Annotated in this window: 46 protein-coding genes (2 of these 46 running past the window's edge); 21 read left to right on the top strand and 25 right to left on the bottom strand. The window is 71.3% G+C overall.

Going from position 1 to position 57,355, the window contains the following annotated elements:
• The 5 genes from ACIBJG_RS07895 to ACIBJG_RS07875 all read right to left on the bottom strand — a co-directional run.
• Positions 1–214: the 5' portion of a DUF397 domain-containing protein gene (locus tag ACIBJG_RS07895; RefSeq protein WP_399305272.1), read on the bottom strand. 71 nt of this gene lie to the left of the window's left edge; the window shows 214 of its 285 coding nt (coding positions 1–214); it begins with the start codon at positions 212–214; its stop codon lies beyond the left edge, outside the window.
• Positions 215–338: 124 nt separating this feature from the next.
• A complete protein-coding gene (locus ACIBJG_RS07890; RefSeq protein WP_399305269.1) occupies positions 339–1,505 on the bottom strand; it encodes a thiolase domain-containing protein in 1,167 nt (388 codons plus the stop codon).
• Positions 1,498–2,550: a thiolase domain-containing protein gene (locus tag ACIBJG_RS07885; RefSeq protein ID WP_399305266.1), complete on the bottom strand. Its 1,053-nt coding sequence runs from the start codon at positions 2,548–2,550 to the stop codon at positions 1,498–1,500. The genes ACIBJG_RS07890 and ACIBJG_RS07885 overlap by 8 nt, the downstream gene beginning before the upstream one ends.
• Positions 2,551–3,492: a Zn-ribbon domain-containing OB-fold protein gene (locus ACIBJG_RS07880; RefSeq protein ID WP_399305263.1), complete on the bottom strand. Its 942-nt coding sequence runs from the start codon at positions 3,490–3,492 to the stop codon at positions 2,551–2,553.
• A 38-nt stretch (positions 3,493–3,530) separates the two neighbouring features.
• Positions 3,531–4,331: a crotonase/enoyl-CoA hydratase family protein gene (locus ACIBJG_RS07875; RefSeq protein WP_399305261.1), complete on the bottom strand. Its 801-nt coding sequence runs from the start codon at positions 4,329–4,331 to the stop codon at positions 3,531–3,533.
• Positions 4,332–4,496: 165 nt separating this feature from the next.
• On the opposite strand from ACIBJG_RS07875, the gene ACIBJG_RS07870 reads away from it, so the two are divergent.
• From ACIBJG_RS07870 to ACIBJG_RS07860, 3 genes are all read left to right on the top strand, one after another.
• Positions 4,497–6,125: an acyl-CoA synthetase gene (locus ACIBJG_RS07870; protein ID WP_399305258.1), complete on the top strand. Its 1,629-nt coding sequence runs from the start codon at positions 4,497–4,499 to the stop codon at positions 6,123–6,125.
• Positions 6,126–6,280: 155 nt separating this feature from the next.
• Positions 6,281–7,354: a nitrous oxide reductase family maturation protein NosD gene (locus ACIBJG_RS07865; protein WP_399305255.1), complete on the top strand. Its 1,074-nt coding sequence runs from the start codon at positions 6,281–6,283 to the stop codon at positions 7,352–7,354.
• Positions 7,355–7,389: 35 nt separating this feature from the next.
• Positions 7,390–8,451 carry a methyltransferase gene (locus tag ACIBJG_RS07860; RefSeq protein WP_399305252.1) on the top strand — a complete coding sequence of 354 codons (1,062 nt, stop codon included), beginning with the start codon at positions 7,390–7,392 and terminating at the stop codon, positions 8,449–8,451.
• A 66-nt stretch (positions 8,452–8,517) separates the two neighbouring features.
• Here the strand turns inward: ACIBJG_RS07860 and ACIBJG_RS07855 are convergent, their stop codons facing one another.
• The 7 genes from ACIBJG_RS07855 to ACIBJG_RS07825 form a co-directional block, all read right to left on the bottom strand.
• Positions 8,518–8,850 (bottom strand): TcmI family type II polyketide cyclase, encoded by a 333-nt coding sequence (locus ACIBJG_RS07855; RefSeq protein WP_399305249.1) that lies wholly within the window; start codon positions 8,848–8,850, stop codon positions 8,518–8,520.
• 76 nt (positions 8,851–8,926) lie between these two features.
• On the bottom strand, positions 8,927–9,406 hold the full coding sequence (locus tag ACIBJG_RS07850; protein WP_359079807.1) for an SRPBCC family protein: 480 nt from the start codon (positions 9,404–9,406) through the stop codon (positions 8,927–8,929).
• Between the two features lies 1 nt (position 9,407).
• Positions 9,408–9,665, bottom strand: a complete 258-nt coding sequence (locus ACIBJG_RS07845; protein WP_399305246.1) for a phosphopantetheine-binding protein — start codon at positions 9,663–9,665, stop codon at positions 9,408–9,410.
• Between the two features lie 37 nt (positions 9,666–9,702).
• Positions 9,703–10,941: a ketosynthase chain-length factor gene (locus tag ACIBJG_RS07840; protein WP_399305243.1), complete on the bottom strand. Its 1,239-nt coding sequence runs from the start codon at positions 10,939–10,941 to the stop codon at positions 9,703–9,705.
• Entirely contained in the window at positions 10,938–12,206 is a 1,269-nt protein-coding gene (locus tag ACIBJG_RS07835) for a beta-ketoacyl-[acyl-carrier-protein] synthase family protein (protein ID WP_399305241.1), read from the bottom strand. The genes ACIBJG_RS07840 and ACIBJG_RS07835 overlap by 4 nt, the downstream gene beginning before the upstream one ends.
• Complete coding sequence (locus tag ACIBJG_RS07830) at positions 12,203–12,637, bottom strand: cupin domain-containing protein (protein WP_399305238.1); 435 nt, start codon at positions 12,635–12,637, stop codon at positions 12,203–12,205. Before ACIBJG_RS07830 ends, ACIBJG_RS07835 begins: the two co-directional genes overlap by 4 nt.
• A 76-nt stretch (positions 12,638–12,713) precedes the next feature.
• On the bottom strand, positions 12,714–13,835 hold the full coding sequence (locus tag ACIBJG_RS07825) for a SchA/CurD-like domain-containing protein (protein ID WP_399305236.1): 1,122 nt from the start codon (positions 13,833–13,835) through the stop codon (positions 12,714–12,716).
• Between the two features lie 263 nt (positions 13,836–14,098).
• Between ACIBJG_RS07825 and ACIBJG_RS07820 the strand changes: the two genes are divergently transcribed.
• Positions 14,099–15,733, top strand: coding sequence for an FAD-dependent oxidoreductase (locus tag ACIBJG_RS07820; protein ID WP_399305234.1), 1,635 nt, complete (start codon positions 14,099–14,101; stop codon positions 15,731–15,733).
• Positions 15,734–15,756: 23 nt separating this feature from the next.
• On the opposite strand, the gene ACIBJG_RS07815 is transcribed toward ACIBJG_RS07820, so the two are convergent.
• Positions 15,757–17,280 carry an alpha/beta fold hydrolase gene (locus ACIBJG_RS07815; RefSeq protein WP_399305231.1) on the bottom strand — a complete coding sequence of 508 codons (1,524 nt, stop codon included), beginning with the start codon at positions 17,278–17,280 and terminating at the stop codon, positions 15,757–15,759.
• Positions 17,281–17,459: 179 nt separating this feature from the next.
• Between ACIBJG_RS07815 and paaK the strand changes: the two genes are divergently transcribed.
• Positions 17,460–18,755: a phenylacetate--CoA ligase PaaK gene (paaK, locus tag ACIBJG_RS07810; protein ID WP_399305228.1), complete on the top strand. Its 1,296-nt coding sequence runs from the start codon at positions 17,460–17,462 to the stop codon at positions 18,753–18,755.
• A 156-nt stretch (positions 18,756–18,911) separates the two neighbouring features.
• Positions 18,912–19,703, top strand: coding sequence for an SAM-dependent methyltransferase (locus ACIBJG_RS07805; protein ID WP_399305225.1), 792 nt, complete (start codon positions 18,912–18,914; stop codon positions 19,701–19,703).
• A 14-nt stretch (positions 19,704–19,717) separates the two neighbouring features.
• On the opposite strand, the gene ACIBJG_RS07800 is transcribed toward ACIBJG_RS07805, so the two are convergent.
• Positions 19,718–21,217, bottom strand: coding sequence for an acyl-CoA synthetase (locus ACIBJG_RS07800; RefSeq protein ID WP_399305223.1), 1,500 nt, complete (start codon positions 21,215–21,217; stop codon positions 19,718–19,720).
• Between the two features lie 150 nt (positions 21,218–21,367).
• On the opposite strand from ACIBJG_RS07800, the gene ACIBJG_RS07795 reads away from it, so the two are divergent.
• Positions 21,368–23,785 (top strand): penicillin acylase family protein, encoded by a 2,418-nt coding sequence (locus ACIBJG_RS07795; RefSeq protein ID WP_399305221.1) that lies wholly within the window; start codon positions 21,368–21,370, stop codon positions 23,783–23,785.
• Positions 23,786–23,831: 46 nt separating this feature from the next.
• On the opposite strand, the gene ACIBJG_RS07790 is transcribed toward ACIBJG_RS07795, so the two are convergent.
• The 3 genes from ACIBJG_RS07790 to ACIBJG_RS07780 form a co-directional block, all read right to left on the bottom strand.
• Positions 23,832–24,938, bottom strand: coding sequence for a calcium:proton antiporter (locus ACIBJG_RS07790; protein ID WP_399305219.1), 1,107 nt, complete (start codon positions 24,936–24,938; stop codon positions 23,832–23,834).
• Between the two features lie 128 nt (positions 24,939–25,066).
• Positions 25,067–26,608 (bottom strand): acyl-CoA synthetase, encoded by a 1,542-nt coding sequence (locus ACIBJG_RS07785; RefSeq protein ID WP_399305216.1) that lies wholly within the window; start codon positions 26,606–26,608, stop codon positions 25,067–25,069.
• Complete coding sequence (locus ACIBJG_RS07780) at positions 26,605–27,714, bottom strand: NAD(P)H-dependent flavin oxidoreductase (RefSeq protein WP_399305214.1); 1,110 nt, start codon at positions 27,712–27,714, stop codon at positions 26,605–26,607. The genes ACIBJG_RS07785 and ACIBJG_RS07780 overlap by 4 nt, the downstream gene beginning before the upstream one ends.
• Before the next feature lie 182 nt (positions 27,715–27,896).
• Here ACIBJG_RS07780 and ACIBJG_RS07775 point away from each other — a divergent pair, with 182 nt between their 5' ends.
• Positions 27,897–29,747 carry a serine hydrolase gene (locus ACIBJG_RS07775; RefSeq protein WP_399305211.1) on the top strand — a complete coding sequence of 617 codons (1,851 nt, stop codon included), beginning with the start codon at positions 27,897–27,899 and terminating at the stop codon, positions 29,745–29,747.
• Between the two features lie 70 nt (positions 29,748–29,817).
• Here the strand turns inward: ACIBJG_RS07775 and ACIBJG_RS07770 are convergent, their stop codons facing one another.
• Both ACIBJG_RS07770 and ACIBJG_RS07765 read right to left on the bottom strand, forming a co-directional pair.
• A complete protein-coding gene (locus tag ACIBJG_RS07770; RefSeq protein WP_399305208.1) occupies positions 29,818–32,175 on the bottom strand; it encodes an ABC transporter permease in 2,358 nt (785 codons plus the stop codon).
• Positions 32,172–32,909, bottom strand: a complete 738-nt coding sequence (locus ACIBJG_RS07765; RefSeq protein WP_399305205.1) for an ABC transporter ATP-binding protein — start codon at positions 32,907–32,909, stop codon at positions 32,172–32,174. The genes ACIBJG_RS07770 and ACIBJG_RS07765 overlap by 4 nt, the downstream gene beginning before the upstream one ends.
• A gap of 215 nt (positions 32,910–33,124) precedes the next feature.
• Here ACIBJG_RS07765 and ACIBJG_RS07760 point away from each other — a divergent pair, with 215 nt between their 5' ends.
• Together ACIBJG_RS07760 and ACIBJG_RS07755 are read left to right on the top strand one after the other, a co-directional pair.
• Positions 33,125–34,414 carry a sensor histidine kinase gene (locus ACIBJG_RS07760; RefSeq protein ID WP_399305408.1) on the top strand — a complete coding sequence of 430 codons (1,290 nt, stop codon included), beginning with the start codon at positions 33,125–33,127 and terminating at the stop codon, positions 34,412–34,414.
• On the top strand, positions 34,411–35,109 hold the full coding sequence (locus ACIBJG_RS07755; RefSeq protein ID WP_399305202.1) for a response regulator: 699 nt from the start codon (positions 34,411–34,413) through the stop codon (positions 35,107–35,109). Before ACIBJG_RS07760 ends, ACIBJG_RS07755 begins: the two co-directional genes overlap by 4 nt.
• A 191-nt stretch (positions 35,110–35,300) precedes the next feature.
• Here the strand turns inward: ACIBJG_RS07755 and ACIBJG_RS07750 are convergent, their stop codons facing one another.
• Together ACIBJG_RS07750 and ACIBJG_RS07745 are read right to left on the bottom strand one after the other, a co-directional pair.
• Positions 35,301–35,738, bottom strand: coding sequence for a VOC family protein (locus ACIBJG_RS07750; RefSeq protein ID WP_399305199.1), 438 nt, complete (start codon positions 35,736–35,738; stop codon positions 35,301–35,303).
• Between the two features lie 531 nt (positions 35,739–36,269).
• Complete coding sequence (locus tag ACIBJG_RS07745) at positions 36,270–37,352, bottom strand: LacI family DNA-binding transcriptional regulator (protein WP_399305196.1); 1,083 nt, start codon at positions 37,350–37,352, stop codon at positions 36,270–36,272.
• A 226-nt stretch (positions 37,353–37,578) separates the two neighbouring features.
• Between ACIBJG_RS07745 and ACIBJG_RS07740 the strand changes: the two genes are divergently transcribed.
• Genes ACIBJG_RS07740 through ACIBJG_RS07690 form a run of 11 tightly spaced genes read left to right on the top strand, consistent with a single transcriptional unit; the run spans position 37,579 to position 51,540 of the window.
• Positions 37,579–38,847, top strand: a complete 1,269-nt coding sequence (locus ACIBJG_RS07740) for an ABC transporter substrate-binding protein (RefSeq protein WP_399305193.1) — start codon at positions 37,579–37,581, stop codon at positions 38,845–38,847.
• Between the two features lie 9 nt (positions 38,848–38,856).
• Positions 38,857–39,828 carry a carbohydrate ABC transporter permease gene (locus ACIBJG_RS07735; RefSeq protein ID WP_399305190.1) on the top strand — a complete coding sequence of 324 codons (972 nt, stop codon included), beginning with the start codon at positions 38,857–38,859 and terminating at the stop codon, positions 39,826–39,828.
• A complete protein-coding gene (locus tag ACIBJG_RS07730) occupies positions 39,815–40,738 on the top strand; it encodes a carbohydrate ABC transporter permease (protein ID WP_399305187.1) in 924 nt (307 codons plus the stop codon). Before ACIBJG_RS07735 ends, ACIBJG_RS07730 begins: the two co-directional genes overlap by 14 nt.
• Before the next feature lie 45 nt (positions 40,739–40,783).
• A complete protein-coding gene (locus tag ACIBJG_RS07725) occupies positions 40,784–41,548 on the top strand; it encodes an SDR family NAD(P)-dependent oxidoreductase (RefSeq protein WP_399305184.1) in 765 nt (254 codons plus the stop codon).
• Positions 41,536–43,323, top strand: a complete 1,788-nt coding sequence (locus tag ACIBJG_RS07720) for a heparinase II/III family protein (RefSeq protein WP_399305181.1) — start codon at positions 41,536–41,538, stop codon at positions 43,321–43,323. Before ACIBJG_RS07725 ends, ACIBJG_RS07720 begins: the two co-directional genes overlap by 13 nt.
• 3 nt (positions 43,324–43,326) lie before the next feature.
• Complete coding sequence (locus ACIBJG_RS07715; RefSeq protein ID WP_399305178.1) at positions 43,327–45,306, top strand: hypothetical protein; 1,980 nt, start codon at positions 43,327–43,329, stop codon at positions 45,304–45,306.
• A 2-nt stretch (positions 45,307–45,308) separates the two neighbouring features.
• A complete protein-coding gene (locus ACIBJG_RS07710; RefSeq protein WP_399305175.1) occupies positions 45,309–45,911 on the top strand; it encodes a hypothetical protein in 603 nt (200 codons plus the stop codon).
• Entirely contained in the window at positions 45,908–46,987 is a 1,080-nt protein-coding gene (locus ACIBJG_RS07705; protein WP_399305173.1) for a DUF1565 domain-containing protein, read from the top strand. The genes ACIBJG_RS07710 and ACIBJG_RS07705 overlap by 4 nt, the downstream gene beginning before the upstream one ends.
• Positions 46,988–47,013: 26 nt before the next feature.
• Positions 47,014–48,135, top strand: coding sequence for an SGNH/GDSL hydrolase family protein (locus tag ACIBJG_RS07700; protein ID WP_399305170.1), 1,122 nt, complete (start codon positions 47,014–47,016; stop codon positions 48,133–48,135).
• Positions 48,136–48,146: 11 nt separating this feature from the next.
• On the top strand, positions 48,147–50,561 hold the full coding sequence (locus ACIBJG_RS07695) for a polysaccharide lyase 8 family protein (RefSeq protein WP_399305167.1): 2,415 nt from the start codon (positions 48,147–48,149) through the stop codon (positions 50,559–50,561).
• Between the two features lie 4 nt (positions 50,562–50,565).
• A complete protein-coding gene (locus ACIBJG_RS07690; protein WP_399305164.1) occupies positions 50,566–51,540 on the top strand; it encodes an acetylxylan esterase in 975 nt (324 codons plus the stop codon).
• A 10-nt stretch (positions 51,541–51,550) separates the two neighbouring features.
• On the opposite strand, the gene ACIBJG_RS07685 is transcribed toward ACIBJG_RS07690, so the two are convergent.
• The 4 genes from ACIBJG_RS07685 to ACIBJG_RS07670 all read right to left on the bottom strand — a co-directional run.
• Positions 51,551–53,095: a phytoene desaturase family protein gene (locus ACIBJG_RS07685; protein WP_399305161.1), complete on the bottom strand. Its 1,545-nt coding sequence runs from the start codon at positions 53,093–53,095 to the stop codon at positions 51,551–51,553.
• Positions 53,096–53,148: 53 nt separating this feature from the next.
• Complete coding sequence (locus ACIBJG_RS07680; RefSeq protein ID WP_399305158.1) at positions 53,149–55,407, bottom strand: tetratricopeptide repeat protein; 2,259 nt, start codon at positions 55,405–55,407, stop codon at positions 53,149–53,151.
• A gap of 26 nt (positions 55,408–55,433) precedes the next feature.
• Positions 55,434–56,324 carry an oxygenase MpaB family protein gene (locus ACIBJG_RS07675; RefSeq protein WP_399305155.1) on the bottom strand — a complete coding sequence of 297 codons (891 nt, stop codon included), beginning with the start codon at positions 56,322–56,324 and terminating at the stop codon, positions 55,434–55,436.
• Positions 56,325–56,533: 209 nt separating this feature from the next.
• Positions 56,534–57,355, bottom strand: the end of a protein-coding gene (locus ACIBJG_RS07670; protein ID WP_399305153.1) for a sigma-70 family RNA polymerase sigma factor. The gene runs 834 nt beyond the window's last position; 822 of the gene's 1,656 nt are visible here — the last part of the coding sequence; its start codon lies off the right edge, out of view; its stop codon occupies positions 56,534–56,536.

Raw genomic sequence — 57,355 nt, 5'->3', positions numbered from 1 at the left:
CCGCAGGGGTGAAGACCAGTGGCGGGCTGCCGGGGCGCCCGGCGTTGCGCATCGCGATGAACCCCTCGACGAAGGCGATCTGAACATCGCCGACGCCCTGACTGCCGGACCGCCACCGGGCGTTGCCGAGATCGAGTTCCGGTTTGTCCCAGCGGGCAAAGGGCTGCTGGGGCCTCGTCCTGCGTGCCACGTCGGCGCTCCTCCTGCTCGTCATTGCTGACGGAACAGAGCCTAGCCACCGCCGGCGGTCCCGAACAGGCCGCGGAACGCAGTGGGTGCGACCTGTCCGGGAGGGCTCGGAAAGCAGTGAGCGTCGGCCTGTTCGGGAGGGCTCGGGTTCAGCCCGTGGGCGGTTCGGCGCCGACGAGCCACATCGAGAAGAACTGCGCTCCGCCGCCGTAGGCGTGGCCGAGTGCCCGACGCGCCCCGTCCACCTGGTGCTCCCCCGCCTGTCCCCGTACCTGGAGTGCGGCCTCGGCGAAGCGGATCATCCCGGAGGCGCCGATGGGATTGGTGGAGAGCACGCCCCCGGACGGGTTCACGGGCAGGTCGCCGTCGAGTTCGGTGACTCCGGCCTCGGTGAGTTTCCAGCCCTCGCCCTCGCCCGCGAAGCCGAGGTTCTCCAGCCACATCGGCTCGTACCAGGAGAACGGCACGTACATCTCGACGGCGTCGATCTCCCGGCGCGGGTCGGTGATCCCGGCCTGCCGGTACACGTCGGCGGCGCAGTCCTTGCCGGCCTGCGGCGAGACGAAGTCCTTGCCGGCGAAGAGGGTCGGTTCGCTGCGCATCGCACCGCCGTGCACCCAGGCGGGCGGGTGCGGTGAACGGTCCGCTCCCGCACGGTCGGTGAGGATCATCGCGCAGGCTCCGTCGGAGGACGGGCAAGTCTCCGAGTAGCGGATGGGGTCCCAGAGCATGGGCGCGGCCTGGACCTTCTCCAGGGTGATGTCCGGGTCGTGGATGTGCGCGTACGGGTTCTTGAGCGCGTTGCGCCGGTCCTTGTACGCGACGAGGGAGCCGACGGTGTCCGGCGCCCCGGTCCGGCGCATGTAGGCGCGCACATGCGGGGCGAAGAAGCCGCCCGCGCCGGCCAGCAGCGGCTGCTGGAACGGGATGGGGAGCGAGAGGCCCCACATCGCGTTGGACTCCGACTGCTTCTCGAAGGCGAGGGTGAGGACGGTCCGGTGCACGCGGGCCGCGACGAGGTTCGCGGCGACGAGTGCGGTGGAACCGCCGACCGAGCCGGCGGTGTGGACCCGGAGCATCGGTTTGCCGACCGCGCCGAGGGCGTCGGCGAGGTAGAGCTCCGGCATCATGACGCCCTCGAAGAAGTCGGGCGCCTTGCCGATGACGACGGCGTCGATGTCTGCCCAGGTCAGTCCGGCGTCCTGGAGGGCGGCCACGGCGGCCTCGCGGACGAGGCCGGCGAGGGAGACGTCGCGGCGTGCGGAGACGTGCTTGGTCTGGCCGACGCCGACGACGGCCACGGGCTCCTTAGGCATGAGCACTCTCCCCTTCGAGAACGGCGACCAGGTTCTGCTGGAGGCAGGGCCCGGACGTGGCGTGGGCGAGTGCCCGGTCGGACTCGCCGCGGTGGATGCGGGCGGCGGCCTCGCCGAGGCGGATCAGCCCGGCGGCCATCAGTGGGTTGGCGGCCAGTGCGCCGCCGGACGGGTTGATCCGGACCTCGTCGCCGAGGCCGAGTGCCTTGCGCAGGACCACTTCCTGGGAGCTGAACGGGGCGTGCAACTCGGCGGTGTCGACGGGGCGTTCGAAGGCCCCGGCACGTTCGGCGGCGAGCCGGGTCGACGGAGATTCGGTGAGCTCGCGCACCCCGAGACTGTGGGCCTCGATGCGGTGGTCGATGCCGCGGATCCAGGCGGGCCGTGCGCACAGGGCCCGCGCGGTGTCCCCTGCGGCCAGGATCACGGCGGCGGCGCCGTCGCCGACGGGCGGGCAGTCGCCGGTCCGCAGCGGCTGGACGAGGTAGTCACCTGCCGGGACCGACCCGCTGAGCTGGGCGTGCGGGTTGTCCGAGGCGTCCGTGCGGCTGCGGACTGCGATGGCGGCGAGCGCGGTCTCGTCGGTGTCGCCCGCGTCGATGAGCGCCTGTGCCTGGAGAGCGGCGAGCGCGACCGAGTCGGGCCACAGAGGCGCGGTGTAGTACGGGTCGAGCTGCCGGGTGAGGACGTCGCGCACCTGGCCGGGCGAGGACTTGCCGTACGCGTAGACGAGCGCGGTGTCCGCCTCTCCGGTCTGGATCTTCACCCAGGCCTCGTACAGGGCCCAGGCCCCGTCCATCTCGACATGGGACTCGGAGATCGGCGGGTGCGCTCCCACACCGTCGAGCGCCATGGTGAAGGAGAAGGCGCGGCCGGCGAGGTAGTCGCTGGAGCCGGAGCAGGTGAAACCGATGTCGCTGGTCCTCAGGCCCGTCGCGTCGAGGACCCGGTGCAGGACGGGCATCAGCATCTCGACTTCGGAGAGTTCGTCGGTGCGCCGCTGATGGTCGGTCTGCGCGAATGCGACGATCGCTACGTCTCGCATCTAGACCAGCTCCTTGTACGCGTCGTAGTCGGCGTCGGGCTCACCGGTCGGCCGGTAGTGGTCGGGGTGGCGGTTTCCCTCTGACCAGACGGGTTCGACGCGCAGGCCCATCCGTACCTGGTCGTACGGGATGCCGCCGATCCGGGCGTGCAGGGCGAGGTCGGCGCCGTCGAGGGCGATGTGCGCGTAGACGTAGGGGACCTCGATGTCGAGGTTCTTCGCCTTGATGTTGACGACGCAGAAGGTGGTGACCGTTCCGCGCGGTCCGACCTCGACCTGTTCGTCGGTGGCGACGCCGCAGGTGGGGCAGGCGCCGCGGGGCGGAACGTACACCTTGCGGCACGACGGGCAGCGTTCTCCGACGACGCGCCGGCCCGCGAGCGCTTCGAGGTAGGCGCTCTGCGCGCGGCCCGGTGAGTAGGTGTAGTCGAGCCGTGCGGGGGTGACGATGCCGGTGACCGGGTCCGCGAACTCGCCGTCGTGCGGGGCGGATCCGCCGGCTTCACCCTCGTACGGTTCGAAGCAGGCGATGTCCGTGATGGCACCGGTGCGGGCCTCGGCCCAGCGGACGCGGACCCGCATCCCGGTGTGGACGGCCTCGGGCCCGGGTGCGTCCAGGACGTGCAGGAGGGCGGTGTCGGCGCCGTCGAGGCGGACGAGGGCCCAGGCGAAGGGGGTGTCGAGCGGCTGGTCGCGGCGGGGGTGCGGGTTCCAGGCCCAGGTGGTGACCGTTCCGGTGGCCGCGACCTCGACCAGGTCCCGGATCTCCTCGGCGGTGACGGGGTCGTACTCGACGGGCGGGACCAGGACCTTGCCGTCCGCGGTCCGGACGCCGAGCACGGTGCGTTCACGCAGTCCGGTGAGGAAGGCGCTCTGTACGGGGCCGAGGGAGCGGGTGAAGGGGAATTCGACCACCAGCGGCGCGCTGAGGACTTCGGGCACGGTTGCCTCCTTGGTTGGGGGGTGTCTGACGAATCCCCTTAGGCCCGCCGGTAGACGGGCGGGCGCTTCTCGGTGAAGGCGCGGGCGCCCTCCTTGGCGTCGGCGGTCGCGAAGACGGGCCAGCCGCGCTTCAGTTCGGCGGCGAGCCCGTCGGTCTCGGTCATCTCCGCGGTCTCGTACACGGACGCCTTGACCTCCTCGACGGCGAGCGGGCCGCAGGCGTTGATCTGCTCGGCGACGGCGAGGGCCGCGTCCAGCGCCGTGCCGTCGGGAACGACCCGGCCGATCAGCCCGATCCGGGCCGCTTCCTCCGCCGAGTAGGGGCGGCCGGTGAGCAGCATCTCGAGTGCGTGGGTGCGGGCGATCTGGCGCGGCAGCCGCACGGTGGAGCCGCCGATGGGGAAGAGGCCGCGCCGGACCTCGAAGAGTCCGAAGGTGGCGCTCTCGCCGGCGATGCGGATGTCGGTGCCCTGCAGGATCTCGGTGCCGCCGGCCACGCAGTGGCCCTCGACGGCGGCGATGACCGGCTTGCGGGGGCGGTGGTGGCGCAGCATGGCCTTCCAGTGCAGATCGGGGTCGGCCGTCATCCGGTCCCGGTACTGCTCGCCCTCCATTCCCTTGCCGGCAAGGGCCTTGAGGTCCATGCCGGCGCAGAAGCAGCCGCCGGCTCCGGTGAGGACGACGGAGCGGACCTCCTCGTCCTCGTCCGCGGCCAGCCAGCCGTCGTACAGGCCGACCAGCATCGGCAGCGAGAGCGCGTTCTTGCTCTCGGGCCGGTTCAAGGTGAGCACCAGTGTGGCGCCTTCGCGCTGCACGGTGAGGTGTTCCGTTCCGCCCATGGTCTGTCTCCCGTCTCAAGGCTAGAACAGGTTGCAGTAAGCGGGGAGGCAGTTCAATAGTTTTCTGACAGTCAGTCAGATTTCTTCCCGGGCCCCCTTCCCACTTGTGCCGGTCGGCGCTCTAATGACCGCCGAGCCACTCAGCAACCGGGGTCAGGAGGAACGGTGGAGTACAACCTTGCCGACCTGTTCGAATCGGTCGTCGACGCTGTCCCGGAACGCGAGGCGCTCGTCTACCTCGACCATCCCGGAACAGGCGCCGAGCGCAGGCTCACGTACGCGGAGCTCGACGCCGCGGCCAACCGCATCGCCCACCACCTCATCGAGGCGGGCATCGCCCCCGGCGAGCATCTCGGCCTGCACCTCTACAACGGCATCGAGTACCTCCAGACCGTGCTGGCCTGCCTGAAGGCGCGCATCGTGCCGGTCAACGTCAACTACCGCTACGTGGAGGAGGAGCTGGTCTACCTCTACCGCGACGCGGATCTGGCGGCGCTGGTCTTCGACGCGGAGTTCGACGAGCGCGTCGCGGCCGCCTCTCCGCAGGCGCCGATGCTCCGCCATCTCGTACGGGTGGGCACGTCCACGGACGGCGCCCCCGGGCCCGACGCCGTCGCGTTCGCCGCCGCGGAGGCGGCAGGGAATCCGGGGCGCGGCTTCGCACCCCGCTCGGCCGACGACCAGTTCATCATCTACACCGGCGGCACCACGGGCATGCCCAAGGGGGTGATGTGGCGCCAGGAGGACCTGTTCTTCTCCGGCCTGGGCGGCGGCGCACCGACCGGCGACCCGGTGAAGACCCCCCAGGAGTTGGCCGAACGGGTGGCGGCCGGCGGGGATGGCATCACCTTCTTCCCCACTCCCCCACTGATGCACGGCACCTCGACGCTCACCGCGTTCATCGGTTTCAACTTCGGGCAGCGGGTCGTCGTGCACCGCAAGTACGTGCCACACGAGGTACTCCGCACCATCGAGAAGGAGAAGGTCACCAGCGTCTCGCTGGTGGGCGACGCGATGCTGCGGCCGCTGATCGACGCGCTGAAGGGACCACTGAAGGGCACCGACTGTTCAGCGATGTTCTCCGTCTCCAGCTCGGGCGCGATCATGTCCGACTCGGTACGCGCGGAGTTCCAGGCGCTGGTTCCCCACGTGATGCTGCTGAACAACTTCGGCTCCTCCGAGTCCGGCTTCAACGGCACCGCGACCGCCGACTCCGGGCCGGAGAACGGCTTCCGGCTCCGGGTCAACGCCCGTACGGCGGTCGTCGACCCGGCGACGTACGAGCCGGCGGCTCCGGGCGAGCCGGGCAGGATCGCCCAGCGGGGTCACGTACCCCTCGGCTACTACAACGACCCGGGCAAGACCGCCGAGACGTTCTTCCGCAAGGGCGACGAGCGGTGGGTGCTGCTGGGCGACATGGCCACGGTCGACGCCGAGGGCATCGTGACGGTGCTCGGCCGGGGTTCGCAGTGCATCAACACCGGGGGCGAGAAGGTGTATCCGGAGGAGGTCGAGCAGGCGCTCAAGTCGCATCCGGATGTGTACGACGCGCTGGTCGCGGGCTCTCCCGACGAGCGCTGGGGCAATCGCGTCGCGGCCGTGGTGCAGCTGCGCGAGGGCGCCGACGCCCCCTCGCTCGACGACGTCCAGGCACACTGCCGCACCAGGCTGGCCGGCTACAAGATTCCGCGCCGGCTGGTGATCACCCCGCAGATCCAGCGCTCCCCCAGCGGCAAGGCCGACTACCGGTGGGCCCGCTCCGTCGTCGCGCCGCCCCACCCGGCCACCGACTGACACCGGCCCGCCCGGGGACGAATCACCCGAGTGCACGGCCCCGCGTCCACGGCGGACGCGGGGCCTCCACGCCGACGTAAGCCATTCGGGCACGGCCCGTGTCCAACCGGACACCCTGCGTGGCATCGGCGGGTGATCGCCCATAGCTTCGGCTCATGAGGAAACGACACATCAAATGCCTCGTGAGCATCGCAGCCGCCTCGGCCGCCGGACTGGGCGTCGTCGCGCCGTCCGTCCCGGCCGCCGCCGCGGGCGGCCACGTGGTAAGTCCGGGCCAGTCGATCCAGGCAGCGGTGGACGCCGCACAGCCCGGCGACACCATCGTCGTCCGGCCCGGCACCTACCGGGAGAGCGTGCTGATCACCACGCCAGGACTGACCCTGCGCGGATTCGGGGACCGTACCGTCATCGAGCCGGGCGCGAGCGGGAACCGGACGGAGAACGCCTGCGCGAAGGCCGGCAACGGGATCTGCGTACTGGGCACGGCCCAGAACACCGTGGACGACGTGTCCATCCGGTCCCTGACCGTGTCCGGCTTCACCCGGAGTGGCGTATGGGCGTCCTGGACGGACGCGCTGGAGGTCCGCTCGGTGACGTCCCGGTCCAACGGGGTCTGGGGCATCGCGCAGCAGCGGTCCACCCGCTCCGACATCCGGCACAACACCGCCCGCTCCAACGGCGACGCGGGCATCTTCGTCGCCAACAGCGTCGACGAGGAGGGCGGCGCCACCGACACCGGCGGCACCCGGGTCCGGGGCAACACCCTCACCGACAACCGGATCGGCTTCACCGCACGGCGCGTGCGCAACATGACGGTGAACGACAACACCTTCACCGCCAACTGCAGCGGCGTGTTCGTCGTCGGCGACGAGGGGACGCCGCAGGCCGGCGCCATGACCATCCGGTCCAACCGGATCACCGGCAACAACAAGTTCTGCGCCGCCACCGAGCGGCTGCCCGCGATCCAGGGTTCCGGGATCGTCCTCACCGGCACCGAGTCCACCGAGGTGCGGTCCAACGTGATCCGCGACAACGTGGGCGCCACCCCGCTCTCGGGCGGCGTCGTGCTGTTCAAGAGCTTCGTGGGCGCGAAGAACACCGACAACACCATCAGCGGCAACACGGTCCTGGGTAACCAGCCGGCGGACCTGGCCAACCAGGACACCGGCACGGGCAACCGCTTCACCGGCAATGTCTGCACCACCTCCGCACCGGCCGGGATGTGCTGACCGGTGTCCCCCCGCACGAGGAGAAGCGAGACGGTATGACCACCGTGAGCACCACCCCCACCACCACACCCGTCCAGCCCGTTCCCACTCCGCAGCCGGCCATGCGGCTGCGCGAGATCGTGTTCGGCGCGGCCCGCTCCGCCGCCGTACGCGCTGCCGCCCGGCTCGGTGTCGCGGACGCGCTGGGTGAGAAGCCGGCCACCGCGGACGAGCTCGCCGCTGTGGTGAAGACCGAACCCGGCCCGCTGCGACGGCTGCTGCGCGCCCTGTCCTGTTACGGCGTCTTCACGGAGAACGCCGACGGAACCTTCGCCCACACCGAGATGTCGCGGCTGCTGCGCGAGGACGACCCGAACAGCCTGCGGGACATCTCCCTGTGGTGCACGGAGCCGTGGACGTGGGAGGTATGGCCCCGCCTGGACGACGCGGTGCGCTCGGGCGGCAACGTCTTCGAGGACGTGTTCGGCAAGGAGTTCTTCGACTACCTCCACCAGGACGCCCACGAGTCGGCCCAGGTGTTCAACCGGGCGATGACGACGTCCAGCATGCAGTCCGCACGGGACGTCGCCGATCTGCTCGACCTCACCGGGGTGTCGGTCGTCGCCGACATCGGCGGCGGTCAGGGGCACGTCCTGGCGAGCCTGCTGGAGAAGCACGCGTCGGTCAGCGGCACCCTGATGGACCTGCCCGGCGTGGTGGCACGGGCCGACGAACGGCTGCGGGACGGCGGCCCGCTCGCCGGCCGGGCGAGCATCGTGGCCGGTGACTGCCGCGAGGGCATTCCGGTAGCGGCCGATCTCTACATCATCAAGAACATCCTGGAATGGGACGACGACAGCACCCGCCGGGCGCTGCGCGCCGTCATCGCGGCGGCCCGTCCCGGCGCCCGGGTCGTCGTCATCGAGAACCTCGTCGACGACACGCCGTCGATGCGGTTCACCACCGCCATGGACCTGCTGCTGCTCCTGAACGTCGGGGGTGCCAAGCACACCCGGCAGAGCCTGGTCGACCGGCTGTCCGACGCGGGGCTGAGCATCGGCGAGATCCGCCCGGTCAACCCGTATCTGCACGCGTTCGAGTGCGTGGTCGCCGGCTGACCCCGTCCTCACGTGACAGGGCCCCGGGTCCGGCCTCGCGGCCGGGCCCGGGGCCCTGTCACGCCGTCAGGCGCCGGTGTCGCACTCCCAGCGGTAGAACTCCTGTGCCATCGCGTCCTTCGGCCCCCGCCAGGTCTGCGGGTCGTACGGACTGATGAAGGCGGTGAGCCGGTCGCTGAGGCCCCTGAACTCCGGGTGCTCGGTCACCTTGGCGATCTCCGGACCGGGCGGGCGCTCGGACTCGATCATGTGCAGATAGACGTCACCGAACTGGAAGAGCTTGCGCCGGGTGACGCCCACCAGGTGCGGCAGCTCACTGCTGTCGGAGGCGGCGAACAGCTCGGCGATGTCCGGCGCCGATTCCGGCGCCATCCGGGCGACGATCAGAGCGTGGTGCATCGGGTGGGGCCCTTCTGGTACGCGGTCCGGGGCCCGGCCACGAGGGCCGGGCGGCCGGCCGTCGGCGGACGGTGTGTCAGTTGGCCGGGACCGCGGCCGTGCGGCGCTCGCGGTCGCGCTGCTCGATCTTGTCCCTGATGAGTTCCATCTGGACACGGGAGTTGCGGTTGATGTTGTCGGTCATCCACGCGTCGTCGACCGGGGCGTCAGGGCGCATCGCGAAGTCCTGCGTCCACCGCATGAGGGTGCCGCCGGGGGCCTCTGAGTACTCCCAGTGGATGTCCATGTGCTGGAACGGACCGGGCTCCACGCGACGGGCCCGGACGGTGCGTCCGGGGCGGTCCGTGGTGCGCTCGGAGACCCAGCTCCACACCTTGTCGTTCTCGTCGGGGTGCATCGTCAGACGGAAGGTGGTCCGCTCGCCGTCGCGCTCGACGACCTCGACGGAGGCGTACTCGCTGAACAGGCGGGGCCAGTTCTCCAGGTCGTTCGTCATGTCCCAGACGAGGTCCAGGGGGGCGGCGATGACGATCTCGTTCTCGGTGTGTCCGGACACTTCAGGCTCCTGTCATGAGGCTGTTGTTGACGAGGTCGAGGAACTCGCGGGGGGTCTTGCAGCGGTCGGCGTCGGCCGGCAGCGGCTGCCCGTGCCGGTTCTCCAGGACACCGACGATGCCCAGGAGACCCAGCGAGTCGAGGCCGAACTCGTCGAAGGCCGTTCCGGACCGGTTCTCCATCTCCCGCGGGTCGACGGTCAGTCCGGCGCCCTTCTTCATCAGGGCGGCCAGCTCTTCGTAGGTCAGTCGTTCGGTCATGAGGGACTTCTCCTTCGCACGGGGGTGTCGGTGGGGCTCATGCGGGGCGCCGGAGCACCATCGCCGCGTTCGAGCCCATGAGGCCGCGGCTGAGCACGAGGGCCGTGCGCAGTTCGGCGGGGCGGGCCCGGCCCATGACCACGTCGAGGTCGTGGCACACCTCGAAGACGTTGGGCGTGGGCGGGATCAGGCCGTTCTCCATGGAGAGGACGGCGGCGGCAGCGTCCAGCACGGGGGCGCCGCAGTAGGCCCGCCCGATACCGGTCTTGGGCGCGGTCACCGGGACGCGCCGGCCATGCGGGCCGAGCGCGTCGGCCAGCGCCAACGCCTCCGCCCGGTCGGCCTCGGGGACTCCGAGAGCGTCCGCGAAGACCACGTCGATCTCCTCGGGTGCGCAGCCGGCCTCGCGCAGCGCGCCCTCGATGGCGTGGGCGAGCCCTTCGCGGGACTCCTCCCAGCGCATCGCGGTGGTGAAGGTGGCCGCGTGACCGGCGAGTTCGGCGCGGACCCGGGCGCCTCGCTCCCGGGCCGCCGTCTCCTCCTCGACCACGAACATCGCGCCGCCCTCGGCGGGCACGAATCCGCAGGCGTCCGAGGTGAACGGGCGGTAGGCCCGCGTCGGGTCCTCGGCGGCGCTCAGGTCTCGGTAACCGAGCTGGCAGACGACGGAGTAGGGGGCGAGCGGGGCCTCGGCCGCGCCGACCACCACCGCGTCGGTGCCGCGCCGGACGGACCGGTCGGCGTGCGCCAGCGCGTCGAGGCCGCCGGCCTCGTCGCTGGCCACCACCGCGCACGGCCCCTTGAAGCCGCCGCGGATGGAGATCTGGCCGGTGCTGGCAGCGTAGAACCAGGCGATCGACTGGTAGGGGCCGACGTACTTGGAACCCTGGCCCCACAGCCGTTGCAGCTCGCGCTGGCCGAACTCGCCGCCGCCGGAACCGGCGGCGGTCACCACGCCCACGCTGAACGGACGGTCCTCGTAGTCCGCGCGGCCCAGCCGTGCGTCGTCCAGGGCCATGTCGGCCGCGGCCATCGCGAAGTGAGTGAACCGGTCGGTCTGTACGAGGTAGCGCTCCTCGATCAGCGAGGCCGGGTCGAAGCCCCTGACCTCGCCGGCCACGTGCAGCGGCAGCTCCTCGCACCCTTCACGGGTGACCCGGTCCAGGACGCTCATGCCTTCCTGCGTCCGCTTCCAGAAGGCTTCGGTGCTCGTGCCGTTGGGGGCGACGACGCCGATGCCGGTGACGACGGTACGCCGGGCCTTGCGGGTGCTCATGGTGTCCTCCCACCGTTTCTGGTCAGGGCCACCGCGGACTGGAATCCGCCGAATCCGCTGCCGACCGACAGGACGCTGCGCAGTTTCAGCGGACGTGCGGTGCGGGGCACGTAGTCGAGGTCGCACTCGGGGTCCGGGGACTCGTAGTTCGCCGTCGGCGGCACCACCTGGTGGACCAGCGCGAGTACGCAGGCCGCGATCTCTATCGCGCCGATCGCCCCGAGCGAGTGACCCACCATCGACTTGATGGAGCTCATCGGTACGTCGTGGGCGTGTGCGCCGAGCGCCCGCTTCACGGCGGCGGTCTCGTGGCGGTCGTTCTGTTTGGTGCCCGAGCCGTGCGCGTTGACGTAGTCGATGTCGGAGGGGGTGATCCCCGCATGGCCGAGCGCCTGGTTGATGGCCTCGGCCATCTCCAGGCCCTCCGGGGTCAGACCCGTCATGTGGTAGGCGTTGCCGAAGGTCGCGTAGCCGGCGATCTCGCAGTAGACCGTCGCACCACGGGCGCGGGCGTGTTCCAGTTCCTCCAGGACGAGCACGGCTCCGCCCTCGCCCATCACGAAGCCGTCGCGGCGGGAGTCGAAGGGCCGGGAGGCGTGCTCCGGGTCCTCGTTGTTGGCCGAGGTCGCCTTGATCGCGTCGAAGCACGCCACGGTGATCGGGGTGATCGGTGAGTCCGAGGCACCGGCGATGCACACGTCAACGCGGCCGTCCTCGATGGAGTGGAAGGCGTAGCCGATCGCGTCGAGGCCGGAGGTGCAGCCCGTGGAGACGGTCTGCACCGGCCCGTGCGCGCCGACCTGTTCGGCGACGGCCGAGGCCAGCGAGCTGGGTGAGAAGGCGCGTTCCAGATGGGGCCCGGCCGGCCGGTGGTCGACGTCCCAGCGTGCTCCGCTGCCGCTGACGGCGACGTAGTCGTGCTCCAGCCGGGTGGTGCCGCCGACCGCGGTACCGAGCGAGACGCCGACGCGCCAGGGGTCGGTCCGCTCCACGTCGAGGCCGGCGTCGGCGAGTGCCTCGCGGGCGGCCACCATCGCGAACTGCACATAGCGGTCCGCTCGGGCGACCTCCTCCTCGTCCAGTCCGTACGCCGCCGGGTCGAAGTCGCACTCGGCGGCGATCCGGGACCGGAAGCCCGCCGGGTCGAAGAGGGTGATGCCCCGGGTCGCTGTGCGGCCGTTGGAGAGGAGGTCCCAGAAGGCCGGGGTGCCGATGCCGCCCGGGGCGACGACGCCGACGCCGGTGACGGCCACGCGCCGGGTCATGAGGCGGCCTCGGTTCGTTCTGGCGGCGCGCCCCGCTCGGCCGACTCGGTGACCTCGGTGTCGACGTGGCCGAGTTCCGGGCGGGGCGCGAGCGGGCCGAGGTGGAAGACCATCCGCGCCTCGACGTCACCCACGTTGCGGAAGCGGTGGCGTACGTTCAGGGGGATCAGCAGCCCCTGGTCCGGCCGCATCGCGTACGGCTCGCCGTCCAGGTCCACTTCGAGCAGCCCGTCCACGACGTAGACGAACTCCTCGGAGTACGGGTGGTAGTGCTCCGCGATGCGGTCGCCGGGCTGAATGATGGCCAGCCCCATGAAGCCGCTGGTGGCGCCCACGGCCGTCGGAGTCAGCAGGGCTCGCAGGTCACCCCCGCGCCTGGTGTTGGGCTGGGTCTCACTGAGGTCCACGATGCGTGGCCGGTGCATGCTCATGACTGCTTTCCTCCTGGCGCATGGCGCGTTGTGTCGACGGGTTGAGCGAGAACCCCCCAGAGTGCTGCTGCGCGGCTCAGGACTCCGCGGCCCGCCGGTCGGTGATCAGCTTCATCTCGGACCGGGCCAGGAAGCGTGCGGCGTCGGCATCGCTCGCCGGTACGGCGTTCGCCTCGCCGTCGAGGAGGCGGGCGAGCCGGGCGGCCTTGCCGGGGCCGTGGATGCCGAGGGACTTGGCGGGCTGCGCGTCGAGCGGGCCGTCCACCTCCAGCAGACGCACCACGATGTCGTCGCGCTGGAAGATCGTGCTGCTCTCGATGGGGCTGCCGGTGTGGTCGGCCTCCTCCTCGTCGTGCTCGGCCAGGAGGCGGGCCAGCGCCATTCCGCAGCCCTCCTTGGCCTGGTAGAACAGCGCGTGGCGCTTGCGCTCCCCGGCCGCGTGGCGGCCTGTCGTCACGTGATGGACGGTGGGCAGGGCCGCCCGGGTGAAGAACATCCTGGCGGAGTCGGGGTCGGCCAGGTCGCGGTCCTGCTCCAGGTACGGGTTGATCGCCTCTTCCACGGCCCGGACCCCGGGCTGCCGGGAAACGTGGCGCAAAGCCGCGAGGAGGTCGCCCTCGACCTCGACCGCGCGCACCACCCGGTTGCCGTGCATGAACAGCGAGGTGCGCCGCAGTCGGGTGTGCTCGTCGACCCGGGCCTGCGGGGAGTCGTAGTCGGCGAGGATCTTCGCGACGATCTCCTCGGTGCCCGGCTTGACGGTGAAGGTCAGCGCGTGGCGCACCACCCCGTCCCCGAGGCGGGGCGCGGCCTGAAGACCGCCCTTGACGGGCTCGAAGCTCTCCTCGAAGGCCGCGCCGGTCTCGCGCAGGACGCTGAAGCGCAGCGAGCGGGTGTCGCGCACACAGCTGTGCAGGGGCTGGACGGTGGCAACGTGGTCCTCGCTGTTGACCCAGGCGAGGAAGGGCGGCGCGCTCTCCCACTCGCTGGTGATGAGCCACTGCGACGGGTTCTCGATGGACTGGCACAGCTGGTCGCTGATGTGGCCGGGGATCGAGGCGACCTGGTTGCGCATGTGCTCGTACGCCTCCAGGAACTGCTTCTGGGCGCCGTCGTGCAGGTCAAGCAGCAGGATGACCCGCAGCCTTGATCCGTCGAAGGCGGACTGGGAGGTCCGTTCCGAGAGCGTGGTGGTCATCTTGCGAACTCCTTCGAGACGAGGGGAGAACCGGCCGGGCCGGTGGAACCGTCGAGTGGGGGGTCGGAGCGGGGAATCTCCCGGCGGATGCGCACGGTCCGCCCGGACCGTGGGCGACGTCTCCGTGACCGATCGTGAAACGCTGGACCGGCTGACGCGAGATTTATGAACCGTTCAGGTGAGCGGGCGTCCGAACCGCTCCGACAGGGGTCGGACAAGGGCATGGACACTGCATCTGTACGGCGTCCGAGCTGGAGCAACTGATGAACGAGAACGTCGACGTCCATGTACCGGTCCTCATCGTGGGCGGCTCCCTGGTGGGTCTGTCCGCGTCCCTCTTCCTCGGCCGGCTGGGCGTCGAACACCTGCTGGTCGAGAAGCACGCCGCCACCTCGACACACCCACGGGGCCGCGGCAACAACGTCCGCACGATGGAGATCTTCCGCCGGGCGGGGGTCGAGCCGCAGATCCGGGCGGCCGCCTCCGTACTGGCGGAGAACCACGGCATCCTGCAAGCCGGTTCACTGACCGGCGACGACCAGGAGTGGCTCTTCAAGGAGATCGACCCGGGTGGCGCACTGGCCCGCTTCAGCCCGAGCGGGTGGTGCCTGTGCAGCCAGAACGACCTGGAGCCGGTTCTCCTGGACCGGGCCCGGGAGCAGGGCGGCGATCTGCGGTTCTCCACCGAACTGCTCTCGTTCGACCAGGACGGGTCGGGGGTCGGGGCGGTCCTGAAGAACCGGGAGACGGGCGAGCACACCACCGTGCGGGCGGACTACCTGATCGCCGCCGACGGTCCGCGCAGCCCGGTCCGCGAGCAGTTGCGCATCGGCCGTTCGGGTGCCGGTGACCTGTTCCACAACGTGAGCATCACCTTCCGGTCCCGTGCGCTCGCCGATGTGCTGGGCGACCGGCGTTTCATCGTGTGCTACCTGACCAATCCGGAAGCGGACGGCGCACTCCTGCCGGTGGACAACGAGCGGGAGTGGGTGTTCCACGCGCCGTGGCAGCCGGGCCGCGGCGAGACGCTGGAGGACTTCACGGACAAACGGTGTGTGGCACACATCCGCAAGGCCGTCGGAGCTCCGGACATCGACGTCGAGATCACGGGCAAGGCACCGTGGCACGCGGCGGAGCGGGTGGCCGACCGGTACGCCCGGGGCCGGGTCTTCCTCGCCGGCGACTCGGCGCACGAGATGTCGCCGACGGGGGCGTTCGGCTCCAACACCGGCATCCAGGACGCGCACAACCTGGCGTGGAAGCTCGCGGCCGTGCTGCGCGGTGAGGCGGGCCCCGGCCTGCTGGACACCTACGAGGCGGAGCGGCGGCCGGTGGCCCGGGCGACGAGCGAGCGGGCCTCGGCGCGTTCCGGCGAACACAGCCACCCAGGGTACGCGGCTCCGCCGACCATGGGCGGCGGGAAGCGCGGCGGGATGCTGAACGTGGCGCTGGGATACCGCTATGTGGACGGCGCTGTGCTGGGCATCGGCCCGGAGTGGCCCGTGGTGCCCGAGGGCGTGCAGCTGGCGGGTGAACCGGGCAGCAGGGCCCCGCACTTGTGGGTCCGCCGGGCCGGTGAACGGATCTCCACGCTGGATCTGTACGAGCGGTCGTTCGTGCTCCTGACCGACGCCGCGGACGTGGCGTGGCGCCGGGCGGCCGCGCGGGTCGGCGAGCGGCTGGGGGTACGGCTCGACGCGTTCGGGATCGGCTCGGGGCCGGGCGGCGACCTGGAGCCGGAGGACGGTGCCGACTGGGCCGAGGCGCACGGGACGAGCACCGAGGGTGCCGTGGTGGTGCGCCCCGACGGGTTCGTCGCCTGGCGTGCGGAGTCGGGTGTCGAGGACGCCGACGCGGCGCTGCACGAGGTCATGGTGGCGCTGCTGCGCCGGGACTGACGCCCCGGGCGGCCCAGCAGGGATCAGCCCACGCCGAACGACCGGAGGGCCGCGAGGAATTCCTCCGGCCGTTCGGTGTGCACGAGATGGCCCGCGTCGATGGTGGTGTGTCGCGCGCCGGGGATCTGGCGGGCCATCCAGGCGAGGTCCTCCTGGGCGATCTGGCTCCTGGGCCCGCCGCCGATGACGAGCGTGGGGGCGGTGATCTCGCCGAGGCGTTCGCGGCTCTCCGGATCCGGGTCGTTGAGCTGGGCGTCGGTGGAGGGCACGACGGGCCAGTCGAAGTCCAGCTCTCCGGCCGGGCGTTCGGCCGGTGCGCGGGGCGGGTCGAGAGGGAAGGGCGGCGGCGCCTCCTCGATGACGAGGCGGCCGATGAGTCCGGGCTGCCGCTCGGCGAGCAGATACGCCGCGGCGCCGCCCATGGAGTGTCCGACGACCGTGGCACCGGAGAGGTTGCGGGCCTCCAGGAAGGCGTGCAGGTCGTCGCGGAACAGCTCGAAGGAGTAGCGTCCGGGCCAGTCGCTGAGTCCATGGCCGCGGAAGTCGAACGCGTACACCCGGTGCCGGGCGGAGAGCCGCTCGGCGATGGTGGCCCAGGTGGTGCTGTCGCCGCAGCGTCCGTGGGCGAGGACGACGGGCGGCGCGGCCGGGTCGCCCCACGCCCGGTAGGCGAGCCGGATGCCACCGGCCTGGACGCTGCGCACGTCCGGGTCCAGGAACGCGGCGAGGGTACGGACGAACGCGCCCGGGTCGTCGAGCCAGGGGAAGTGGCCGGCGTCGCGCTGCACGGCGAACTCCGATTCCGGGTAGAGCGCGGCCAGTTCGGCAGCACGGTCGGGCGTGGTCACGCCGTCGTACTCACCTGCGAGGACGAGCACCGGGGCCGGGAGGGCCCGCAGGGCGGTGACCGTCGCAGCGGGATCGAACGCTCCCTGCCCGTAGTAGGCCCGCGCCGCTTCGGAGTTGATCTGCTGCGCGGAGGCAGCGGCGTGGGCCTGCGCGTCGGCGTCCCAGCGCCCGTACAGGAACGGCCTTGAGGCGGCGCGCAGTTCGTCGGTCAGTCGCCCTGCCCAGATCTCCTCCAGAGCCGGGAGCGCCTGCGCGTACCAGGGTTCCGCGCTGCGCAGGGCGGCGGCCTCCCGGGCCTCGCGCTCGACGAAGGGCAAGCCGACCGCCCGCGTGGTGGGCGCGACGAGGATCAGGCTCCGCAGGGCGTGTGGGTAGCGGGCCGCGTAGAGCGAGGCGAGGTCCCCGGCCGCCGAGTGGGCGAGCAGGTCGACGCGGTCGGTCCCGAGGTGCCGGCGCAGCGCCTCGACGTCCTCGACGAGCCGGTCGCAGCGGTAGGTGGAGATGTCGTCCGGTACGTCGGAGCCCCCGGTGCCCCGCAGATCCAGAATGATCAACTGCCGTACGGCGGAGAGTCCGCCGAGGTCCCCGAGGTAGGCGCCGGCCCGCATGGCGCCGCCCGGCAGGCAGATCAGCGGCGCGCCCTCCCCCGTGACGTGATAGGCGAGCTCGGTCCCGTCGTACGTGTGGAAAGTCGGCATGGACCCATCCAAACAGGGCCGACCGGGTGATGCAGCAGTGTTCGGTACGGGCGTATCCGGGGAACGCATCGGATGCGTCGCGCCTCTTGCCACACCGGGGAAGATCCTGAATTACTGCTCCCGGAGGAACGACCGAATGATCGGTCGTCTGCACGGTGCACGGAACGAGGGAGATCCGCATGACGGCTCTGCTGGACGTGGCGGAACGGATGGGCCGCGAGGAGCTCGCGGCACTGCAGTTGGAGCGGTTGCGGGCCACCCTGCGTCATGCGTACGACAACGTCGGCCACTACCGGCAGGCGTTCGACCGGGCGGGGCTTCGTCCGGACGACTGCCGCTCGCTGGCCGACCTGGCCCGGTTCCCGTTCACCACCAAGGCCGATCTGCGCGACAACTATCCGTTCGGGATGTTCGCGGTCCCCGAGGAGCGGGTGCGACGCATCCACGCCTCCAGCGGGACGACCGGCCGGCCCACGGTCGTCGGCTACACCGAGAGGGATCTGGACACCTGGGCGGACGTGGTCGCCCGCTCGATCAGGGCAGCCGGCGGGCGTCCCGGGCAGAAGGTCCATGTCGCGTACGGATACGGTCTGTTCACCGGAGGCCTCGGCGCGCACTACGGCGCGGAGCGGCTCGGCTGCACGGTCATTCCGGCTTCCGGCGGCATGACGGCCCGGCAGGTGCGGCTGATCCAGGACTTCCGGCCCGAGGTCATCATGGTGACGCCGTCCTACATGCTGACGCTCCTGGACGAGTTCGAGCGGCAGGGCGTGGACCCGCGGGCGACGTCACTGAAGGTGGGGATCTTCGGGGCCGAGCCGTGGACGCAGGAGATGCGCCGCGAGATCGAGGAACGGTTCGCGATCGACGCGGTCGACATCTACGGGCTGTCCGAGGTGATGGGCCCGGGTGTGGCGCAGGAGTGCGTGGAGACGAAGGACGGACTGCACATCTGGGAGGACCACTTCTATCCCGAGGTGGTCGACCCGTTCACCGGCGAGGTGCTGCCCGAAGGGGCCGAGGGTGAGCTGGTGTTCACCTCACTCACCAAGGAGGCCATGCCGGTCATCCGCTACCGGACCCGTGACCTCACCCGGCTGCTGCCCGGCACGGCCCGGGTCTTCCGGCGGATGGAGAAGGTCACCGGGCGCAGCGACGATCTCGTGATCCTGCGCGGGGTGAACCTCTTCCCGACGCAGATCGAGGAGATCGTGCTCCGCACCCCCGGTGTGTCGCCCCACTTCCAGCTGCGGCTGACCCGCGAGGGGCGCCTCGACGTGCTGACGGTGCGGGCGGAGGCCCGGGCCGGGGCGACACCGGAGCAGCGGGCGGCGGCCACCGTGTCGGTCGCGGTGGCCGTCAAGGACGGGGTCGGCGTCTCGGTCCGGGTCGAGATCCTCGATCCGGAGACGTTGGAGAGGTCCGTCGGCAAGTTCAGGAGGATCGTGGACGAGCGGGAACGTCCCGGCAGTTGACCTCCCCGAGCCGCCGGCGGGCGCGCCAACACCCCCTGGGGCCCGCGTGGTTGCTGTGGCAGGATGCGTCGGGGGGCATGACCTGCACGGAGACGTGTCCGGCCTGCACCGTCCCGTTCCCGCTGTTCTCCCGTACCGAAGAACTTGGAGCCCGCCATGACGACAGGACCGGCCGAGGCCCGGATCGACACCGGCAGGCCCCACCCCGCGCGTGTCTACGACTATCTCCTGGGCGGCAAGGACCACTACCCCGTCGATCAGGCTCTCAGCGAGCAGATGCCGCCCGAGGCGAAGGAGGCCGTCGCACAGAACCGGGCGTTCATGCACCGGGCAGCCGGCTGGGCCGCGCGTTCGGGCATCGACCAGTTCCTCGACGTCGGGACGGGCATTCCGACCCGGCCCAACCTTCATCAGGTGGTGCAGGAGATCAACCCCGCGGCCCGGGTCGTCTACACGGACAACGACCCCATCGTCCTGCGGCATGCCGAGGCGCTGCTCGTCAGCACACCGGAGGGGGCCACGGACTACCTCGAAGAGGACGTACGCGAGCCGGCGAAGATACTCGAACACGCGGGTGCCGTGCTGGACTTCGGCCGGCCCGTCGCACTGTCCCTCATCGCCCTCATGCACTTCGTACCCGACGAGGACGACCCCTACGGCATCACCCGCACCCTCCTGGACGCCCTGGCCCCGGGAAGCTGTCTGGTGCTTTCGCACTTCACCAAGGACTTCCTCTCCGGTGAACAGGACAGGACCGACGAGTACCGGGCGAGCGGGATCACTTTGCGGCCCCGGACGAGGCCGGAGGTCGCCCGGTTCTTCGACGGGCTCGACCTGGTCGATCCGGGCCTGGTCACGGCTCCCCGGTGGAACCCGGGGGCGGCTGTTCCAGAGAGCAGGGACGCCACCGACAGCTTCCATGTCGGGGTCGCCCGCGTCCGCCCGTAGGGACCCGCCGCCTCTCAGGCGAAGCGGTCGCGGAGCTCCCGCTTGAGGATCTTTCCGCTGGCGTTGCGCGGGAGTCCGCCCACGAACACGACCCTCTTCGGGGCCTTGAAGTGGGCGAGCTTCTCACGGGCGTGGTCGATCAGTTCGGCCTCGGTCGCCTCCCCGCGCAGGACGACGACGGCGGTGACGGCTTCGATCCAGCGCTCGTCAGGCAGTCCGACGACGGCCGCCTCGGCGACGGCCGGGTGGGTGTAGAGCGCGTCCTCGACCTGACGGGAGGCGACGAGCACGCCACCGGAGTTGATGACGTCCTTGACCCGGTCGACGACGGTGAAGTAGCCCTCCGCGTCACGGACGGCGAGGTCGCCGGAGTGGAACCAGCCGTCGCGGAACGCCTCGGCGCTCTCCTGCGGCTTGTCCCAGTAGCCGCTGCACAGCTGGGGCGAGCGGTAGACCACCTCGCCCGCGGTGCCGTCGGGAACGTCCTCGCCGTTCTCGTCGACGACCTTGGCCTCGACGAAGAGGACGGGCCGGCCGCAGGAGTCCATCCGGCCCTCGTGCTCGTCCGGCCCCAGGACGGTGGCGAGGGGGCCGATCTCGCTCTGGCCGAAGCAGTTGTAGAAGGCGAGATGCGGGAGACGCTCGCGGAGGCGTTCCAGCACCGGGACGGGCATGATCGACGCGCCGTAGTACGCCTTGCGCAGGCCGCCGAGGTCGCGGGCCGCGAAGTCCGGATGGTTGGCGAGGCCGATCCAGACGGTGGGCGGGGCGAAGAGGCTGTCGGCCTGTCCCGACTCGACGAGGTCGAAGATCCGGGCCGCGTCCGGGGCGTCGAGAATCGTGTTCTCGGCGCCGACCGCGAGGTAGGGCAGCAGGAACACGTGCATCTGCGCGGAGTGGTAGAGCGGCAACGCGTGCACGGGCCGGTCGGCGGCGCGCAGATCGAGGGCGGTGACGGCGCTGACGTACTCGTGGACGAGGGCGCCGTGCGTCATCATCGCGCCCTTGGGCAGGGCGGTGGTGCCGGAGGTGTACAGCAGCTGGACGAGGTCGTCCGCGGCCGGTTCGTGCGCGGACGTGAAGGGGCGCGGGGTGCCGAGTTCGGCCAGGAGCGAGCCGGGGGCGTCGCGCAGCGGCCGTACGGCATACCCCTCCGGGACGCGGCCGGCGAGGTCCGGGTCGGTGAGGACCAGGGAGCTGCCGGACTGGCTCAGGATGTACGCGAGGTCCTCGCCGGTGAGGTTCTGGTTGACCGGCACATGGACGAGGCCGGCCCGGGCGCAGGCGAGGTATGCGATCAGGTACGCGTCGGAGTTGTGCGCGTAGGAGGCGACCCGGTCCCCGGGGCGCAGCCCGTGGCCGTCCATGAGGACGGCGGCCGCGGTGCCGACCGCCTCGTCGAGGCCGCGGTAGGTCCAGGCCCGGTCGGCGTACCGCAGGGCGGTGCGTTCGGGGGTGCGCCGTGCGCTGCGGGTCACGACGCCGTCGACTGTGCTGCTGCGTACACCGGTCATGGCGTGATCCTGTGCGGCTCGGGCCCCGGGGTCAAGGGTCCGGATTCCGACCGGGATGTTGACAGACGTACAGGAGTGCTGGCTGAGTTTCCCCTGACATCTCGAACTCCTGAGTAACCGTCTTTCGCACCCGCTGAGTTGGGAGGACCTTTGCCCCTCCGGAACCGTCTGAGGATTCTCGCCATATCCGGTCTGGCGCTGTTCACCGTGTCGGCGTCACTGCCGCCGGCCTCGGCGCACAGCACCCGTCCCCATCACCCGTCGGGGGGCGGCCTCTCCGCCGTGATCCGCTACACCGAGTACGGCATTCCGCACATCGTGGCGAAGGACTACGCGAATCTGGGCTTCGGCAACGGCTGGGCGCAGGCCGCCGACCAGGTGTGCACGCTCGCCGACGGCTTCGTCACGCTGCGCGGGGAGCGGTCCCGGTACTTCGGCCAGGACGCGGCGCCGGACGGCTCGCTGTCGTCGGCGGCGAAGAACCTGTCCAGCGACCTGTACTTCCGCGGGGTACGCGACAGCCGCACCGTGGAAAAGCTGCTGAAGGTGCCCGCCCCTGCCGGACCGAGCCGTGCGACGAAGGAACTGCAGCGCGGCTGGGCGGCCGGTTACAACGCCTGGCTGGCACAGAACCGGATCACCGACTCCGCCTGCCGGGGCGCCCGCTGGGTGCGCCCGGTGACCACGCTCGACGTGGCGGAGCGGGCCTTCGCACTCTCCGTGCTCGGCGGCCAGGGCCGCGGCATCGACGGCATCACGGCTGCGCAGCCGCCCGCCCCCGCGCAGCCGCCCACTCCCCCGTCCCCCTCACCCGACGACGCGGCGGACGCGGCGGCGCGGCTGCTGTCGACGCAGAACGCGGACATGGGGTCCAACGCGGTGGCGTTCCGCGGCAGTACGACAGCGGGCGGGCGCGGACTACTGCTCGGCAACCCGCACTACCCGTGGCAGGGCGGGCGGCGGTTCTGGCAGTCCCAGCAGACGATTCCCGGTGAGCTGAACGTGGCGGGCGGTTCGCTGCTCGGCTCGGCGACCATGTCGATCGGCCACAACGCGCACGTCGCGTGGAGCCACACGGTGGCCACGGGTGTCACCCTCAACCTGCATCAGCTGAGCCTCGATCCGGCCGATCCGACCGCGTACCTGGTGGACGGGAAGCCGCAGCGAATGACGAAGCGCACTGTCTCCGTCGCGGTCGAGGGCGGCCGGGAGGTGACGCGCACCCAGTGGTGGACCCGCTACGGGCCCGTCGTCACCTCGCTCGGTGCGGGTCTGCCACTGCCCTGGACGCAGACGACCGCGTACGCGCTGGGCGACCCGAACGCGGTGAACCTGCGCTCGGGAGACACCGCGCTCGGGTTCAGCAAGGCCCGCAGCACGGCCGGGATCAAGGAGGCACTGCGCCGTACGCAGGGGCTGCCGTGGGTCAACACGATCGCGGCCGACTCCTCCGGGCACACGTTCTTCTCGCAGTCGCAGGTGCTGCCGAGGATCACGGACGAGCTCGCACAGCGCTGCTCGACGCCACTGGGCAGGGCGACGTACCCGGCGTCGGGACTCGCCGTACTGGACGGCTCGCGGAGCGACTGCGCACCGGGGTCGGACCCGGACGCCGTACAGCCCGGGATCTTCGGCCCGGGCCGGATGCCCACCGTGGAGAACGCGCCGTACGTCGAGAACTCAAACGACAGCGCCTGGCTGACGAACGCCGACGCCCCGCTGACCGGGTACGAGCGTGTCTTCGGGACGGTCGGCACACCGCGCTCCATGCGCACCCGGGGCGCCGTCGAGGACGTCTCCGCGATGGCGGAGGACGGCGGGCTGACTGTCGCCGATCTGCAGCGACAGCAGTTCGCGAACCGGTCGCCGGCCGGCGACCTGGCCGCGTCCGGCCTGGCAGGCGCCTGCGCGGCGCTGCCCGGTGGCACGACTCCCGGGAGCGCGGGCACGCCGGTCGATGTCTCGGCGGCCTGCCCGGTGCTGCGCGACTGGGACCGGAAGGTCGACACGGGGAGCCGGGGCGCACTGCTCTTCGACCGGTTCTGGCGCCGCGCGGTGGTCGTGCCGGCGGCCGACCTGTGGAAGGTGCCGTTCTCCCCCGCCGACCCCGTCGGCACGCCGAACACGCTCGACACCGCGACTCCCGGCGTCCTCACGGCCCTCGCCGACGCCGTAACCGAGCTGAGGGGTGCGGGGATCGCCCTGGACGCACCGCTGGGCGAGCACCAGTCCGTACTGCGGGGCGAGCGGCGTATCCCGATCGGCGGCGGTACGGAATCCCTGGGCATCTGGAACAAGACCGAGGGCGTGTGGGACGCGGCGGCCGGCGGGTACACGGACATCTCGACCGGGTCCAGCTACATCCAGGCGGTCGGCTGGGACGGCGGCCCCTGCCCCGTGGCGCGCACCCTGCTCACGTACGCGCAGTCGTCGAACCCGGCGTCGCCGCACTACAGCGATCAGACCGAGCTGTACTCGGGTGAGCGCTGGGTGACGTCGCGGTTCTGCGAGAAGGACATCGCGCGTTCGCCCGCTCTGCGGGTGGTGCGGGTGCGCGAGCACCGCTGAGGCCTGACGGCTCGCGATCAGCCCCTGACCGTACACGTACACCGGGTCAGGGGCTGATCGCGAGGAAGACGAACGCGGCGAAGATCGACAGGTGCACACCGCCCTGGAGCAGGGTGGCACGCCCCGGTACGACGGTCAGCGCGCCGACCACCACGGTCAGCGCGAGCAGCACCATATGGGTGGCGCTCAGCCCGAGGTGGAGCGGTCCGGACAGCCAGATCGAGGCGAGTGCGATGGCCGGGATCGTCAGGCCGATGCTGGCCATCGCCGAGCCGAGCGCCAGGTTGAGACTGGTCTGGATGCGTTCGCGGCGTGCCGCCCGTACGGCGGCCAGGGTCTCCGGGAGGAGCACCAGCAGCGCGATGACGACGCCGACGACGGCCTGCGGCATGCCGGCGGCCTCCACCCCGGACTCGATGGCCGGTGAGACGGCCTTCGCGTCGCCGACGACGGCGACCAGTGCCACCAGCAGCATGGTCAGGCTCAGCGCGGTGGCCCCCCTGCCCGGCAGCGCCGCCCGGTGCTCGTCCTGTTTGAGGTGTCCGTCCTGGGTGAGCGGGAGGAAGTACTCACGGTGTCTGACGGTCTGTACGGCGACGAACAGGCCGTACAGGAACAGGGAGGCGACAGCGGCGAAGGTGAGCTGGGCGGAGGAGAACTCGGGGCCCTCCTTGCCGATGGTGAACGTGGGCAGCACCAGGCTGAGCGTGGCCAGGGTCGCCACGGTGGCGAGGGCGGCGCCCGAGCCCTCCGCGTTGAAGACGACCACACGGGTCCGGACGGCCCCCACCAGCAGCGAGATGCCGACGATGCCGTTGCAGGTGATCATCACGGCCGCGAAGACGGTGTCCCGCGCGAGGGCGGACGTCTTGGGTCCGCCGTCCACCATGAGGGTGACGATGAGCGCCACCTCGATGACGGTCACGGCGACGGCCAGGACGAGTGAACCGAACGGCTCACCGACGCGGTGGGCGATCACCTCCGCGTGGTGCACGGCGGCCAGGACGGCGCCGGCGAGGCAGAGCGCGACCACTCCGACGGCGAACGGCGGGAGCTCACGCCCCCAGCTGAACACCAGCGCGAGCGCGGCGACCAGCGGCACGACCACGGTCCACCGGGTCGCCAGTGACCGGATCGTCGCGCTCGTGTTCATGGGCCATACGCTGCCAGAACCGGCCGGGGCCCGCTCGGCGGGCCGGGCCCGCCGAGCGGGTCAGGCGTGCCGAGGGGTCAGGCGTGCCGAGGGGTCAGGCGTGCCGAGGGGTCAGGCGTGCCGAGGGGTCAGGCGTGACCCTCCCAGTACGGTTCGCGCAGCCGCCGTTTGTACAGCTTGCCGTTGGGATCGCGGGGCATCGTCGCGATGAAGCCGAGCGTCTTGGGTCGTTTGTACCCGGCGAGCAGCGACTCGCAGTGTCCGAGGATCTCGGCGGCGAGTTCCTCACCCGCCTCGTGCCCCTCGGCGGCCTCGATGACGGCTCTGACCTCCTCGCCCCAGTCGGCGTGCGGGATGCCGAAGACGGCGGCGTCGGCGACCGCGGGGTGGCTGAGCAGGGCGCTCTCGATCTCGGCCGGGTAGATGTTCACCCCGCCGGAGATGATCATGTCGATCGTGCGGTCGCGGAGGAAGAGGTAGCCGTCCTCGTCCAGGACGCCGAGGTCGCCGACGGTGAAGAAGTCGCCGATGCGGTTCTTCCTCGTCTTGCTCTCGTCCTTGTGGTAACTGAAGCCGCCGGTCCGCATCTTCATGTAGACGGTGCCGAGCTCGCCCGGGCCGAGCCGGTTCCCGTCGTCGTCGAAGACCGCGAGTTCGCTGATCGGCCAGGCCCGGCCGACGGTACCCGGCTTCTTCAGCCAGTCGTCGGCGGTGGCGAAGGCGCCGCCTCCCTCGCTGGCCGCGTAGTACTCCTCGACGCAGCCGCCCCACCAGTCGATCATGGCCCGTTTGACGTGGTCCGGGCAGGGGGCCGCGCCGTGGATGGCGTGGCGCATCGCCGAGACGTCGTACGCCTGTTTCACCTCGTCGGGGAGGGCGAGCAGGCGGTGGAACTGGGTGGGGACCATGTGGGTGTGGGTGCAGCGGTGGGTGTCCATCGCCCGCAGCATCTCCTCGGGCGACCACTTGTCCATGAGGACGAGGGGGTGGCCGATGTGCAGGGCCGCTCCCGCGAACTGCAGCACGGCGGTGTGGTAGAGGGGCGAGCAGACCAGGTGGACGTTGCCGTCGAACGGCTTGATGCCGAAGATGCCGAGGAAGCCGCCGAGGTAGCTCTCCTCGGGGAGCTTTCCGGGCAGCGGACGGCGGATGCCGCGCGGGCGGCCTGTGGTGCCGGAGGTGTAGTTCATGACCCAGCCGAGCGTGCGCCCCTCGGGGGGCGACACCGGCCGGTTCTCCAGCAGTTCGGCGTACGGGCGGAAGCCGTCGACCGCGCCGACTCCGTAACGGTGGCTCGCGGGCAGTTTCGCCTCGTCGGCTGCGGCGGTCGCGGCCTCGGTGAAGCGTTCGTGGGCGATCAGCACCTTGGCGCCGGAGTCGGAGACGATCCAGGCGATCTCCGGCCCGACGAAGTGGTGGTTGACCGGGACGAGGTAGAACCCGGCCTGCGAGGCGGCGAGATAGGCGGTGAGGAACTCGACGCCGTTGGGCAGGACGACCGCGAACGCGTCGCCCTCTTCGAGGCCTGCGGCGCGCAGCCCGTGGACCATGCGGTTGGCCTCGGCGTGCAGCCGTCCCGCCGTCCACTCCTCGCCGTGGGGTGCGATCAGGACCATGCGGTCGGGGTCGGCGGCGGCCTGGGCCCAGAAGCCGTTGGGCGGCTGGCTCATGAGGCGCTCCGTCCGGCGATGCGGTTGATCCGGTCGATGGCTCGTTCGAAGCCGCTGGTCAGGTCGTCGAAGACGGCCTGCACGCTGCGTTCGGTGTTCATCCGGCCGACGATCTGGCCGACGGGCGTGCCGAGCAGTGCGCCCGTCTCGTACTTCTGGATACGGGAGACGGCCTCGGCCACCAGCAGCCCCTGCAGCGGCATGGGCAGCGTGCCGGGCCCCGACGGGTCGTCCCAGGCGTCGGTCCATTCGGTACGGAGCTGGCGCGCGGGTTTGCCGGTGAGGGCGCGCGAGCGGACCGTGTCGCCGGAGCCCGCGGCAAGAAGTTTGGCGGTCAGCGCCCGGGAGTGCATGTCGGCCTCCTCGGTGGTGAGCCAGAGGGAGCCCAGCCAGACGCCCTGGGCGCCCAGCGCAAGTCCCGCGGCGATCTGCTCACCGCTGCCGATGCCTCCGGCCGCGAGGACCGGGAGCGGCCCCACGGCGTCGACCACGTCCGGGACCAGGACCATGGACGCGATCTCCCCGGTGTGGCCCCCTGCTTCGTATCCCTGGGCGACGACGACGTCGATGCCCGCGTCCGCGTGGTGGCGGGCATGCCGGGCGCTGCCGGCGAGCGCGGCGACGAGGACGTCCTGGTCGTGGGCGCGGGCGACGACATCGGCAGGCGGTGAGCCCAGCGCGTTGGCGAGGAGCTTGATGGGGTAGTCGAACGCCACGTCGAGCTGGTTGCGGGCGACTTCCTCCATCCAGCCCGTGATGCGCCAGCCCGAGGCCTCGCCCTCGGCGAGTTCGGGGACGCCGTGTTTGGCGAGGGTCTCCTGGACGAACTGCCGGTGGCCTGGCGGGATCATCGCCTCCACATCGGCCTCGCTCACGCCCTCCACCTTCTTCGCGGGCATGACGACGTCGAGGCCGTAGGGCTTGCCGTCGGTGTGTTCCTGCATCCAGTCGAGGTCGCGTGCGAGGTCATCGGGGGCGGTGTAGCGGACCGCGCCGAGTACGCCGAATCCACCGGCCCGGGTGATGGCCGCGGCCACCGCCGGGAACGGCGTGAAGCCGAAGATGGCGTGCTCGATCCCCAGTTTTTGACTCAGCTCCGTCTCCATGGGCGGCAGGATGCCGCAGTCCGACAACCGAGGGAAGAGATTTTCTGATGCAGTGTCAGATTCTTTGTGACTCCGGGGGCCTACGGGACGGCGGAGGGTGACAGTACTCTCTGCTTCGGCAGGAAGTTTCAATCCCGGAAGAGATTTCGAAAGTTACTTTCACACATGGGAAGGGGTTCCGGATGACCGAGGACACGGCGGGCCGGGGCATCAGCCGGCGGAGGCTGGGCGGTGGGATGCTGGCCCTGGGCGGAGCACTCGCCCTGGCGCCCATCCCGTTCGCGGCGGCGGCGTCTGCCACGGAGTCGGGGGCGGGGTCGTCGGACATGGGAACAGGGACCGCCGAGGGGAGCCCCGCCGGCCGGGACAGGCCGACGCTGCGGCGAGGATCGGCCTCCCGTGCGGGGCTGTTGCAGGAGCCGCTCGACCGGCTCGTCACCGAGGCGGAGAGATACCTCGCCGACGTGCCCAAACACCCTTGGTACGCGGGCGCCGTGCTGCTCGCGGGGCGAGGCGGGACGGTGGCGCTGCACCGGCCGATCGGCAAGGCGGTGCGCTATGCGGCGTACGACGAGAAGACCGACACCGGCGTGGAGTTCCCGGCGGACCAGCAGATCCCCATGGCCGAGGACACGGTCTTCGACCTGGCGTCGGTGTCGAAGCTGTTCACATCGATCCTGGCCGTGCAGCAGATCGAGCGCGGCTCGCTGGAACTGGAGGCGACCGTCGCCTCGTACCTCCCCGACTTCGCCGGCGGCGGCAAGCAGGACATCACGATCCGTCAGCTGCTCACGCACACCTCGGGTTTCCGGGCCTGGATTCCGCTCTACAAGGCGCCCACCCGCGAGGGGAAGCTGGAGCTGATCTGGAACGAGGTACCGGCGAGCCCGCCCGGCACGGCCTACCTCTACTCCGACCTGAATCTGATCTCTCTCCAGCTGGTGCTGGAGAAGATCACCGGTCTGACCGAGGATGTACTGCTCCGCGAACGGATCACCGCTCCGCTCGGGATGCACCGCACTCGCTACAACCCACCGGCCTCCTGGAAGCCGAAGATCGCGGCGACCGAGGACGCCCGGCTCCCCTGGTCCGGGCTGGAGCGCGGACTGGTCTGGGGCGAGGTGCACGACGAGAACGCGTACAGCCTGGACGGTGTCGCGGGCCACGCCGGAGTCTTCTCCTGCGCCTGGGACCTGGCGATCCTCGCCCGCACCCTGCTCAACGGCGGGGTCTACGGCCGCGCGAGGATCCTCTCGGCCGCATCGGTGGACCTGCTGTTCACGGACTTCAACACCGCGTTCCCCGGCGACGAGCACGGCCTCGGCTTCGAGCTCTACCAGCACTGGTACATGGGCGCGATGGCCACTCCGCGCACGGCGGGCCACACCGGATTCACGGGCACCAGCCTCGTCCTCGACCCGACCACGGACTCGTTCCTGATCGTGCTGGGCAACTCGGTCCACCCGGTGCGTAGTTGGCGCTCCGGCAGCGCGCCACGCGTCGCCACCGCCAACCAGATGGCCCGGGCCGTCGCGGTCCGCCCGGCCCGGGGCCGTACGGCGTGGTTCTCCGGCCTGGCAAGCGCCTCGTCGGCCACCCTGGCGCTCCCGCCGCTCCCGCTCGCCTCCGCGCGGGCCCGGCTGAGCTGCGCGTTGTGGTGGGACACCGAGCCCAACTCCGACTTCCTCTTCCTGGAGGGGTCGGCGGACGGCGGAACGACCTGGCAACCGGTCCCCTTCACCACCGGTCCGGCCTCGCCGAAGGGGCAGCAGCAGCCCGAACCGCATCCGGCGGGCTCCGTGTCCGGCTGGTCGGGCCGGGTCTGGCACCGGCTGGAGGCGGACCTCGCGCAGTGGCGCGGTGAGGAGTTGCGGCTGCGCTGGCGGTACACCACGGATCAGCTGTACGTCGGCCGCGGGGTGTACGTGGACGCCATCAGGGTCGAGGACGGCGGACGAACGGTCTTCGACGAGGGCCGGCCGGGTGACGCCCGGCGCATCGAGGCGAACGGCTGGGCCGCTTCGGCGGACTGACCATCACCCCATGGGGGTGGCCGGGCCATCGGGGCCGGCCGCCCTCACGCGGGGTCCGCAGGCATGCCCCCTATTCGGTGCGCAGCGCTGTGGCCGTCCGGGACCCGGCGGCCCAGCCGGCCGGCAGGAGCGCGCCCAGGGCGGCGATGAGCAGGCCTCCGAATGCGAGCGGGAGCAGTTGGGCCACGTGGTAGACGGCGACGGCGGAACCGGGGAGCCGGAGCCCCACGCTGTCGCCCATGGCGGGCATGACCCAGCCGTGCAGCGCGACGCCGAGCGGTGCACCCAGCGCACCCGCGACCAGGCCGGTCACGACGACCGAGGTGAGAACCATGGCGACGGTCTGCCTCGGGGTCATGCCGAGGGCCTTGTGGATGCCGATCTCCCGGACGCGCTCGCGGGTGTCGAGCAGCACGCCGTTGAGTACGCCGAGCGCAGCGACGGCGACCAGCATCAGCGTGAGCATCGCGGACAGCGCGTCGAGTGTGACGGCCATGTCGCCGCCGGAACGGAGCCCGCCGGCCCGAGCGGTGGCCCCCAGCGGTGCCAGGTCCTCGTTCAGCGCGTTGACGTAGTCGGAGACGTCGGAGCCTGACGTGACCGCGATGTGGTGGCTGGATTCCGTCAGGTCGGGATGTGCGGCCGTGAGGGTCGAGGCATCGGTGAAGACCTGCATGCCGTCGTTCCGGGGGTCCAGGACCTCACCGACGATCCGGACCGCGACCGGCTCGGCCAGGCCGTTCAGAGTGACGGTGTCGCCGATGCGGGTGCCGGTGGCCGTCAGGAAGGGCGTCGGGACCACTGCCTCACCGGGCTTGTCGATCCAGCGGCCCGAAACCATCGTGTAACCGCCCCAGGAGGCGTCCGCGGAGAAGGCGATCACGTCGACGGTGCCCGTCAGGCCGGACAGCGTCGCCCGGACCGTCGCCGCGCTGTAGTACTTCCCGGTTCCGGCCGCGCCCTCGATGGCCGTGGCGACCGCGGCGGGATCGGCCTCGGGCCGCTTCTCCTGGCCGCGGCCTCCGGGGCCCTGGGGCCCGAAGTCCGGCAGCGGCGCGGGCACGACGACATCGGCCACGTCGTGGGCCTTGGCCTTCATCACCTCGCCGAGCGAGGCGCCCATCCCCACGGTGAACGTGACGGCGACCACGCCGAAGAGGATGGCGGCGCCCATGGCCAGCGCGCGGGCGGGCCGCGCGAAGGGCCGGACCAGGCCCAGCGCGACGGACTGCGGCAACGGCAGCCGGCCGGCGAACCGGACCGCCCACCGGCCACGGCCCGCCGAAGCGGTACGCCCGACGGCAAGCGCGTCGACCGTACGCAGCCGGCCGGCCCGCCAGGCACTCGCCCACGCGGTCGCCGCCACCAGGCCCAGCACCCCGGCGATCACCGTCAGGTCGACCCAGGGGGCGACGGTCAGGGCCGAGGAGCCGTAGGCCTCCTCGGCCTCGGCCAGGACCGGGACGGCGAGCAGATGACCGGCGAGGACACCGAGGGCCGTGCCGACGGCGGCCGGGGTGAGCGCCTGGCCGACGTAGGCCCGCACGACCTGGGCCGGGGTGAAGCCGACAGCCTTGAGGATGCCGATACGGCGCGTACCCGTACCGACGGCCGACGCGACGACGTTGCCGACGATGAGCACCGACATGATCAGGCCCAGCGCGCCGAACGCGGTGAGGAAGGGGACGTACAGGGCGGTATCGCGCTCGGCGGTCTTCCTGACCGTGAGCCACGACTGCTCACCGACGGCCGTTGCCGCCCGCAGGGATCGCGTCACCGCCTTGCCGCCGGCGGTGATCTGTGCCGCGGTGGCCGCGTCGGTGAAGCGGTAAAGCATCTGGTAGCCGCCGTTGCCGGGCGCGGTGAGCGCCGCCATCTGGGACGGAACCACCCAGGCGTCAGCGGTCCGCGTGACCGAGCGGGCCACACCGACCACCGTCAGCGCCGGACCGCCGGACAGGGCGGGGAAGCGGAGCTTCATCCCCAAGGCCGGGAAGAGCGAGGAGTCCGCGGACAGCACGGTCTCGCCGAGGCGCGTGGGCCAACGGCCTTCGAGCAGTGCCACCTTGTCCACGTCGTGGCCCGGATCGCCCCGGCCGGCCACGGTCATCGGCCAACCGGGCCCGGAGCTGTCCGATTCCGGGACGACCGTCGCCGTACGGAACGGCCCCGCAGCGTTGCGCACCCCTTCGGCGCCCTTGGACCTCGCCAGGTCCCCGGCTCTCACCTCGTCCGCGTCGAACTGCACGGACAGATGCGCGCCGTGCTGCTTCGCGAAGGCGTCGTCGAAGGGCGCGCCGGAGACCACGAGCAGGGATCCGGCGAGGACGGAGGCGGCCACCGCCATCATGGCGGCGAGCCCGATCACCAGCGTCTGCACCCGGCGTCGCCCCACCCCCGAGCGCACCACTGTGCCGAGCGCCCTCATCGAACGGTCTCCTGGGCGACGGTGTCCGAGGCGACCGCCTGCGGAGTGACGGCCCGAGACCGGACGTCTTCGGTGATCCGGCCGTCGGCGATCCGGACCGTTCGGTCCGTGCACGACCGGGCCAGGGCCAGGTCGTGGGTGACCACCACGATGGTCTGTCCGTCGGCGTTGAGGTCGGTGAGCAGGCTGCTGACGTCCTGCCCGGCCGCTGTGTCCAGGGCCCCCGTCGGCTCGTCGGCCAGGAGCAGCGCCGGCCGGTTCATCAACGCACGGGCCACCGCGACGCGCTGCCGCTCGCCGCCGGACAGCCGTCCCGGGTAGGAACGGGCGTGCCGGTCGATCCCGAGGGTTTCCAGGAGTTCCGCGGCCCTGCGGCCGGCCTCGCCGCGTGCCACGCCCGAAAGCCGCGCGGGCAGGAGGACGTTGTCGGTGACGGTCAGGTCGTCGAGCAGGTTGAAGAACTGGAAGACCATGCCGATCCTCGATCTCCGGTAGAGCGCCGACCCGGCCTCGCCCAGTTGGTCCACCCGCACCCCGTCCACGGTGACGGTCCCCGTATCGGGCCGGTCCAGGCCCGCGATCAGGTTGAGCAGTGTGGACTTGCCACTGCCGGAGGGGCCGAGGATCGCGACGGCCTCGCCGCGCTGCACGGTCAGCGACACCTCGTGCAGAGCGGGCGGGCCGTCGTCGTATCGGCGGCTCACGCCGCGCAGTTCGATCACCGGTGTGGTCATGAGGAGACTCCTTGGGTACGGACAGTTGGCTGCGTGAACGCTAGGAGCGGGCGCGGCCCGCACGCGTCGGCCACCCGAACCCCTTGTGGTACCGAGCGGGGAGGACTCCCGGAGACGTCATCCCTGCGATGTAGACAGGTGATGTATCCGGCGCGACGGGAATGGGCACCGTGGCGGATTCCGTGACTCCGCGCGGCAGCGACAATGAACCGGTGATGGACGTACGTACGACGCTGAAGCGGCTGCGGGAAGCCGCCCGCCGATCGCTCCGCGACGCCGGGCCTGCGTCCGGTCCCCCGCTGCGGCTCACCCGGCGCGCCTGGCAGTTCGACGTCCTGGTGGCACTGGCACTCGCCGTCACCACCGTCTACTACGGCATCGACAACTCCAAGAACGTCGTGGTGCGTGAGATCGCACCCGGCGTGGAGCACGTCGTGTCGCGCCCCAACGGCCCCGGCGGCCTGGCTTTCATGGTGACCCTCGCGGCCATCGCCTCGGGGGCCCTGGCACTGCGCCGCCGCTACCCGCTCGCCGTGCTGTGCGTCGTGACGGCCGCGACACTGGCGACACCGCAGAGCGTTCTGCGGCTGACCTTCTACGCGTTCGTCATCGCCGTCTACAGCGCCGCCGTGTACAGCCCGTCCCGGGTGGCGACCCTGGCGGCGCTGCCGGTGTCGGTCCTCCTGGTCGGCACCGCGGGGAACTCGGTGACGCCGATCGTCCCCAACGAGTACATCGCCCTGCTGATCCTGGTGCCGATGGCCGTGGCCGCCGTTGGTCTGCGTACGTGGAAACTCCGGACCGACGAGGGCCGCACCCGGCTCTCCGATCTGGAACGGGAACAGGCCGAGGCGCTGCGCAGGGCCGTCGAGCACGAGCGGGCCAGGATCGCGCGCGAACTGCACGACGTCGTCACGCACAACGTCAGCGTGATGATCATCCAGGCGGGCGCCGCCCGCACGATCATGGCCACCGCCCCGGAGGAGGCCGGCGAGGCGCTGCTCGCCGTCGAGGCGGGTGGGCGGGCGGCCATGACCGAGCTGCGCCACGTCATGGGGCTGCTCACCACGGACGGCGAGGAGGAAGGCGCGGACGAAGGTGCGGAACTGGTCCCGCAACCCGGGCTGGATCAGCTGGAAAAGCTGGTCGGACGGGTCCGGGACACCGGGCTGCCGGTCGGCCTGACCCTGACCGGCCCGCGCCGTCGGCTGCCGCCCGGCGTCGAACTCGCCGCCTTCCGCGTGGTCCAGGAGGCCCTGACCAACACGGTGAAGCACGCCTCCGGCTCGACCGCCGCCGTGACCGTCGAGTACGGCCCGGACCGGCTCAGGGTGGAAGTCACCGACACCGGTGGACGCCCGGGCGCGGAAGCGGGCACCGGGAACGGCCGGGGGCTGATCGGCCTGCGCGAGCGCCTCGCCGTCTACGACGGAACCCTGCACAGCGGCCGACGCCTGACCGACGGCTACCGTGTGGAGGCAATGATCCCCTTGGAGACCCCATGACCGAGCCGCTGCGTGTGCTCGTCGCCGACGACCAGACCCTGGTCCGCACCGGATTCCGGCTGATCCTCGGCGCCGCCGGCATCGACGTCGTCGCCGAGGCCACCAACGGAGCCGAGGCGGTCGAAGCGGTCCGCCGCACCTGTCCCGACGTGGTCCTGATGGATATCCGGATGCCCGAGATGGACGGCCTGGAGGCCACCCGGCGCATCCTCGACGACGCCCCAGGCGAACCCCGCGTCATCATCCTGACCACTTTCGACCTGGACCGGTACGTCTACGCGGCGCTGTCCGCCGGGGCCAGCGGCTTCCTCCTCAAGGACGTCACCCCCGAGTACCTGACGGCGGCCGTCCGCACAGTCCGTACCGGAGACGCGCTGCTGGCTCCGGCCATCACCCGTCGCCTCGTGCAGCGGTTCGCGCAGCGCGGCAGCGAGACCGCCGCCCTTCACCGCGACCTCGCCTCGCTGACCCCGCGCGAGCTGGAGGTCTTCGGTCTGCTGGCCCGAGGACTGAGCAACGCCGAACTCGCCGCCCGCCTTCATCTGGCCGAGACGACGGTCAAGACTCATGTGGCCCGCATCCTCGCCAAGCTCGGTCTCCGTGACCGCGTCCAGGCGGTCATCGTCGCCTATGAGACAGGGCTGGTCAGCATCGGCACGCGCGAGGCCGCCCCGGAGCTCACCGAGCAGTCCTAGGTCTGTCGTCACACTGCCGTCGTCGCCCGAAGGGCGGCCGTGCGGCGTCAGGTGCGTGCTCTCGGCGTGCCGGCCCCAGGCACCTGTAGTGGACGTACCGGGGTCCGGGGCCCGAGCGGCGAGAGTGCGTGCTCGGCGTCGCACGGCGGCAGTTTGACGACACGCCCTAGACCGGGAGGGGGTGCCGGTCCTCAGAGCAGGCAGAACTCGTTGCCCTCCGGGTCCGCCATCATGTAGTGATCAGGTCTGCCCTGGGCCTCGTACAGATCAACAACCCTCGCCCCAGCGGAAGTCAGCCTCGCCTTTGCCTCCAGTACGCGCGGCCACCGCACCTCCCAGGGAACTTCGCGCCCGCCGCCGGCCTGCACATCCACGTGCAGTCGGTTCTTCCCCGCCTTCGACTCGGGCACCTTCATGAAGGACAGGGCGGGCCCCTCGCCGTCCGGGTCCGACAGGTACGCACCGTCGTCCCATTCCTCCTCCGGGACGTCGTAGTGCGCGAACCACTCCTCCCAGCTGCCGAAGCCCTTCGGTGGCGGCTTCTGCGCGTAACCCAGGGCAAGCGCCCAGAACTCCGCCAGCTGCGCGGGGTGCGCGCAGTCGATCGTCAGACTCCATCGTGTCGACATGGGTCCCTCCGGCCGGAGCAGCCGGAACGTCGGCCGGCTGCGGGGAGACCGATCGTGTCACGCGAGGACACGGATATCTCCGGGCCCAGGTTCAAGATTCTTTTGGAGTCGAAATATTTCGAGCTCCCGCCTCGCCAGTTTCGATTCAAATGGCTTCCGGTTCACCGACGCGTGCACAGAAATGCCAGCTCAGGCGAGACATCTCCGAAAATGGCTCTGCGATGGCGACGGCATTCAACTCGACCGCCTCCACACAACATTCGGAATCCTTTCGTAGCCCTCGGAGGCGAATGTACCCATGCGTCCCATCCGTCATCACGACACGCCAGGAGTGACGTCTCATACATGCAGGTCACCTGCCTACGACGCACCAGAAGGCGGGTTCACTTCTTCGAAACACACGCGGGCGCGGGGCGCGACGGCGCCCCCGGGCATCCCGTCGGTCCTCGGCGCGAGGGCCCCGTCTCCGGGACGGGGCCCTCGCGTCGTCCGCGCACGGACCGGCACCGCACGCGTCGACGCGCCGGTGGTTCACCGGCGCGCAAAGGCCTCGTCCGGCGCCGCCACCTCCGCGGGGGCGGGCGCCGTCGACTCCCGGACCACCAGCCGTGGCCTGATCAGGAGCGAGCGCCCGGCGACCGGCGCCGAGTCGATGCGGGAACGCAACTGCTGGAACGTCTCAGCTGCCATCTCCGGCAGCGGCTGACGGACCGTGGTCAACGGCGGTTCGAACAGGTCGGCGAGCAGGATGTCGTCGAAGCCGACCACAGAGACGTCCTGCCCGGCGTTGCGGCCCGCGTCCTTGGCGCCCCGGCAGATCCCGATGGCGCACATGTCGTTGATGGCGACGAACGCGGTGGGCGGACGCGGGCCGCACAGCAGTTCACGGGCGGCCTTGCGTCCCAGCTCGGCCGCGTCCTTGTCGCCGAACTCGGTGGTTTCGGCGCCGGGCCACACGATCGCGTCGGCCGGGTCCAGGCCCGCCGACTCCAGGGCGGCCCGGAAGCCGCGCAGTCGCTCGCGGCGGTTGACGCTGTTGACCGAGCCGGAGACGAACGCCAGTCGGCGGTGGCCCAGTTCGAGCAGGTGACGGGTGGCGAGCTCGGCCCCCATCGCGTTGTCGACGCTGATGGAGGCGAGCGACGGCGGGTCGCCCGCCTGGGCGGTGCGGTCGAAGGCCACCATCTTCAGGCCGCGGCTGAGCAGCGGTGCCACATGGTCGAGGGAGGGCAGCGAAGAGCAGAGCACCACACCGCTCACCCCGTCGGCCAGTAGTTCCTCGCCGTACTTGAGCTCACGGGCCGGATCGCGCTCGCTGTTGCAGAGCAGTACGTGGTACCCCTCGGCGAGCGCGATGGCCTCCAGCTCCCGGGCGAGCGCACCCCAGAAGGGGTTGGCGACGGACGGCACGATCAGGCCGATGACCTTGATCCGGCCGGTGCGCAGCATGCGGGCCGCACGGTTGGGCCGGTAGCTGAGCTGCTCGATCACCTGCTCCACGCGGGCCAGGGTCGCCGCCTGCATACGGTCCGTACGCCCGTTGAGGACGTTCGACACGGTGCTGGCGGAGACACCCGCAGCCTCCGCGACCTGATGGATCGTTACCCCGCTCATGCCACCTCCGGTTCGGAATGTGTTCAGCCACACTAGTGTACCGATTTACTGAACCCCCTTCACCGGTACACCCGTTAACTTCCCGGAAAATTGTTGTGCATCAGCTGTTGACGCACCTCTCGGGGCGTTCCTAGTCTCAGTGCATCGATTTACCAGCGCTTCCCAGCCATGGCCGGGATGCCATCGCTGGATCGATCCACTGCCTCCACCTCAAAAGGGGTGCCCAATGGAACTCAAACGACGGTCGCTGCTCGCTGCCATCGGCGCCGGTACGGCCGCGGCCGCACTCTCCGGCTGCGGTACCGGCTCCACGGCCGCAGGCTCCGCCGATGGTCCCGCCGAGGGCGAGATCACCCTGCTCACCCCGATCTACGAGAACGCCAACGGCAAGACGCTGTTGGAGAAGGAGATCCTCGGCGGCTTCCGGAAGAAGTATCCGGACGTCAAGGTGAACGTGGACTACACCACGTACGCGCACCTCAACGAGAAGATCACCACGGGGATGGCCGGCGGCCTGCTGCCCGACGTGATGATGATGGGGGTCGGCTGGATCCCGCCGTTCGCAGCCAAGAAGGCGATCGCCCCGCTGCCCGAGAAGTTCGCCACCGCGCACGACTACGAGAAGCGGGTGCTGGAACCGTCGCGCTACGACGGCAAGCTGTACGCGCTGCCGGTGGTCCTCGACACCCGCATCGTCGTCTACCGCAAGGACCACTTCGCCGAGGCGGGGATCAAGAAGACCCCCGCCAACTGGGCCGAACTGCGGGCCGTGGCGAAGCAGCTGACGAAGGACGGCCGGATCGGCTTCGACCCGTTCTCCATCGACCTGCGCCAGTGCTGGGAGACCCTCCTGTTCGCCAACGGCGGTCAGCTGTTCAGCGCCGACGGCAAGAAGGTGCTGTTCACCGACAGCCGGGGAGTCGAGGCTCTGGAGTTCTTCAAGGACCTGATCAAGGACGGCTCCGCCGAGTACGCCAAGAAGACGGATCCCGGCGCACCGACGAACGTCCAGACGGGCAGGGCGTCGATGATGATGACGACCAGCGCCCTGTGGGAGCAGGTCCGCGAACAGAACCCGGAACTGCTGAAGGACGACACACTCGGCGCGTTCGTGCTGGCCAACCGCAAGCCGGCGATGCTCCAGGGCGGCACGCTCGTCACCCAGTCGGCGAGCTCCAAGCACCCCGCGGCGGCCCGTGCCCTGGTCGAGTACCTCGCTACCCCGGAGTCGATCCTGGGCGCCGCGAAGCAGCGCGGCTCGGTACCGGGGCTCAAGGACCTCAACGAATCCGGCTACGTGAAGGAGAACAAGTTCGTCGATCTCTCCCTCCAGAACATGGGCGCCGCCTGCTCCGAGGGCGGCACCCCGGCCTGGATGGAGATCCGCGAGAAGATCAAGCCGACGCTGGAGCCCGCGATCGTGGGCGGTCAGTCCGCGAAGGACGCCATCGCGGAACTCGGCCGTCTCGCCGAGGCCGCCATCGGCCGGATGTGAGGCGCCACTGTGGGAGCTGTATCCGTACTGAAGGCACGGCCCGCGCGGACGCCTTCCCTGCCTGACAACACCCGGCCCGCCAAGCGGCGGACCGGCAGGACCCCGACAGGTCCGGGGCGTCGCAGGCAACGGGCCGGCATGCTGATGGTGGCGCCCGCCCTGCTGCACGCCACCCTCTGGATCGGTCTGCCGGTCGTCGCCTCGGTCGTCCTGGCCTTCACGAAGTACGACGTGCTGACGCCGCCGCAGTTCGTGGGGCTGGACAACTTCAAGGAGATGCTGGACGACGCGGTGTTCCGCAAGTCCATCGTCAACACCGTCATCTACACCTTCTTCACCGTGCCGTTCGGCATGATGCTGGGGCTGCTGCTGGCGCTCGCCCTGCACACGGGCCTCAAGGCGCGCGGCATCTTCCGTACCGCGATCTTCCTGCCGCAGGTCACCGCCACGGTGGCGATCGCCCTGGTCTGGCTGTGGATCTACAACCCGAACAACGGGCTGCTCAACGCCCTGCTCTCGTCTCTCGGGATCGACGGTCCGGCCTGGCTCTCGTCGACCACCTGGGCGTTGCCCTCGGTGATCCTGGTCGGAGTCTGGCAGGGCATCGGCATGAAGATGCTCATCTACCTGGCCGCGCTCCAGTCCCTGCCGAGGGAGCTGTACGAAGCGGCGTCGGTGGACGGCGCGTCCAAGGCCCGGCAGTTCTTCTCGATCACGCTGCCGCTGCTGAAGCCCGCGACGTTCTTCGTGCTCATCACCTCGATGATCACCGCGTTCCAGGCGTTCGACCAGATCTACATCCTCACCGAGGGTGGGCCGGCCAACAGCACCACGATGATGACGTACGAGATCTACAAGTCCGCCTTCCGGGAGTTCCGCGTCGGCTACGCCAGCGCCCAGTCCCTGGTGCTGTTCGTCCTGCTGATGGGCTTCACCCTGGTAAACCGGCGGATCATGGGAGGCACCCGTGGCCACAACTGAGCTGCACAAGCCCGAGGTCGGGCACACATCCCGCCCCGTGGCGCAGCGGAAGCCCCTCTCCGTCGGCCGGATCGCGCTCTATGTGACGCTGTCCGTCATCTCCCTGCTGATGGTGGTGCCGTTCGTCTGGATGGTGCTGACATCCCTCAAGACACCGGTGGAGATCGCATCGCAGGACGCCGGACTGCTGCCGGAACACTGGGACTTCAGCAACTACAGCGAGGCGCTGACGGCCGCACCCTTCGCCACGTACGCCCGCAACAGCTTCATCATCGCGTTCAGCCACACCGTGCTCAATCTGCTGATCGCCTCGATGGCAGGGTACGCACTGGCCCGGATCAGATTCCGGGGCAGCGAGGTCATCTTCTACCTCTTCATCGCGGCCCTGATGATCCCCACGTACACCAAGGTGCTGCCCGAGTTCCTGATCGTCCGCTTCATGCCGCTGGCCGGCGGGAACGACCTGTTCGGTCAGGGCGGCAGCGGCTGGCTCGACACCTGGTGGGCGCTCATCGTGCCCGGTGCGGTCACCCCGTTCGCCGTCTTCCTCTTCCGGCAGTTCTATCTGGATCTTCCGGTGGAGCTGGAGGAGGCGGCCCGGCTGGACGGTCTGGGCGAGTTCCGTATCTACGCCCGGATCATGACGCCGCAGGTCAAGCCCGCGCTCATCACGGTGGCGCTGCTGACCTTCGAATCGTCCTGGAACAACTTCCTGTGGCCGCTGCTGGTGACCCGGACGGACAGTCTGCGGGTCATCCAGGTGGGGCTCTCCGTCTTCAAGACGGAGAACGGCCCCCAGTGGCACTTCCTGATGGCGGGCACCACGCTCGCCACCCTGCCCATGGTCGTTCTCTTCCTCATCGGCCAGCGCTACTTCGTGCAGGGCTTCGCCACCGCCGGTCTCAAGTGACCGGTCCCGGTCCTCAACGGCCGGTTATCGAAAGGGTTACCCCCCATGTCTGCTGATCTCCAAGGTTCCCGCGCGCTGGTGACCGGGGCGGGCCACGGTATCGGCCGTGCCATCGCCGTCGCCCTGGCCGAGGCCGGCGCCGATGTCGCGGTCCACTACCACTCGTCCGCCGACGAGGCCGCGAAGACGGTCTCCGCGATCGAGGCGCTCGGCCGTAAGGCCAAGGCGTTCCAGGCCGACGCGACGGTGACGGCCGAGGTGGACCGCCTGGTCGAGGAGGCCACCGGATTCCTCGGCGGGCTGGACGTCCTGGTCTGCAACGCCGGTCATCTGATCGGGCGGGCAACCATCGCCGAGATGTCCGACGACCACTTCGACCGGGTCATCGACACCAATCTGACCTCGACGTTCCGTACGGTACGGGCGGCGCTGCCGCATCTGAAGGAGTCGTCCGCCGGGCGCGTCATCACGATGTCGTCGCTCGCCGCGCACAACGGCGGCGGCCCCGGTTCGGTGGCCTACGCGGCTGCCAAGGCCGGTATCCGCGGATTCACCAAGGGTCTGGCCAAGGAGCTCGGCGGCAGCGGCATCACGGTGAACACCGTCGCCCCCGGCTTCATCAAGGGCACCGCCTTCCACGACACGTTCACCGCGCCGGCGGCGCAGGTGGCGATGGAGGCAGGCATCCCGGTGGGCCGGGCCGGCACGCCCGAGGACGTCGCCTCGGCCGTCGTCCACCTGGCATCCCCCTCGTCCGGCTTCCTCACCGCGACCACGGTGGACATCGACGGTGGCGTATGGCCGCGTTGAAGCGGATCGCCCGGGAGCGCGGCGGCTGGTGGCACGCGTACGTCTGCCCGGCCCACGGGGTGGAGCTGGACCACGGCGATGTGCTCGCCGGGGCGTTCCCCGAGGGCGGTGCGCGGTGTTCGTACGGCTGCCGGGTGGACAACGAAGCGGTTCGCGGTGCCTGGCTGGTGCTGTCGCACCAGGCGTGGGCGCGGCACCTGAGGGTGCTCGCCCACCGCGGGGAGCGTACGGAAGCGGTGGCACGGCTCGTCGAATACGCCGCTCTGTACGAGGAGCTGGCCACGGCGCAGCATGGCGAGGCGCAGGGCTGGATGCTGCGCGGCCGGCTCTTCCACCAGGCGCTGACCGACGCGATCTGGGCGGTGAACATCGGCCACACCGTCCTGACGCTCGCCGAGCACGGCACGGACGGTCTGACCGAAGTGCTGCCGCTGCTGCACTCCTTGGAGCGGGCAGCACTCGACGCCCGCGCCGTACTGATCGGCAAGGGGCAGCTCGCCTCCAACTACACCGCATGGCTCAACGCCGCCGGTGTGGCCGCCGGGCGGGGAGCCGCGGCGGTGCGCGGGCAGGAGTGGGACGGCGGCAAGGAGTGGCTGGCGGGCGACAGCGGCCTGTACGCGCATCTGCGGGTCGCGGTCGCCGAGGACGGCTGGGAGTGGGAGGGCAGCACCTACTACCACGGGTTCGTTCTGCGGGCGGCGCTGCTGGCGCTGCGGGGCACCGATCCGGCGGCCGTCCCGGCCGACGTGGTGGGTGTGCTGGCGGGGATGACGGATGTACTGGCGGCGATCGCCACGCCGGGCGGGTTTCTTCCCGCGCTGCACGACGGCCCCTACCTGCGGGACCCACTGGCTCTCGAGTGGCTCGAACTGGTGGCGCTGGCTCAGCAGTTGGTGCCGTCGACCGCGCTGGACGCGGTCGCGGCGCGGGCCCGTGCCGAGCTCGGTGCCGGCGACGACGGGCTGGACCGGGAGCTGGGCGGCTGGTTCGCGGGGCCGCCCCTGCCGGAGCGCCCGGCGCCCGGCGCGCTCACGCTGTTCGGCGCCGCGGGCTATGCGGTGCTGCGCGTCGCGGGTATCCACGCGCTGCTGGACTTCGGCCCGCACGGCGGTTCGCACGGCCATCGGGACAAGCTGTCTCTCTATCTCTATGGCGACACCACGCCGTGGCAGCCCGATCCCGGCCAGGTTCCCTACGCCCACGCCGAGTTCCGTGATCTCTACGCGTCGACCGAGGCTCACCCGGCGTTCCGGGTGGACGGTCGCGAACAGGCGGAGTGCGCGGGAGCGTTGCTCGCCTCGGACGACCGCTCCGTCACGGCGGAGGTGACCACGGCGTACGCGGGTGTGCGCGGGGTCCGCCGGATCGTGGCAGGATCCGGTTATCTGGTGGACCTGCTGACCGTGACGGCCGACGAGGCCCGCCGCATCACCGCCCAGCTCCGTCCCGGCACCGCGCTGGACGTGCAGGTGCAGGCGGCGGGCGCGGCGCGCACCACCTGGTACGGCGACGAGACCCTGCACGGCTGGCACACGCACCGCGCCGATGTGCCGGTGCACGCGGTGAGCCGGCCGGGCCCCGGCACGGCAGATGATCCGCAACGCACACGGACCCGGGTGGACTTCAGCGCCGACACCGACCGGGTCACCTTCGCCTCGGTGTACCAGGCCGCATCGGCCGGGCCCACCGTGGCCGACGTACAGCTGGACGCTGACGGGCTCACGGTCCGGCTGGCCGACGGCAGCACCGCGAGTTTCCGGACGGAGGACTGACCCTTGTTGCTCTCGGCGACCCCGCCGCCCGGCCCGCGCCCGGCGCAGGAGGTGCGACTGTACGAGGAGGCCGCCCGCCACCGCGGGCTGACCCCGCCCCGCACGCACCCCCTGGCCAGCATCACGTGGCTCGGCCCCGCCGCCTCCAACCCCGCTCTCGCGTACCGGGTCGGCGGCGACCCGGCGCATCTGGCGGAGAGCCTGCGCTGGATCGAGGCCGCGGTGCGGCTGCCGCACTGGGGCAGGGCCCACATGCCGGACCACGACCTGGACGCCGGCTGGCTGCTGCACCATCTGGCCCTCGCGTACCGGTGGGTCGGAGACGACCTGCCGGACGGGGTGCGGGCGCTGCTGCGGTACAAACTGCTGCTCCAGGGGCGGCGGATGTACGAGTTCGCGGTGGCGAGCGAGGGCCGCTGGTGGTCGTCGTCGTACTGGCAGAACCACAACTGGATCTGTTACGCGGGTCTGGCGACGGCCGGTTACGTGCTGGGCAAGGAGGAGTGGACCGAGCGCGCCAAGGACAATCTCGGGACCGTCCTGGACCTGATGCCCGAGGACGGATCGCACGCCGAGGGCGTCGTCTACTGGCGCTACGGTGTGCCGTTCCTCGCCGCCCACCTTGATCTCCTCCAGGAGGCGGAGGGCGTCGACTGGTGGGAGAGGGGCGGCTTCATGTCCCGGACGTTCCGCTACCGGCTGCATCAGACGGCGCCCGGGTTCGCGTTCAACGTCGACCACGGCGACTGCCACGACCGGCGCAGCGGCCACAGCGCCGGGCTCTACTACCGGCTCGCCGCCCAGTACGCGATCCCCGAGGCCCAGTGGATGGGCGGTCTGGCATCGGGTGAACTGCTGTGGCAGGAGGCGGCCGAGAGCGGGGTGCGGCCGGGGATCCTGCCGGAGGCCTACCTCGAGTACCTCTGGTACGACCCGGCCGTGCCCGCGGCCCGGCCCACCGAGACGCGGGCGTTCTTCCCGGACCTCGGGCTGCTGGCGGCGCGCACGGGCTGGGACGACGACGCCACGCTGGTGTCGTTCAAGGCCAGTCCGGGCGGAGGCCACCGGGCGTGGGAGACCGCCGAGAAGCACCGGGTGGACAAGGGCTGGGACACTCTCAACCAGGGGCATCACCACCCCGATTCGGGCTCGTTCGTGCTGGTCTCGCAGGGTGCGTTCCTCGCGGTGGACGAGGGCTACAGCAATCGCAAGAGGGCCGCGCACCACAATCTGCTGCTGGTGGACGGTCAGGGGTACGCGGACGAGGACCGGTACCACGTGTACCGGGACATCCCCTTCGAGCGGCAGGCCCGCCAGCGCGATGTGCTCGTCTCCGCCGACTGCGGATGGGCGCACTCCACGGCGGAGATCGCCGCGATGTACGACCCCGCGCTCGGGGTGCGGCGGCTCGACCGGACGCTGGTGTTCACCCCGTCGGGGCGCCTGGTGCTGCTGGACCTCGCCGAGGCGGATGCGGCGCGGGAGTGGACGTTCCTGCTCCAGACGGACCGCCCCACCGAAGCGCTGCCCGACGGCAGCCGGCTGATCCGCTCCGGTGCGGCTACGGCCCTGCTGCGGCAGTTCGCCCCCGCCGACGCACGCATCACCGGGGAGGTCACCGAGGTGGAGGCCAATCCGACGTCGAGCACCCCGGAACTGCGCCTCACCCGCATCCTGCACACGCTGCGTTCCGCCTCGGCGCGGTCGGCCGAGAGGCAGTTCCTCACCACGATCGCGCCCGGCACGGACACGGACGCCTCCCGGGTTCCGTGCGCGGAGGGCCAGGGCGTCACCTTCGGGACGGAGACCGTGCTGCTCTCCCCCGTCGCCCGGCGGATCCGTACCGCCGGTGTCCACGCCGATGCGGCCGCCGTGCTGCTCACGGACGGCGGCGCCCCCTGCGTCGTGGCGGCGACCCGGCTGGAGCTGGACGGCGCGGTGCTCCTCGACGTGGCGGAACCGTACACAGGAAAGGTCGGCTGATCATGCAGGCAACACTCTCGTCCGGCTGGCCGACGCTGCTGCGGCGGCTGGAGTTCGTGGCCTACCCGGCCGTCGCCGGCGCCGCGTTCGCCGTGCTGTCGCTGGGGGTCGTCACCTGGCTGCCCGCGCTCGCCGCGATGGCGCACGGGCTCCAGCGGTGGCGGGCCGAAGGGGACAGCCGCGCCTTCGTCATGACGTTCAGGGCCTTCCCGCAGTACTGGCGGGCCCTGTGGCGGCACTCGCTCGTCTCGACGGCGGCCGGGGGTGTGCTGGCCGCCAACATCGTCCATCTGCTGGGCCGTTCGGAGCCGTGGACCTTCGTCCTGCTGGCGGCCCAGGTGGGCATCGCGGCCGCCCTGGTCATCCACCATGTGGCGTTCGCCGCCGAGGCCGGCCGTGAGCCGGACGGCACCGTCCGTACCTGGACCCGGGGCGCGCTGGCGCTCGGCTTCGGTTCGGCCGCCCGGGGCACCGCCCTGCTCGGCGCGGTGGTCTCCGCCGTGCTCCTCTCGCTCTTCGTACCGCTGGGGCCACTGCTGCTCGGCCCGAGCATTCCCGTACTGCTCGCTCTGTCCTTCGCTGATCCCAGGAGGCACACCCCATGAGCCACGCACTGCGTACCACCCTCGTCGCCGCTCTCGCCGTCGGCGCCCCGCTCGCTTTCCCCCCGCCGTCGGTGGCTGCCGCGGCGGCGACCGCGTACTACGTGTCACCGTCCGGCAGCGACAGCAACTCCGGTACGTCGGCGGGCTCCCCGCTCGCCACGATCCAGAAGGCGGTCGATCTGGCGCCGACGGGTGCGGTGGTGAACCTCGCGGCCGGTACGTACAAGCAGGATGTCGTGACCAAGCGCGCCGGCGTCACGATCAGCGGCCCGTCGAACGCCGTGGTGAAGGGCGCGGGCGACGCCCGGATCATTCAGGTGCAGCACGACTCGACGACGTTGAGCGGCTTCACCGTGGACGGGTTGCACGGGTCGTCCACCGATGTGTCGGGGTACCGCCTCAAGCTCATATATGTCATGAGCACGACTCCCGGGAACGGCGTGGGCGGTCTGCGCATCACCGGGATGACCCTGAAGAACGCGGCGGACGAGTGTCTGCGGGTGCGCTATCTGGTGACCGGCGCCGACATCTCCGGCAACACCATCACCGACTGCGGTGTCGCCGACTTCAGGTTCGGCGGCGGGGGCAAGAACGGCGAGGGCATCTACCTCGGCACCGCCCCCGAGCAGCAAGGGGCGAACGGCGCTCCGGACGCGGCCGCCGACATCAGCAGGAACAACCGCATCCACCACAACACGATCGCCACCCGCGGCAACGAGTGCGTCGACGTGAAGGAGAACTCGACCAACAACTACGTCGAGTACAACGACTGCAGCCAGCAGAAGGACTCCAGCTCGGGCGGCCTCGACGCGCGCGGCAGCGGCAACATCTTCCGCTACAACACCATCCACGACAACATCGGCGCGGGCATCCGGCTCGGCGGTGACACCGCAACCGACGGCATCGACACCAGTGTCTACGGCAACACCATCGCCGGGAACGCCGGCGGCGGCATCAAGTTCATGCGCAGCCCGCAGGGCCCCGTCTGCACGAACACCATGAGCGGGAACACCGGCGGCGACGCCGTGGGCACCTACGGCAGCGAGTACGCCCCCACCGGCGCGTGCCCCCAGTGAGCGGGCGGGGACCCGCGAGACGTGGGGTGCTGACTGCGGCGGCCGGGCTGGCCGCTGTCGTGGCGACGGCGCCGGGCGCCCAGGCCGCCGAGGGGGCGGGCAGCGGGGCACGCCGCTCACGCTGGACGACGTCGTGGGCGACCGCGCAGACCGCGCCGACGCCCACCGACGCGGTGGCGAGCGCCGGACTGACGCAGGGCACGTTCACCGCTCACGTACGGCTGTCGGCGGGCGGCGGGGTCCGGCTGCGCTACGGGCACGCCTTCGGGACGGTGCCCGTGCTCATCGGTCCGGTGACCGCCGGCGGCAGGCCCGTGACGTTCGGCGGGCAGCGCCAGGCGTGGCTCGCCGCGGGCGCCTCCCTGACCAGTGACGCGGTCGCGGATCTGCGGGCCACCGAGGGGGCCCTGCTGACGGTCCGGACCGAACTGCCCGGACCCACTGGGCCGTTGTCGTTCCACCGCAACACCCATGCCTCGCACGACGTCGACGGGGTGCGCACCACGTCGGTGTTCCTGCTGACGGGCGTCGAGGTGACGGGCGCGCACGGGCCGGTCATCGCGGTGCTGGGCGACTCCATCGCGGAGGGCGTCGGCACACCCGACGACTCCGATCTGCGCTGGCCCGACCAGCTGGCCCGGCGCCTGCCCGGCGCGGCGGTCGCCGATCTCGGCATCAGCGGCAACCGCGTGCTGCTGGACGATGCCCGCTTCGGGCCGGGCGGACAGGCGCGCTTCGACCGCGATGTGCTGTCCCTGCCCGGGCTGCGGACCGTTCTGGTCCACCTCGGGGTCAACGACCTCCAGCAGCCGCCCAGCCAGACCGACCCGGCGCTCGTCCTGGCCGGCTACCGGCAGCTGGCGCTGCGCGCCCGTGACGCCGGGCTGCGCGTGATCGGCGCGACCATCGCACCGTTCGGCGGCTGGACCCGCTGGGCGCCCGAGCTGGAGACGGTACGGCAGCGGATCAACGCGGCCGTGCGGACCGGCCGGGTCTTCGACGCCGTAGCCGACTTCGACGCGGCCCTGCGCGATCCGGACCACCCGGAGCGGCTGCTGCCCGCGTACGACAGCGGCGACGGCCTCCACCCCAGTCCTTCCGGCCACGCGGCGCTCGCCGCGGCCGTCGACCGCCGACACCTTCTGTGAGGGCCCGCATCATGAACCCAGGCACCACCAGGGGCGCCACCCGCCGCACCGTCCTCGCCGGCGCGGCGGCGCTCGGCGCGGCCACCGCCCTGCCGCTCACGCTCACGGCGGGCACCACGCACGCCGCGGACCCGGTCGACGACGCCGCCTCGCTCCGGACCAGGTGGCACACCCTGCTCACCGGCGGCCCGGGGCTCGACCTCACGGACGCGCGGATCGCCGCGGCCGTGGCCCGGATCGGCAAGGCCGCGACGACCTCCGCGAAGGGCCTGGACCCCTCCCGTACCGACGGGCTGTTCCCCGACCTGACCAGCACCACGCTCTCCAACCACGTCACCACATCGTTCAAGCGGCTCGCGACCGTCGCGACCGCGTGGGCCGTCCCCGGCACCGTCCAGTACGGCGACACCGCACTGCGCGACCTGCTCCTGGCGGGTCTCGACTGGATGCTGACGAACCGCTACGGGCCGGAGCACACCCGGTTCGACAACGACTGGGACTGGGAGATCGGCTCCGCGCTCGCGCTCAACGACACGGCCGTGCTGCTTTACGACGCGCTCGGTACGGAGCGGCTCGGCCTGATCAACGCGGCCGTACGCAGCTACACGCCCGACCCGAACCTCTGGCGGGCCGACCGGCAGATCGCGACCGGCGCCAACCGGGTGTGGATCTCCACCGTCGTCGCCGTGAACGCGGTGCTGCGCGACAGCGGCGACGACCTCGTCCGGGTCCGTGACGCTCTTTCGGACGTCGAGGGTTCGGGCGCCAACAGCGTCCTCGCCTTCAACGACGCGAGCGCGGCGGCGGAGGGCACGGGCGAGGGCTTCTACTCCGACGGTTCGTTCCTCCAGCACTACAAGCACCCGTACAACGGCGGCTACGGCAAGGAGCTCCTCAACAACCTCTCCCGGCTGCTGAACCTCCTTGCGGGTACGGCGTGGACGGTGACCGATCCCGACCTCGACAACGTACGGATCTGGGTCGACGAGGGCTTCGACCCGCTGCTGGCACGTGGCGATGTGATGGCGTCGGTGTGCGGGCGCGAGATCGCCCGGCCCAGCAAGCAGGGCCATGTCTCGGCGCAGACCGTCATCGAGGCGGTGGTGCGGCTGATCCCGAGCTTCCCGGGCGAGACCGCCGACCGGTTCACCTCCCTGGTCAAGCAGTGGATCGCCGAGGACACCTACCGGGACTTCCTCGCCGTCACCGACCTCGCCTCCCTCGTCGCGGCCCGGAACGTCATCGCGTCCTCGGTCCCGGCCCGCGGTCCGCTGGTCGCCCACAAGCAGCACCCGCGCATGGACAAGGCGGCCCACCACCGGCCCTCGTTCGCGCTCGGCGTCTCCGCGTACTCGTCGCGGATCTACAACTACGAGTCGATCCAGAACGAGAACCTGCACGCCTGGCACCTCTCCGACGGCATGGTGCTCCTGTACACGGACGACCTCGGCCACTACAGCGAGGACTACTGGCCCACCGTCGACCCCGCACGCCTGCCCGGCACCACTGTCCTCGCGGGCCGGCCCGCCGACGCGGCGGGGCAGCGCACCACCAGCACCGCCGACTGGGCGGGCGGCGCCGCGCTGCCCGGCACGACGCTCGGCGCGTACGGCATGGAGCTACGGGCGTTCGGCAGTTCGCTGCACGGCCTCAAGAGCTGGTTCTGCCTCGACGACGTCATCGCGTGCGTCGGCTCCGGGATCAGCGCGGACACCGGTACGGCCGAGACGATCGTGGAGAACCGGAAGCTGCGCGATCCTGCGGCGGCCCTCCTCGTCAACGGACAGGCCGCTCCGGCGGACACCGGGTGGTCGGCGCGACTGGACAAGGTGCGGTGGCTGCATGTCGCCGGCACCGGCGGCTACGTCTTCCCCGAGCCCGTCACCCTGCACGGCCTGCGCGAGGACCGGACAGCGACATGGCGCGAGATCAACCTCAAGTACGGCACGGACACCCCCGTCACGCGCCCCTACCTGACGCTGTGGCAGGACCACGGCACCGCCCCCGACGGGGCCGGCTACTTCTGGCTCCAGGCGCCGGCCGCATCCGCCGCGCGGACGAAGCAGTGGTCGTCCGCACCCCCGGTGAAGCTGGTCGCCCGCTCCACCGCCGTGCACGCGGTACGCCGCTGCGCGGACGGCCTGCTCGCCGCGAACTTCTGGACCGCCGGGACCGCGCAGGAACTCACCGCGGACGGGCCGGCCTCGGTCCTGGTCCGGCCGGAGGGCAAGACAGTGACCGTCTCGCTGTCCGACCCGACCCAGCTGCGGTCCTCCGTCGCCCTGGACCTCGCCCGGCACAACCTGAGCGTCGTCTCGGCCGACCCGGGCATCACCGTGGCCCCGACCGGCACCGGCATCCGGATCACCGCGGACACCACTGCACTCCACGGTGCAACCCTCGACCTCACCCTGAAGAGGAGCTAGACCCTTGCTGTTCGACATGCCCCTGGACCGGCTGCGGGACTACCGGCCGGAGCCGGAGGAGCCGGCCGACTTCGACGCGTTCTGGGAGAAGACGCTCGCCGAGAGCGCCCGCCACGACCTGGACGCCGAGTTCGTTCCGTACGACGCCGGATTCGCCACCGTAGACGTGTTCGACGTGACGTTCCGCGGCTGGGGCGGCCAGCCGGTGAAGGCGTGGCTGCTGCTCCCCCGCGAACGCTCGGGCCCGCTCCCGGCCGTCGTGCAGTACATCGGGTACAACGGCGGCCGCGGCATCCCCTACTCCTGGCTCACCTGGAGCGCTCTCGGCTACGCCCACCTGGTGATGGACAACCGCGGGCAGGGCGGCGGCGGCAAGAACACCGCCGACACGGTGGACATCGGCCCCGACGGCAACGGCTCCTCCTCCCCCGGCTTTCTGACCCGGGGCATCGAGGACCCGTACCGCCACTACTACCGGCGGCTGATCACGGACGCGGTGCGGGCCGTCGACACCGCGAAGGCCCATGACGCGGTGGACGCCTCACGGATCGCGGTCCTCGGCGGCAGTCAGGGCGGCGGCCTCGCGATCGCCGTGGCGGGGCTGCGGGACGATGTCGCGGCAGCCGTCGCCGATGTGCCGTTCCTCTGCCACTACCGGCGTGCCTCGCAGATCACGGACGCGGGCCCGTACGCGGAGATCGCCCGCTGGCTGTCCGGGCACCGCTTCCGGATCGACGAGGCGATGGAGACCCTGTCGTACTTCGACGGCGTCAATTTCGCGGCGCGGGCGACCGCTCCGGCGTGGTTCTCGGTGGGCCTGATGGACAAGATCTGCCCGTCGTCCACGGTCTTCGCCGCCTACCACCGCTACGCCGGCCCGGCGCAGATCGAGGTGTTCACGTACAACGGGCACGAGGGCGGCGCGGAGTACGACCTGCCGCGCAAGATCGCCGCGCTGCGCGGTGCGTTCGGTCAGTAGCGGGCGCCGGTCACCGGCCCAGCGCCGCCATCGCGGCGTTGTGGCCGGGGACCCCGCTGACCCCTCCGCCGCGCACCGCACCGGCTCCGCAGAGCAGGACGTTGCCGTGCGCGGTCTCCACGCCCCAGCGGCCGGTCTCCGGTGTGGCGTACGGGAAGGAGAGGTCCCGGTGGAAGATGTGGCCGCCGGGGAGCCGCAGGTCCCGTTCGAGGTCGAGCGGTGTCTTCGCCTCGATGCACGGTGCGCCGTTCCCGTCGAGCGCCAGGCAGTCGGTGAGCGGCTCCTCCAGGTGGGCGTCGAGCTCGGCGAGCGTGGCCTTGAGCAGGGTGGCGCGGGCGGCGTCGTTGTCCGCGGCGAACAGGCGCGCCGGGGTGTGCAGGCCGAACAGGGTCAGGGTCTGGTAGCCGCGGGCGGCAAGATCCGCGCCGAGGATCGAGGGGTCCGTGAGCGAGTGGCAGTAGATCTCCGAGGGCGGGGCGGCGGGCAGCCGGCCCGCCGCCGCGTCCCGGTGGGCGTCGGCCAGTTGCCCGTACCCCTCGGCGATGTGGAAGGTCCCGGCGAACGCCTCGCGGGGGTCCACGGACCGGTCCTTCAGCCGGGGCAGCCGGGTGAGCAGCATGTTCACCTTCAGCTGGGCGCCTTCGGCCGGTGTGGGCGGCGCCTCGCCGAGGAGAGCGGCCAGCGCCTGCGGCGAGGCATTGACGAGCACACGGCGCGCGCCGATGGTGGACTCGCCGCTGTCCGTCCGTACCGTCACCTCGGCGTGCGTCCCGTCCGTGTCGACGCGGATCGCCTCGTGCCCGGTGCGGATCTGCGCACCGGCGGCCAGGGCGGCTCCCGCGAGGGCGTCGGTGAGGGCGCCCATGCCGCCGACCGGGACGTCCCAGTCCCCGGTGCCGCCGCCGATCACGTGGTAGAGGAAGCAGCGGTTCTGGAGCAGCGAGGGATCGTGCGCGTCGGCGAAGGTGCCGATGAGAGCGTCTGTGAGGACGACGCCGCGGACGAGGTCGTCGGCGAAGTTCTCCTCGACGGCGACGCCGATGGGCTCCTCGAACAGCATCCGCCAGGTGTCCGCGTCGCCGATCCGCTCGCGCAGCGCGTCACGGGTGGGCAGCGGTTCGGTGAGCGTGGGGAAGACCCGCGCGGCGACCTGCGCGGTGCGTCCGTAGAACCGCTGCCACGCCTCGTACTCCCGGTCCGACCCGGTGAGGGCCGCGAAGGAGCCGCGGGTGCGGTCACCGGCGACGAGCAGCCCGGTGGGGCGGCCGTCGCGGAGCGCCGGGGTATAGGAGGACACGGTCCGCTTGCGTACGGCGAAGTCCAGTCCGAGATCCTGGACGATCCGCGACGGGAGCAGCGACACGAGGTAGGAGTAGCGGGACAGCCGCGCGTCCACTCCGGCGAAGGGACGGGTCGAGACGGCCGCGCCCCCGGTGGTACCCAGCCGCTCCAGGAGCAGGACCGACTGTCCGGCGCGGGCGAGGTAGGCGGCGGCGACCAGGCCGTTGTGGCCGCCGCCCACGATCACTGCGTCATAGCTGTCTCGTACGGGCATGCCCCTTGGTAACACGGCCCCGCGGCCCGGACCAGGGCTCCCGCCGGTCCGGCTCAGTGGGGCGGGGTGCCCCGTTGCTGCCGCAGCGCGGCCACCTGCCGGTAGAGCTCGACGGCCTCCGGGCCCCTGCCGAGCTGTTCGAGGCAGTGCGCCTCGTCGTTGCGGCCGGCGAGGGTGTCGGGGTGGTCGGCCCCGAGGACCCGGGTCCGTGCCTCGGCGACCTGCCGGTAGACGGTGAGGGCGTCCGCCCAGCGCCCGAGCCAGCCGAGGCCGACGGCGACCTCGCGGCGGCTGACCAGGGTGTCGGGGTGGTCGGCGCCCAGGACGCGTTCGCGGTGTGCGCACACCTCGCGGGATTCGGTCAGCGCCTCCTCCCAGCGGGCCAGCCGGCCAAGGTTGACGCCCAGCCCGTGGCGGGCGCGGAGGGTCTCGGGGTCAGCGGGGCCGCTGACCCGGGCCCTGTCCTCGACGAGGGCGCGGTAGAGCTCCAGCGCCTCGGCGCTGCGGCCCAGGCGCCCGAGGCTGATGCCGACCTCGTAGCGGGCCGCGAGGGTGTCGGGGTGGTCGGCGCCGAGCGCCTGCGACCGGGCCTGGACGACTTCCCGGTAGGTCTGCAGGGCCTCCGTCCAGCGGCCGAGTCTGCCCAGGGTGTAGCCGACCTCGTAGCGGGTGACGAGGGTGTCGGGGTGGGTGGCGCCCAGCAGCCGGGCACGCGCCGCGGCCACCTCGCGGGCCATGCCGTACGACTCCTCCAGCCGGCCGAGCCTGCTGAGGTTGAAGGCCAGGTTGTGGCGGCAGCGCAGGGTGTCGGGGTGGTCGGGCCCCATGGAGCGTTCCCGGGAGGCGAGGACGGCGGCGTACAGCTGGTGGGCCTCGAAGTGGCGGCCGAGCTGGCCCAGCACGTACGCCATCTCCTGGCGGGCCGCGAGAGTCTCCGGATGGTCGGGGCCCAGGCTGCGTTCGCGGCCCTGGGCCACGCGGCCGAACTCCCGGAGCGCGTCCGCCGCCCGCCCCGTCCTGCTGAGGGTGAACGCGACCTCGTACCGGCTGGAGAGCGTGTCGGGATGGTCGGGGCCCAGCGCGCTCTCGCGTTCGGCGGCGACCGCCCGGTGCACCTCGCCCGCGTCCTCCCAGTGGCCGAGCCTGCCGAGGTTGAGGCCGGCGCTGTGGCGGTTGGCGAGTATCGAGAGGAGTTCCGGGGCCGGGGTGGCCCGCTCTCCACCGGCCGGCCGGGCGGCCGGACGCTGCTCGGTGGCGGTGGTCCATTCACCGGTCAGGCCCGCCGAGTGGTCGAACGAGTCGGGCAGCGTGGTCGCGGTGTCGGACGCCTTGTGGCCCGTGGTCATACCGCGGGTCCACGCGGGCAGGCGTGGCGCGGGGGCGGCGGTCCCTCCGGGATGCTCGACGGGGGCCGGCGGCGCGAGCAGCACCCGGCCGGTCGGTTCCAGGTGCGGCTGTTCGCCGGTCCGGCCGACAGCGATGCGTCGGCGCAGGTCTCCGGCGTCGGCCGGCCGCTGCTCAGGAGCCTTGGCAAGCAGTTCCAGGACGACGCGGTCGAAGAAGCCGGGCAGTTCCGCCCGGTGGCTGCGCAGGGGTTCGGGCGCGGTGTCGCGGTGCCCGACGAGCACGCCCCAGGCGTCGTCGAGGTCGAACGGCGGCGCCCCGGTGGCGATCTCGTACAGCACGCAGCCCAGCGAGTAGAGGTCGCTGCGGTGGTCGACCTGGCCGCCGCTGATCTGCTCCGGCGACATGTAGTGCGGGGTTCCCATGGCAATGCCGACGCCGGTGAGACGGGAGGTGACCGCCATGTCGTGGCCGAGCCTGGCAATGCCGAAGTCGCAGATCTTCACCGTCCCGTCGGCCAGCCGCATGATGTTGGCGGGCTTGAGGTCGCGATGGACGATGCCCTGCTGGTGGGTGTACCCGAGGGCGTCGGCGACCTGCTCGGCGATGTCGACGACGTCGCCGACGGGCAGCGGAAGCTGCTTGTTGTCCTCCAGGAGCTCGCTGAGGTTACGGCCGTCCAGGAGCTCCATCACCAGATAGAGCACGCCCTCGTGTTCGCCGAAGTCGTGGACGACGGTGACACCCCGGTGCTGGAGGGCGGCGGCGACGCGGGCTTCCCGGCGGAACCGTTCACGGAGGATGCGGGTGAAGTCCTGGTCGTGCTGCGGGCCCATGGGTTTGAGGCATTTGACGGCGACCTGACGGCCGAGCGACTCGTCGCGGGCACGCCACACCTCGCCCATACCGCCCCGCCCGATCAGATCGAGCAGTCGGTACCGGCTCTGGATCAGCCTGGTTTCCGCCATCCCTGCTGTCGCCCCCGTCACTCCGCCTACTGTCGCTGCGCCCTCCCCGGCCCGTCCAGTATGGCTGCCTGCCTTTTCAGTTTGTACGGGGTGGGGCGGCTACCTGGTCCGAGTCGCGCCATCGCGTTCACGATGTGACCGGGCGGGAGTTTCCAGCGCAGCCGCGACGGGATGGTGCGCAGGGCGGTTCCGGTCGTGCGCAGGCGGCGGTCGACGGTGGCGAGCGGCGGTGCGGGTCTGCCGTACAGCTCGTGCGCGAAGGCCGGCAGCGACTGGTAGGCGACCGTCGCGACGTGCCGCCACAGCACGGCGCGCGCCGGTACGAGCAGGGGGTGCACCGGTGGCCGGCGCAGGAAGTCGTCGACGTCCAACGCATCTCGGGAGCAGGCGAGCTGTGGCCGCACACGCCGGAAGTACGCCGCCAGTTGCGCAGCCGTCGCGGGTACGCCGACGGGGTCGAGGCCGACGAGGCGGGCGCTGGTGCGGTGTTCGTCGACGTAACGGTCGGCCTGCGCATCGGTGAGCGGGTAGCCGGAGCGCCGCTCGACCTGGAGGTAGGAATCGACCTCCGCGCAGTGCACCCACAGCAGCAGGTCCGGGTCGTCGACGCCGTAGGTCTCGCCGGTCACCGGGTCGGTGACCTTCAGGAGCCGGTGGATCTTCCGGACCCGGGCCCCCGCCTTCTCGGCGGCGTCGGTGGTGCCGTACGTGATCGTTCCGACGAAGCCGGCCGTGCGCATCAGCCGGCCCCAGGCGTCCTTACGGAAGTCGGAGTTCTGCATGACGCCACGCACCGCGCGCGGATGGAGCGCCTGGAGGTACAGGGCGCGCACGCCGGCCACCCACATCATCGGGTCGCCGTGCATCTGCCAGGTGACCGATGAGGGCCCGAAGAGCCCGGGGTCGGCGTCCGTCATGTGCTCCTACCTCCTGCTCGGCGGTGTGACCGGCGCAGTCGTCCTGGGGCGCCGCGGGACGTATCGCTGCACCTCAGAAGCGTTCAGGATCCGGTCGACGCAGCATCCCATCACCGACGGCCGGCGCGCCGAGCCCCGCGCAAGGACGTCACGGGGCGCTGTTCCGCCGTCCGTGCGCGGTGATCGCGAGGCCGTGGCCGTCGCACCGTTCACAGCTTCGCACCGAAGTCCTGTGTCCACCACGGTCCGCCGGGGCCTTGGTGTATCCCGATACCGATGTCCTTGAAGGCGCAGTTGAGGATGTTGGCGCGGTGGCCGGGGCTGTTCATCCAGGACTCCATCACCGATGCGGGTGTCTGCTGGCCCCGCGCTATGTTCTCGCCGTACGTGGACCAGCGGTACCCGGCGTCGGTGACGCGTTGGCCGGGGTCGGCGCCGTCGGGGTTCGTGTGCTCGAAGAAGTTCCGGGCCGACATGTCGTCGGAGTGGCGCTGTGCCGCGTCCGCGAGTTGTGTGTCCTCCTTGAGCGGCCCGCATCCGGCGGCCCCCCGCTCCTTGTTGACCAGGGCGACGACCTGGGCCGTGGTGCTCATGGGGGCCGGTCGCACGGTGGGGGTGCTCGACACCCGCGGCGTCGCCGTCTTCTTCGGCGCCGGGGGGACGTTCTTCTTCGGTGTCCGGCTCGGGGTGGCCGCGGTGCTCTTCTTCGCGGACGGCGAGGGCGAGGCGGACACCGACGGCGACGGTGATGTGGTGGCCGGAGTGCCGGGTGCGGCGAGATCGGTGATGGGCTCGGCCGACGTACGCGACGCTGCTTCGTCGTCGCTTCCGGTTCCGGTACCGGGCCCGAGGGACACGTACCACAGGCCCCCGCCGGCCACGCACGCCGCCAGTACCGCACCGCCGATCGCCCGCCGCCGGACAGTCCGCCGGCGCCGGCGGACTTCGGCGCGCGAGGTGCCCCGACCGCCGAGCCGCCCGCCCGGTGAACGGTGTCTGCCCGACCCGCCGGGTATCGCGCCGTCGCCCGT

The sequence above is a fragment of the Streptomyces sp. NPDC050422 genome, assembly GCF_044458665.1.
GTDB lineage: Bacteria > Actinomycetota > Actinomycetes > Streptomycetales > Streptomycetaceae > Streptomyces.
Note: the sequence above shows the minus strand (reverse complement) of the source record. Positions and strands in the feature narration are given on the sequence as shown.

Excerpts from the sequence above, each read along its gene's own strand:
- ACIBJG_RS07890 (WP_399305269.1), bottom strand. The coding sequence starts at position 1,505 with ATGCCTAAGGAGCCCGTGGCCGTCGTCGGCGTCGGCCAGACCAAGCAC.
- ACIBJG_RS07885 (WP_399305266.1), bottom strand. The coding sequence starts at position 2,550 with ATGCGAGACGTAGCGATCGTCGCATTCGCGCAGACCGACCATCAGCGG.
- ACIBJG_RS07875 (WP_399305261.1), bottom strand. The coding sequence starts at position 4,331 with ATGGGCGGAACGGAACACCTCACCGTGCAGCGCGAAGGCGCCACACTG.
- ACIBJG_RS07865 (WP_399305255.1), top strand. The coding sequence starts at position 6,281 with ATGAGGAAACGACACATCAAATGCCTCGTGAGCATCGCAGCCGCCTCG.
- ACIBJG_RS07860 (WP_399305252.1), top strand. The coding sequence starts at position 7,390 with ATGACCACCGTGAGCACCACCCCCACCACCACACCCGTCCAGCCCGTT.
- ACIBJG_RS07855 (WP_399305249.1), bottom strand. The coding sequence starts at position 8,850 with ATGCACCACGCTCTGATCGTCGCCCGGATGGCGCCGGAATCGGCGCCG.
- ACIBJG_RS07845 (WP_399305246.1), bottom strand. The coding sequence starts at position 9,665 with ATGACCGAACGACTGACCTACGAAGAGCTGGCCGCCCTGATGAAGAAG.
- ACIBJG_RS07840 (WP_399305243.1), bottom strand. The coding sequence starts at position 10,941 with ATGAGCACCCGCAAGGCCCGGCGTACCGTCGTCACCGGCATCGGCGTC.
- ACIBJG_RS07835 (WP_399305241.1), bottom strand. The coding sequence starts at position 12,206 with ATGACCCGGCGCGTGGCCGTCACCGGCGTCGGCGTCGTCGCCCCGGGC.
- ACIBJG_RS07830 (WP_399305238.1), bottom strand. The coding sequence starts at position 12,637 with ATGAGCATGCACCGGCCACGCATCGTGGACCTCAGTGAGACCCAGCCC.
- ACIBJG_RS07825 (WP_399305236.1), bottom strand. The coding sequence starts at position 13,835 with ATGACCACCACGCTCTCGGAACGGACCTCCCAGTCCGCCTTCGACGGA.
- ACIBJG_RS07820 (WP_399305234.1), top strand. The coding sequence starts at position 14,099 with ATGAACGAGAACGTCGACGTCCATGTACCGGTCCTCATCGTGGGCGGC.
- ACIBJG_RS07815 (WP_399305231.1), bottom strand. The coding sequence starts at position 17,280 with ATGCCGACTTTCCACACGTACGACGGGACCGAGCTCGCCTATCACGTC.
- paaK (WP_399305228.1), top strand. The coding sequence starts at position 17,460 with ATGACGGCTCTGCTGGACGTGGCGGAACGGATGGGCCGCGAGGAGCTC.
- ACIBJG_RS07805 (WP_399305225.1), top strand. The coding sequence starts at position 18,912 with ATGACGACAGGACCGGCCGAGGCCCGGATCGACACCGGCAGGCCCCAC.
- ACIBJG_RS07800 (WP_399305223.1), bottom strand. The coding sequence starts at position 21,217 with ATGACCGGTGTACGCAGCAGCACAGTCGACGGCGTCGTGACCCGCAGC.
- ACIBJG_RS07790 (WP_399305219.1), bottom strand. The coding sequence starts at position 24,938 with ATGAACACGAGCGCGACGATCCGGTCACTGGCGACCCGGTGGACCGTG.
- ACIBJG_RS07785 (WP_399305216.1), bottom strand. The coding sequence starts at position 26,608 with ATGAGCCAGCCGCCCAACGGCTTCTGGGCCCAGGCCGCCGCCGACCCC.
- ACIBJG_RS07780 (WP_399305214.1), bottom strand. The coding sequence starts at position 27,714 with ATGGAGACGGAGCTGAGTCAAAAACTGGGGATCGAGCACGCCATCTTC.
- ACIBJG_RS07775 (WP_399305211.1), top strand. The coding sequence starts at position 27,897 with ATGACCGAGGACACGGCGGGCCGGGGCATCAGCCGGCGGAGGCTGGGC.
- ACIBJG_RS07770 (WP_399305208.1), bottom strand. The coding sequence starts at position 32,175 with ATGAGGGCGCTCGGCACAGTGGTGCGCTCGGGGGTGGGGCGACGCCGG.
- ACIBJG_RS07765 (WP_399305205.1), bottom strand. The coding sequence starts at position 32,909 with ATGACCACACCGGTGATCGAACTGCGCGGCGTGAGCCGCCGATACGAC.
- ACIBJG_RS07760 (WP_399305408.1), top strand. The coding sequence starts at position 33,125 with ATGGACGTACGTACGACGCTGAAGCGGCTGCGGGAAGCCGCCCGCCGA.
- ACIBJG_RS07755 (WP_399305202.1), top strand. The coding sequence starts at position 34,411 with ATGACCGAGCCGCTGCGTGTGCTCGTCGCCGACGACCAGACCCTGGTC.
- ACIBJG_RS07750 (WP_399305199.1), bottom strand. The coding sequence starts at position 35,738 with ATGTCGACACGATGGAGTCTGACGATCGACTGCGCGCACCCCGCGCAG.
- ACIBJG_RS07745 (WP_399305196.1), bottom strand. The coding sequence starts at position 37,352 with ATGAGCGGGGTAACGATCCATCAGGTCGCGGAGGCTGCGGGTGTCTCC.
- ACIBJG_RS07740 (WP_399305193.1), top strand. The coding sequence starts at position 37,579 with ATGGAACTCAAACGACGGTCGCTGCTCGCTGCCATCGGCGCCGGTACG.
- ACIBJG_RS07725 (WP_399305184.1), top strand. The coding sequence starts at position 40,784 with ATGTCTGCTGATCTCCAAGGTTCCCGCGCGCTGGTGACCGGGGCGGGC.
- ACIBJG_RS07720 (WP_399305181.1), top strand. The coding sequence starts at position 41,536 with ATGGCCGCGTTGAAGCGGATCGCCCGGGAGCGCGGCGGCTGGTGGCAC.
- ACIBJG_RS07710 (WP_399305175.1), top strand. The coding sequence starts at position 45,309 with ATGCAGGCAACACTCTCGTCCGGCTGGCCGACGCTGCTGCGGCGGCTG.
- ACIBJG_RS07705 (WP_399305173.1), top strand. The coding sequence starts at position 45,908 with ATGAGCCACGCACTGCGTACCACCCTCGTCGCCGCTCTCGCCGTCGGC.
- ACIBJG_RS07695 (WP_399305167.1), top strand. The coding sequence starts at position 48,147 with ATGAACCCAGGCACCACCAGGGGCGCCACCCGCCGCACCGTCCTCGCC.
- ACIBJG_RS07685 (WP_399305161.1), bottom strand. The coding sequence starts at position 53,095 with ATGCCCGTACGAGACAGCTATGACGCAGTGATCGTGGGCGGCGGCCAC.
- ACIBJG_RS07680 (WP_399305158.1), bottom strand. The coding sequence starts at position 55,407 with ATGGCGGAAACCAGGCTGATCCAGAGCCGGTACCGACTGCTCGATCTG.
- ACIBJG_RS07675 (WP_399305155.1), bottom strand. The coding sequence starts at position 56,324 with ATGACGGACGCCGACCCCGGGCTCTTCGGGCCCTCATCGGTCACCTGG.